Origin of the sequence: Flavobacterium sp. C3NV, assembly GCF_046825355.2 — a bacterium.
GTDB lineage: Bacteria > Bacteroidota > Bacteroidia > Flavobacteriales > Flavobacteriaceae > Flavobacterium.
Map to the genome: position 1 here is coordinate 1 of NZ_JBKQBJ020000007.1, position 57,671 is coordinate 57,671.

Here is a 57,671-nt window from a genome sequence, read left to right on the forward strand (position 1 = left end):
AACAAACTGCTCAAACAAGCATTTGCCTTAGCATCAAAAAATGAATACTATTTACAAAATAATTAAAAATAAATTTGCTTTTAAACACAGTTCATTTCGACCGGAGGGAGAAATCCTCGCAAGTAGCTCCGTTCCTAAAAGCCAATCTTTGTCAAGTTTCTAACGAGGATTTCTCCCTCCGGTCGAAATGACAAAATTGTAGATAATTGAATCCAGATTGAGATTATTTAACCTTAACTTATAATTTCTTATATCACTTATATGGTTTAAATCCCGCTTTCTTTGGAATTTCTAAATTGAACCTGACAACTCTCCAATTCTTCCTCAGAACTATGTCTTTTATAATACACATAAACAATCACCGAAAGAATACAAATAATTCCCTGAATCGCCACTGTATTTCTGGTTCCTATAATATGTGAAACATAGCCAATAATCAAACTTCCAACAGGAATCATTCCCTGATACGCCATCAAATAGTAACTAATACTTCTGGAACGCATGTTTACCGTACTTTGTGTCTGAATGTAAATGTTTATAGATGAGGTTTGTGCCATCATACCTACACCACTCAACGCCATACAAATAAGTGCAACAGTTAAACTATTCGAATAGGCGAGGATAATGATGCTAAAACCTAATAACAAGCTCGCAGCGATCATTATTTTCCCCATATTATCTGCTTTTTTAAGATTAGCCAAATAAATAGCCGATAAAATAGATCCAATTCCGGCGGCGCTTTCGAACCAACTGAAAGTTTGAGCATTTCCGCTAAAAATATCTTTCGCAAAAACCGGCATTAAAGTATTAAAAGAAATCACAAACAAACTGCTGCACATTAACATCAGAAGCATTTTGGCCATTTCGGTTTCTTTTCTCACGTAATCCAATCCTTCAATAAAATCATCATACATTTTCATTTTTTCAGTTGCTTTAATATGCGGTGTGATTTTCATCATCAATAACGAAATCAGAACAGGAATGTAGCTTAAAAAGTTTCCAATAAAACAAATGTCTTCCCCATAATTGTGCAGAATAATTCCGGCTAATGCAGGGCCGGCAATTCGGGCAAAATTATTTAATGTTGAGTTTAGGGCAACCGCGTTTGGCAAATCTTCTTTGTTATCTACAATATCAATCATCATGGTTTGTCTGCAAGTCATGTCGAAAGAATTGATGATTCCCTGAATTAAACTTAAGGCCAGAATAAAATTGATGTTGTATATTTTTAAGTAAATCATTAATGCCAAAGCTCCGGCCTGAAGCATTGCCAAAGATTGTAATAAGATCATGGCGCGGTGTTTATCATAGCGCCCAATAATACTTCCGGCTAAAGGCGCCAGAAATAAAGACGGAATCATACTTAAAAAAGTCGCTAATCCTAATAAAAAAACAGAACCCGTAACGCTGTAAACCATCCAACTTACGGCTGTTTTTTGAAGCCAGGTGCCAATTACCGAAACCGATTGTCCGTAAAAGAATAACTTGAAGTTTTTTGATTTTAACGCTTTAAACATGATGCCTGATATTTTTTTACAAAGTTCGGAATTAGTATTTCATTAGAAAAATTAATAATTTTACTGATAATAAGTAGTAAAACTTATCGATATGGAAATCTATCAATTAGAATATTTTATTAAAACGGCTGAAGTACTGCATTTTACAAAAGCTGCCGAATTGTGTTTTGTAACTCAATCGGGATTATCGCAACAAATAAAAAAGTTAGAGGAAGAACTCGGGATGCCTTTGTTTATAAGGATTGGAAAGAAAGTGCAGCTTACAGAAGCCGGATCTGTATTCCTGATTCATGCGAAACAAGTAATCGAAAATGTACAAAGTGGTAAACAGGCGATAGATGATTTGAACCAAATGATTGGTGGCGAATTACGAATTGGCGTTACCTACATTTTTGGACTTTTGGTTTTGCCCATCGTCAACTTGTTTGCAAAAACATATCCGAATTTAAAGATTGTGGTTGAATATGGCTCAACGGAACCTTTAGAAACTAAATTATTAAATAATGAGCTGGATTTGGTTCTGGTCATTTCATCCAAAGAGATAAAAGAAACCATTCAGAAAATCCCATTGTTTAGGTCGAATTTGGTTATGGCGGTTGCAAAAACACATCCGTTGGCGACTTTAGATAAAATTTCCTTTAAAAAAATAGGGGAATATCCGCTTGTTTTGCCTGTAAGAGGATTTAGTTCGAGAGAATTTCTGGATGAATTGTTTCTAAAGAACAATATGAAACCCAAAGTTTCGATCGAATTAAATGCGGTTCATGCGCTTTTACAATTGGTAGAAGAGAGCGGTTGGGTGACAATTGTAACCGAGAAAGCCTTAAAAGGCTGGGATAATCTAAAAGCAATAGCCATTACAGGAGTTCCCACGCAAAGAGATTCTTTTATGTTAACGATCGAAGGAGCTTATCAAAAAAAGGCTGTAAAATTGTTTATGGAAGAATTTAGAAAAAGTATGTAAACTAATATCAGATTTTGTTTTTCTAAGTCAGATTTTTTTGTGTTCTTTGCAGACCAATTTAGAGAGGTGTCCGAGTGGTTGAAGGAGCTAGCCTGGAAAGCTAGTATATGGGTAACTGTATCGTGGGTTCGAATCCCATCCTCTCTGCAAAATAAAATGTCGTTGAAAATGATTATTTAATTTTAAACCCAATTTTACATTCAAAAATGTGAAATTGGGTTTTTTACTACAATTAATTGCTTTAATCCTGTAGTTATCTTAATGGGTTAAAAAAATATTTAACTACTTTTGAATAAGTAAGTTTATAAAAAATCACTTTTTTATTAAATGACAAAAGAAAACCAAATTGAAGAAAGCTTAGTTAATAAGCTAAAAGATTTAAAATATACTTATCGCCCTGAAATATGCGATAGACATTCTCTTGAACGAAACTTTAGAGAAAAGTTTGAAGCACTTAACAGAGTAAATTTAAGCAATTCTGAATTTGCTCGCTTGCGCGACGAAATTATTACTCAGGATGTTTTTACAGCGTCAAAAACTTTACGCGAAAAGAATTATTTTCAACGCGAAGATGGAACCCCTTTGCATTATACTTTGGTAAATATCAAAGATTGGTGCAAAAATGAGTTTGAAGTAATTAATCAATTAAGGATAAATACCGAAAATAGTAACCATCGTTACGATGTTGTTATTTTGATTAATGGTTTGCCAGTTGTTCAAATTGAGTTAAAGGGGATAAGCATATCACCAAGACAGGCAATGCAGCAAATTGTTGATTACAAGAATGACGCAGGAAATGGTTATACCAATTCATTAATGTGTTTTATGCAATTGTTTATTGTAAGCAACCAATCTAACACTTATTATTTTGCTAATAACAAAAACCAGCATTTTCAATTTAATGCTGATGAACAGTTTTTGCCCGTTTATCAACTAGCGGATGAAAACAATAAAAAAATCACCAATTTAGATTTATTTGCCGCTAAATTTTTGCCTAAATGTACTTTAGGTGAAATGATAAGCAAATATATGGTGCTTGTGGAAAGCGAACAAAAGCTTTTGGTTATGAGACCTTATCAAATTTATGCAGTAAAAGCGATTGTAGATTGTATAAATCAAAATCGTGGCAACGGATATATTTGGCATACTACAGGAAGTGGTAAAACTTTAACCTCTTTTAAAGCATCAACACTTTTAAAAGAAAATCCTGAAATTGATAAATGTTTGTTTGTTGTAGATAGAAAAGATTTAGACAGGCAGACAAGAGAAGAATTCAATAAATTTCAAGAAGGAAGTGTTGAAGAAAATACCAACACAGAAAGTTTAGTAAGACGTTTATTGTCTTCTGATTATTCAGATAAAGTTATTGTTACAACTATCCAAAAATTGGGCTTAGCTCTTGATGATACTAAAAATTACAAAGAACGATTAGAATATCTCAAAGACAGTCGAATGGTATTTATTTTTGATGAATGCCATCGTTCTCAATTTGGGGAAAACCATAAAGCAATTAAAGCCTTTTTTCCAAATTCTCAATTATTTGGATTTACAGGAACACCTATTTTTGCGGAGAATTCAAATTATACGGTACGAGAAGGTGAAGAAGCGACTTATAAAACAACAGAATCTATTTTTGAAAAAGAGTTGCATGCCTATACCATAACGCACGCAATTGAAGACAAAAATGTATTACGTTTTCATATCGATTATTTTAAAGGTCAGGGTGATATTAACCCGAAACCTGGTGAAGTGATTGCACAACAAGCGATAGTAGATGCCATTTTAGAAAAACACGATGCTGCAACAAACCACAGAAAATTTAATGCGGTTTTGGCAACAGCTTCTATTAATAATGCAATTGAGTATTATCGTTTATTTAAGCAAACCCAGCAAAAAAAGAAAGAAGCTGATGACGATTATGTTTCTCTAAATATTGCTTGTGTTTTTTCTCCGCCGGCACAATTACTAGCAAAAAAAGGGGATCAAAAAAATGCGGATGATATCAAACAATTACAAGAAGATTTACAGCAAGAGAAGTTTGATAATCAGGTAAATCCTGAAGAGAAGAAACAAGCATTGATTGAAATTATTGATGATTACAACAAACAGTTTGGAGCAAATCATAGCATTAACGAATTTGACGGTTATTATCAGGATGTACAAAAACGTATCAAAGACCAAAAGTGGACACTTCCACGCAAAGACAGAATAGACATTACTATTGTAGTAGATATGTTGCTTACTGGTTTTGATTCTAAATTTTTGAATACTTTATATGTCGATAAAAATGTAAAATATCATGGTTTAATTCAGGCTTTTTCACGTACTAATCGTATATTAAATGACACAAAACCGTATGGTAATATTTTAGATTTCCGTTCACAGCAGGAACAAGTAAACCAAGCTATTACGTTGTTTTCAGGAGAAAACAATGATAAAGCCATTAAAATCTGGATGGTTGATCCCGCACCCGTTGTTATTGAAGAGTACAAAAAAGCGGTGGAAGCTTTAGGGTATTTTATGGAAGAAAACAATTTGGTGAACGAGCCCTCAGAAGTATATAATTTGAGAGGCGACAGCGCTAAAATTGCTTTTGTAAAAAACTTTAAAGAAGTACAAAAGCTAAAAACACAATTAGATCAATATACTGATTTAAACGAAACGCAAAAAAAAGTTATAGAAAGCATATTACCAACAGATCGTTTACAATCGTTTAGAAGTTCGTATTTAGAAACTGCAAGACAATATAAAGCCATACAGGACAAAGAAGGAAATAATGCTCCAGCCGATGTACAGCAATTGGATTTTGAATTTGTTTTGTTTGCTTCTGCGGTAATTGATTATGATTATATCATGAATTTGGTAGCAGACAACTTGCAGATGAAACCGTCTAAACAAAAAATGACGAAGCAGGAAATTATTAGTTTGTTGACTTCTACTGCCAATTTAATGGAAGAGCAGGAAGACTTAACTGATTATATCAATAGTTTAGATTGGAATATAGGACAAGATGTAGAAAAACTACGCAAAGGATACCAAGTTTTTAAAGCTGAGAAAAATGATAAAGCTTTAGCTAAAATTGCATCTGCACACGGTTTGCAAACTGGCGATTTAAAAATATTTGTAGAAAATATTATGAGCCGATTAATTTTTGATGGTGAAGAACTTACAGATTTGCTTGAACCTTTAGATCTTAATTGGAAAGAGCGAAGTGTAAAAGAGCAAATGTTGATGACTGACTTAATACCATTATTAAAAAAACAAGCCCAAGGGCAAGAAATATCTGGACTTACGGCTTATGAATAACAAAACAAATAGATTAATTCCTGAGTTACGTTTTCCTGAATTTAAGAATGATGGGAAATGGGAGGAAAAAAAATTAGGGAATATCGGTAATCCTTCAATGTGCAAAAGAATTTTTAAAGAAGAGACCACAACTAATTCAAAAAATGGGATTCCATTTTATAAAATAGGCACTTTTGGGAAAGAAGCTGATTCATTTATTTCAAAAGAAATTTATGAAGAATATAAAACAAAATTTTCATTTCCAAAAAAAGGGGAAATATTAATTTCTGCATCTGGTACAATTGGAAGGTTAGTTGTTTATGATGGAGAGCCCGCTTTTTTTCAAGATTCAAATATTGTTTGGATAAGCAATGATGAAAACGAGGTTAAAAATAACTTCCTATATTATATTTATTCTTTAGTAAAGTGGCAAACTTCTGATGGAGGTATTATCCAAAGACTGTATAACGCAGATTTAAAAAGTGTAGATATCGCTTTTCCTAAGAATAAAAACGAACAACAAAAAATTTCAGATTGCCTTTCTTCATTAGAGGAATTAATAACTGCTCTTATAAATAAATTAGAAATTTTAAAAAAACACAAAAAAGGATTAATGCAAAATCTTTTTCCACAGGAAGGTGAAAGAGTACCCAAGTTAAGATTTAAAGAGTTTGAGAAAGATGGGAATTGGGTAGGAAAAAAATTAATTGACACTGTAGATAAAAAAATTAAATGGAGTTTTACAGGTGGGCCTTTTGGGTCTAATTTAAAAGCAAGTGATTATACTTCAAATGGAATAAGAATTATTCAATTACAAAATATTGGAGATTCTGAGTTTAAAGATAATTATAAGATATATACATCAATAGAAAAAGCAAATGAATTATTAAGTTGTAATATTTATTCTGGTGAAATAATAATATCAAAAATGGGAGATCCTGTTGGTCGGGCTTGTATAATACCGGAAAAATTAGTTAGATGTGTTCTGGCTTCGGATGGTATTAGATTAGTTGTTGATGAAAAAAAATATTCCAAATACTTTATTTTTTCTTTAATAAATTCAGAAGGTATTAGAGAGGCAATAGAAAAGAAATCTACAGGCTCAACAAGAAAAAGAATAGGCTTAGATGATCTGAAAACAATAGATTTATTCATACCTAAAGATATTAAGGAACAGCAAAAAATAGGAGTAACAATTTATCTTTTAGATAATCTAATTAAAGAGCAAAATAACAAAATAGAGCAACTAAAATCACATAAAAAAGGATTAATGCAAAGCTTGTTTCCTAAAATGAAAAATTAGAATATGGCAACAATAACAAACTTCGATAATCTAAAAGAGATAGCTGGCGAATTTAGAAAGTTTCTTACCGGTGATCATAGAAAGGAGAAAGATGTAATTCTTTTCTATGCTCATAATGGAACTGGGAAGACAAGATTATCAATGGAATTCAAAGGGATGGGCAAAGTTAATGGTAATCAAGATACCTTATATTTTAATGCTTTTACCGAAGATTTATTTTCTTGGGACAATGATTTAGATGGCGATGAACATAGAGTACTCTTATTGAACAAGAATTCACAATTTTTTGGTGGAATTAAGGATTTAGATATTGACAACAAAATTCGTCCTATACTTCATAATTACAGTGACTTCAACTTTGTAATTGACTTTGATTATGTTAAACCAAGCGAAGTAGGTAAAGATAATTCTGAGACATACTGGGCGATTAGATTTATCAGGGAAGAATTGGTAAATGGAATAGCACAGAACGTTGAAAATATAAAAATATCAAGGGGCGAAGAGAATCTTTTTATCTGGTGCTTTTTCTTAGCCATTTATCAATTAGCAATTGAAGGTGCCGAAGGCTACGATTGGGTAAAGTTCGTTTATATTGACGACCCTATTTCTTCTTTAGACGAAAATAAAGCTATTGCTTTAGCTTGTGGTTTAGCAACAATGTTGGAAAGTGGAATTTATGAAGAAATTGAGGAAGCAGGTGAAAAGAAAAAAGTTGAAAGAGAACGTAAAGTAAAAGCAGTTGTGTCTACACATCATAGCCTTTTTTTCAACGTTATCTATAATGAATTAAAAATGAAGCGAAAAACTTATTTTCTTCATTCAAATATTCCACAAAATTATCTATTACAAGACACAGAGGATACTCCATTTTTTCACCACATAGCTTTATTAAGTGAATTAGACAACGTAGCTAAAACTGATGTTATTCATACTTATCACTTTAATGGACTAAGGTCGGTAATGGAAAAAACCGTAAGCTTTTTCGGTTACAATAAGATAGATGAAGTTATTCATGGTTTAGATGACGAAGTCCTTTTTCATAGAGCAGTTCAGTTACTTAGTCATGGGAAGTATTCCATATTTGCTCCTTCCCCCATGACACCTGATACTAAAGATTTATTCAAAAAGATCCTAAAAGGATTTACAGATAAGTATAAATTTAATTTCCCAGAAATATTTAAAGTAGGAAACCAAACAGAAGAAGTATGACAAAAAAAGAACAACAACAATTGGGGAAAACCCTTTGGGAAATAGCTGATAACTTACGAGGAGCAATGAACGCAGACGATTTTCGTGATTATATGCTGTCGTTTCTTTTTTTGAGATATTTATCTGCTAATTATGAAGAATCTGCTAAAAAAGAATTAGGTAAGGATTATCCTGATAATACTCCAAAAGATGTTATGTCTAAATTAAAGGTTAGTACTCCTTTGGAGATTTGGTACACAGAAAATTCAACCGATGTTGAGTTTTTTGAAAAACAAATGCGTAGAAAAATTCACTATGTTATTGAACCCAAGTATTTGTGGAGTAATATAACAGAAATGGCTCGAACTCATAGTGGAGAATTGCTAGAAACATTAAACAAAGGATTTGATTATATAGAAAATCAATCGTTTGGAAATGCATTTCAAGGTTTATTCTCTGAGATTAATTTGAATTCTGAGAAATTAGGGAAAACGCACAAAGATAGAAATGATAAACTTTGTGTTATCATCCAGAAAATATCAGAAGGAATTAAAGATTTTAGTACCGATTCTGATACTTTAGGAGATGCTTATGAGTATTTGATTGGACAGTTTGCAGCTGGTTCTGGAAAAAAAGCAGGAGAATTTTATACTCCACAGCAAATATCTTCTATACTTTCTGAAATCGTAACTTTAGATAGTCAGGATCCAACAACAGGACCAAAAAACAAACTGGAAAGAGTTTTAGATTTTGCTAGTGGTTCAGGTTCGTTATTGCTCAATGTTAGAAAACGTATTATAGACAACAAAGGAAGCGTTGGAAAAATATACGGTCAGGAAAAAAATATTACGACTTATAACTTAGCTCGTATGAACATGCTTTTACACGGCATGAAAGATACCGAGTTTGAAATATTTCACGGAGATACGTTACTTAATCAATGGGATGAATTAAATGAAATGAATCCTGCAAAAAAAATTGAGTTCGATGCTATTGTAGCCAATCCGCCTTTTAGTTTGCGTTGGGAGCCTAACGAAGCTATGGCTGAGGATTTTCGTTTTAAAAGCTATGGTTTAGCCCCAAAATCAGCAGCAGATTTTGCTTTTTTATTACACGGTTTTCATTTCTTAAGCCAAAACGGAACGATGGCTATTATTTTACCGCACGGTGTATTATTCCGTGGTGGGGCAGAAGAGAGAATTAGAACCAAATTGTTGAAAGATAACAATATCGATACCGTTATTGGTCTGCCTTCTAATTTGTTTTATTCTACTGGAATTCCGGTTTGTATTATAATCCTTAAAAAATGTAAAAAAGAAGACGATGTTCTTTTTATCAATGCCAGTGAACATTTTGAAAAAGGTAAAAGACAAAATACATTAAGCGAAGAGCATTTCGAAAAAATTATTGATGCTTACAAATACAGAAACGAACTACCAAGATATTCCCGAAGAGTATCAATGGAGGAAATTGCAAATCAGGGATACAATTTAAATATTTCTCGTTATGTAAATACTTCACGTGAGGAAGAAAAAATTGATTTAATTGAAGAAAATAAAAAAATGAAAATTATAGATTTAGAAATTGAGAAGTTTACAAATGAACATAATAAATTTTTAGACGAGTTGGGTTTACCAAGGATTTAGATGATCTCGATGGTTGTTGAATTTCGAATCCAGTCCTCTCTGCAATTTATTTAAATTAAATAATATCTAAATCTCAAAAAAAGCAATGTGCAAATTTTGCACATTGCATTCAGAAAAACAGTTAAGCTCTCACATATATGACTTTTATTATACCACCGGAATATAAATATCAAATTTAGATCCGTGATGCAGTTTGCCGGTTGCGGTAATAACCCCATTATGATTTTCGACAATTTTTTTCGAAATGGCAAGACCAATCCCGGTTCCTTTATAATCGGTTTTATTGTTCAGCTGTTGGAACATCTCGAAAACGCGGCTTTCAAACTGAGGGTCAAATCCAATACCGTTATCGCTTATAATAATGTGGCAATAATCAGCCGATGATTTATTTTTCTTTGTTGTTGGTTTTGTATAAATACTTTCGATCGTAATATGAGGTGCTTTTTCTTTTGTGGAGAATTTCAGAGAGTTACTCACTAAATTGTATATCAATTGATGAAACTGCGACGGAATTATAAACGCGCTACAATTTCCGGATATTTCGACAATAGCTTTTTTAATTATAATTTCTTTTTTTAAATCTTCTAGTACTTTATCTATAATAGTATTAAGATTGACGTTTTCAAATTTCTTTTCGGTTACACTAGTTCTTGAATAAGTCAATAAATCGTTTATAAGTGCCTGCATATGAAAGGCAGCAACTTCTATTCGTTCAAAATAATATTTTCCTTTATCTGTTAAATTTTGATGTTCATCGGTTGAAATTCGGTCTGCGAAAACCTGTATTTTTCTCAAAGGTTCCTGCAAATGATGACTTGAAATATAGGTAAAAGCTTCAAGTTCGTTGTTGGCGAGGATTAATTCGGCAGCGCGTTTTTCTTTTTCATTGTTCTGGAAAGTAAGTTCTGTGTTAGCTATAAGAAGTTCAGCGGCGCGCTTTTCTTTTTCCTTGTTCTGATACGCCAGTTCTTTATTGGCAATAACGAGTTCTGCGGCTCTTTTTTCTTTTTCTTTATTCTGAAAAGTTAGTTCTTTATTGGCAATGACAAGTTCGGCAGCGCGATCTTCTTTTTCCTGGTTTTGGTAGGCCAGTTCTGTATTTGCAATAACCAATTCGGCAGCACGCTTTTCTTTTTCTTTATTTTGAAATAATAGCTCAGAATTGGCAATGCTTAATTCATCTGCCCGTTTTTGTTTCTCTTTGTTTTGATACGCCAGTTCAGTATTTGCAATAACAAGTTCGGCAGCGCGATCTTCTTTTTCCTGATTTTGATACGCCAGTTCTGCATTGGCAATAAGAAGTTCTGCAGCGCGTTTTTCTTTTTCTTTATTCTGATATGCCAATTCTGTGTTGGCAATAACCAATTCTGCAGCACGTTTTCCCTTTTCTTGATTCTGAAAGGTTAGTTCTTTATTCGCAATAATAAGTTCAGCTGCGCGGTCTTCTTTTTCCTGGTTTTGGTAGGCCAGTTCTGTATTTGCGATAACCAGTTCTGCCGCACGTTTCTCTTTTTCTTTGTTTTGAAAAGCGAGTTCTTTATTAGCAATAATCAATTCTGCAGCACGTTTTTTTCGTTCTTCTATTTGTTGGGCGAGTCTTTTATTAACCAACAACAATTCGTCATTGTGATTTGTTTTATTCTTTTCAGGAAAACTATTTTCATCAGCTGGAATAATCTTTTTTTCACTCATGTTTTTTGGCGCATTTATCCAAATGTAACCTAACTGAATTTAATGTTCTTGTTTTAAATGTCCTAACTGAATTTATAATAGTAAAATAGCATTATCAATCGAACAAATATTTTCATTATGAGTTTTTTCTTTCATTATAAATAATTGATTTTTATTAATTCTAAAAAAAATCGGACTGACTTAGATGAGTAAGGTTTGCACAGTTCTTTATTTTATAAGAAAATATTTATTATTTTTGCGTTTTAAATGGAAAGATAAAGAAATATGGAAATCAAAAATCAAGTACTAGATGCTATAAAAAAAGCTGCTCAGCCTGTAAATGCAGGTAAAGTAGTTGAATTAACTCAATTAGATCGTAAAGAAGTAGATAAAGCAATGAAAATGCTGAAGGACGAAGGTTCAATAGTTTCTCCTAAACGTTGTTTTTGGGAAGCAAAATAAGTTAGAAAAAACTATTAATAAGAGACAGACCTAACAGGTTTTTAAAAACTGATAGGTCTAAATCTAAATTTAAAGCTTAATCTCGAACAAACTAAAAGAACCTTCTTTATAATGTTCCGGTAATTCGCTTGTCCATTCTATTTTGCTGATTCCTTTATAGTCGAAACCGCAGCTTGTGTAGTATTTGTTTATTCTTTCGTTTCCACTATGCGTGTCAAGTCGAATGTATTCCTTGCCGTTTTCTTTGGCATAAACTTTAACCCATTCGATAATTTTTTTCACGTATGATTGTCCTCTGAATTTTGGGTTTGTTGCAATACGATGAAGATATATTGCCGGATCTTGTGCAGCTTCTTTCCAGATAATTAAATCATTAAAAGTAAGCACAAACGTACAGGCAACTTCATTTCCTTCCTTGATTATAAAATGACGATTTTCGGCGATTTCTTTTTCGATTAAAGCTCTTTCAAAACCTCTCCAGCTTTTATTGTTGACCGTTTTTTGATAAGATGTCGCTTGATTGTAAATATCGAAAACAGCATCGATATCTTCATTTGTAGTTTTAAAAAATTCCATTATGGGGTTGTATTCTTTGGATTAATGAATCCTGCAAAGGTAGATTTTCATGGGCGTAAAGGTGATAAAAATTTTCGTTTTAACTTTTTTCATCAGATTTTAGCCAAACCACATTTTGTTCAGATTTGTGATTTTGTCCAATAATATCGAGGTATAATTCTGGTCTTCTTGCTTTTATGTAACGATTTCCTCCAGCCTGAATGTTTTTTTCAGGAGTAAGAATTGCAGTCGCAAAAGAGTCATCAAAAGAGCGACATTCGGCCAGAATATCTCCAAACGGATCAATAATCATCGAACATCCATTTTTTAACTGATCGTCATCCATGCCAATTGGGTTCGAAAAAACAGCATAAATGGCATTGTCATACGCTCTCGCCGGTAGCCATTTCATGAGCCAGTCCCTGCCTTTCATTCCGTCGAATTCCAGTCGTAAAGAAGTAGGATCGGCTTCGCGGTTTTCCCAAAGTTCAGGTGCAACAAAACCGGCGCCAGGTCGGGTAGAAGGCGTGCACATCGTGACATGAGGCATAAAAATAATATCAGCGCCCAAAAGTTTTGTCGCGCGCACATTTTCGATAATATTATTGTCGTAGCAAATTAAAATACCGCATTTCCAGCCTTTAATTTCAAAAATACAATAACGATCTCCGGGCGTTAAATATGGATTGATGAACGGGTGCAGTTTTCTGTATTTGGCCACCAGACCATTTTTGTCTACACAAACATAAGCTTTGAAAAGATTGTCGTTTTCATCTTTTTCAAAAAGTCCTGCCAGAATTACAATGTCATTCTTTTTAGCAATTTCAGTAAGTTTTAAAATGCTTTTTCCAGTTGGGATAATTTCGGCTATGTCCAGCATTTGTTCTTTCGATAAATGTCTGGCAAAAGTATATCCGGTGATCGAACATTCGTGAAACGAAATGACATCGCAACCTTCATGAGCTGCTTTTGCAGAAAGATTTTCGATTACAGATAAATTATAATTTTTGTCGCCGCTTTTATTCTCGAACTGAGCTGTGGCTATTTTTAGATTTTTCATATTCTAAGCTATTAATGAAAGTCAAAAGTAGCATTCAGAAAATTCTATAAATTGTATAAAACCGACATTTTAAAATAAACCTGAAACAGAAGTTTTGATGAGGTTGTTGGTTAATTTTCCGGTGCTCACTAAATATTCTTTCGGCGTTATTCCGGTATGTTTTCTAAATTCTTTTATCAGATGAGATTGATCAGAGAATCCGGCATCATAACAAATAGTGGTGAGATTGGTTTCTTGAGATTTGTATTTTAGCAGTTTTAAGAAATGATGTAGCCTTATAACGTTGCCAAATTTTTTCGGGTTTAACCCAATGCATTCTTTAAATTTTCTCTCCAAATGTCTTTCGGTATAACCGGTATAATCCACCAATTGTTTTAGAGTGAAATCTCCTTTATTAGCAATAATAAAATCTAAAGAATTATTGATGATAAACTGATTTGAAATAGGTTTTGTAACGATCAAGGCGCTGAAAAATTGATTCAGATCTTCAATTCTTCCCTGATTATTTTGTTCCGATAATTTTTCCTGAAGTAGAGACGCTTTTTGACCCAATACATCTTCAACCGGAATAATAGCATCCTGAAATTCATTGGCCGGAATTCCTAATAACTGATGTATTCCGTTGGGCTGAAAAACGACAATTATCAATGAAATTTCATTATCAGAATAAATGTCTTTAAAGCCATCGAGTTGTCCGTATATAAAAGAAGTTGGCAAATAATTCTTTACTTCATAATTGTCAAGACCAGAAATAAGTTTGTTTTTTAAAGAAAATACAAGACCGGTATTACCATCAGAAAACAAGCGCAATTTTTGTATAGCGGTTGCCGCACTATGCAGAAAAAGATAATGTTTTATGTAAGGTGCTAATTCTTTTGATGGTGAAACCTGCATTTTTTTATTGATTATATACTATCGAAATGATCTTCGATTACGGTTGCGCCTCTTTTTTCTAAGTCTGCCAGCATTTCTTCTTTTCGATGTTGTACATCGTCTCCGGTTGCTATAAATTCTTTTAAAAGCACTACTTCATAACCTACTTCAAGCGCATCAATGGCGGTTTGTTTGATACAATATTCGGCTAAAAAACCGCACAATATAAGTTTACGAATCTGATTGTCTTCCAAAAAACTTTTAAATTCTTCGGAGGAAAAACTGCTATGCTGCGTTTTTGAAATTAATTGAGAAGCATCATCAAAATCAATGTCAATTTCATGGCCAGTTGTTCCTTCGATACACATCGAAATTCCCGCTCCAAATTGGTCTTTTTGATAATTAGAATAAATAATGACAAATTTATTCGAGTCAAATTGTTTCGTTAATTTGTTTATTCGGGCTTTAACTTCTTGTATTTGATTAATGGAATGATTTTTCGCGTAAGCGCCCTTAATATCAGTAAAATCTTTTTGTGGATCTATAATTACTATTAACTCTTCGGCTTTTAATTTCATCACTTTAATCTGTTTTTTGAACCTGAAATTTTAAGATTTAGGTTTTTACAAAATTAAGGATAATTTCCGGACTATGATTTTTTGCGCTTTTTTCTGATTATAAAATTGATTGAATTAGAAAAGCGCTTCTTGTTAAAATTATCTAAAAATATTATATATTTGGTCCCGTATATAAATATTTTAATGGATTTACCCCCTTATTCACCGGGCTTACATAAACTGGTTACTTTGCATGTCGCTAAAACTCAAAAACTAACAGATAGTCAGGGTTTTGTTGCGATAACCAATTCTATTTTAGAGCAATACAGTCTCGAGAAAGTAGGCGTTATTGTTCATGATTTTGATAATGACAGCTTCACGATTTCGTTTTGCCTTAAAGAATCTCATATTTGTATACACACCTGGCCAGAATACAATCAGCTTACTTTAGATGTTTATTTGTGCAATTATCAACAGGATAATTCGCAAAAAGTACGCGATGTTATGGCCCATTATATTGCTTATTTTGAAGGAACAATTATAAAAGATTTTGAAATTAACCGTTAGTATATGAAAGTTCCTTGTTACGATTGTAATACCGTTACCGAATTAGAAGTTGGTTTTAAAGTAGTAAATTTTGTCTGCCCCAATTGCCATAGATTGTATTGGGCAGATAGCGAAGGACAGCTTCGTTCAAGATCGAAATTTAAGCCAGAGGTAAACTATTTTGATTTTAAAATTGGAGATAAAGGTTTTCTAAAAGGCGCCGAATATATGGTTACCGGCGCGATAACCAAAAAAGTCAACGGAGGTTATCATTGGAGAGAATATATTCTGAAAAATGATGCTGGTGATTTTGTTTATCTTTCTGAATCAGACGGGCATTGGATATTTTTGACCGAAATGGAAGAGAAATTCGATGTGCGAACCCATCCAAAATCGATAACATACGAGAGCAGTTCTTTTCATCTTTATGAATATTCAGATACCGATATTGACAATGCCGCAGGTTTTTTTGATTTTGAATTGCCTGTTAAGAGAGTTCATCTGACGGAATATATTCAACCGCCTTTGATGATTTCTATCGAAAAAATGAACGGTGTCGAAACTGCTTTTTTGGGTGAATATATTAGTAAAAAAGAAATTAAAAAAGCATTTCCGCAAACTGATTTACCTTATCAGAGAGGTGTAAATATGGTTCAGCCTTATTATTTTGATGTAAATAATATGGCTATTATATTTTGCGTTTTTCTTTTAATGATCATTACGACAAACTGGTACATTTATAAAGATCAGGCAGAACAGACTGTTTTTGATAAAGCCATAGCTTTTACTGATTTTAACGATAAGGAATTGACAAGTGAATCATTTGTTCTAAAAGGAGGTTCGGCTCCCATTACCGTTCACGTGTCAACAGATGTCGATAATTCATGGGCGAATGTAGATGTTGCGCTGGTAAATGAAACCACTAATGATGAAATTCATGCCAATAAAGATATTGAGTATTATCACGGCTACGAAGATGGCGAAAGCTGGACCGAAGGAAACTGGTCTGAAAAATTTAATATTTGCGGAGTAAAAGCAGGAAAATATCACCTTTTGATTAAACCATTAAAAGCACCCGAAGACAATAAAAATACGGCAATGAAGCTGAAAGTGGTTTGGAATCAGCCTTCAAGTCGTAATGTATGGATCATTGCGATATTTATGATTGTGGTATATATCGTGATTCGATATTTTAAAATTAATTTTGAAAAAACCAGATGGGAAGACAGTTCTTACTCTCCCTACAGCGAATAACAATTATGAAAAGTATTTTTGATTTTTTAAAGAATAATATAGCCGCACTTGCAATAGGATTATTTTGCTTTGCCGCTTATTTGTATTTTGCTTATTCCGGAAACCGGATTTGCGATTGCGAAACCACAGAAAAATATAGTACATCAGGAAGTCGAAGTTCAGTTAATCATTTTTATCATAAATAAATTTCTAAAGTATGGATTTAATACATTACCAGCCCATCGTTAATTCGATCATTTATTCAGTTTTAGGGTTTGTTATTTTAATAGCAGCTTATTTCATCATCGAAAAAATGACTCCCGAAAACACCTGGAAAGAGGTTGTCGAGAAAAATAATATTGCTGTTGCTATTGTTTTGGCAGCATTTATCATTGGTATTTCAATGATTATTAGTGCCGCAATTCATGGGTAAAAAGTTTCTTAGGTTCGAATTTTTATTGCTGTTTGCCGTATTTGTTATTGCGACCTGCGGGCTTATTTATGAGCTTGTTGCGGGTACTCTGGCCAGTTATTTATTAGGCGATTCAGTCAAACAATTTTCGTTTATTATTGGCGTTTACCTGTTTTCAATGGGTATTGGCTCTTTTTTTTCTAAGTTTTTTCATAAAAATTTACTGAACACTTTTGTCGAAATCGAGATATTAGTTGGTTTAATTGGCGGCTTGAGTTCAGTAGTTTTATTTTTATTGTTCGAAAGTGTCGAGTACTTTCAGTTCATTTTGTATTTACTGGTTTTTATAACCGGATTTTTGGTCGGGTTAGAAATTCCGTTATTAATGAATATCCTTAAGGATAAAGTCGAGTTCAGGGATTTGGTTTCGAATGTTTTTACCTTCGATTATATTGGGGCTTTACTGGCATCGATTCTTTTTCCGTTGATTCTGGTTCCCAAATTAGGAATCATGGGAACTTCATTATTCTTTGGGATGATTAATGTAAGTATTGCCATTGCTTTGTGTTTTCTTTTAAAGAAAGAATTAAAAAACAGTTACTTCTTAAAAGCAAAAGCCATTTTCTCATTTGCAATTTTATTAGGCGTTTTTCTTTTTACTGATGTTATCTTATCTTACTCAGAAGGAAAACTTTACGGAGAAAATATCATTTATACGAACTCAACTCCTTATCAGAGAATCGTTTTAACGCATAATAAGAGCGATTACAGGCTTTATCTAAACAACAACCTACAATTTAGTTCAGCCGATGAATATCGTTACCACGAAGCCTTGGTGCATCCCGTAATGTCAATTGCCAAAAATGTCAAACATGTTTTGGTTTTGGGCGGAGGTGATGGTTTGGCCGTTCGTGAGATTTTAAAATACAAAGACGTCGAAAAAGTAACCTTAGTCGATCTTGATCAGGGAATGACAAAATTGTTTCAAACCAATAAGGTATTAACCGATTTTAATAAAGGTTCGCTGAACAACCCGAAAGTTACAGTCATCAATACCGATGCCTATATTTGGGCGAAAAGCTGTGCCGAAAAGTTTGATGTCGCGATTATCGATTTTCCCGATCCGTCAAATTATAGCTTAGGAAAGCTGTATTCTTTGAATTTTTATCAAACCCTAAAAACAATTTTGCAGCCGGATGCAGCGGTTGTCATTCAGACGACTTCGCCTTATTTTGCGCCAAAATCGTTTTGGTGTATCAATAAAACGGTCATGCAGGTTTTTCCTCAGGTCGATGCGTATCATGCTTATGTTCCTTCGTTTGGAGAATGGGGTTACACGATCGCCATCAACGGTTTTGGAACTACTTTTAACAATGTAAACAGAAAAGCTGACGGATTAAGATTCTACAATTACCAGTTCGACAGATTCAATTATTTTACCAATGATATGATCTCAAATGAAATTGAAATCAATCGATTAGACAACCAAATTTTAGTACGCTATTTTGATGAAGAATGGGGAAAATTACAGTAAATCAAGGCGCAGTTTTGTAAAAGGAATTGGAGCTTCTTTACTATTAATTCCTTTCCTGCAATTTTGTTCCGATAAAATTATCCAGCTGTTGCTTCGTTTGTCCGGAACCAATCATCTTTTGGGACATCGATTATGGATAAAAGATTTCCCAAAACCAACAACTCAAATTCATATTCCATATTTGATTGTAGGCGGCGGAATTTCAGGATTAAGTGCTGCAAGACAATTTCATAAAAAAGGAATTTCTGATTTTTTGATGCTTGAATTAGAAAGTCATTTGGGCGGAAACTCTTCAAACGGAGAAAATAAATATTCTAAATTTCCTTTGGGTGCGCATTATTTGCCTTTGCCTAATTTTAAGGATAAAGAATTGTTACAATTTCTTGAAGAAGAAAAAATCATATTAAGTTACGATGCAAAAGGATTGCCTGTTTTTGATGAATTGCAATTGTCTTTTGCTCCTGACGAACGTTTATTTTATAAAAATAATTGGCAGGAAGGAGTCGTTCCTAAAGAAGGAAATTCTAAAGATCAGGATCTGGAATTCCAACGTTTTTTTAAATTAATGGATACTTTTCGTGAAGGAAAAGGAAAAGATGGAAAGTACTTATTTGATATTCCGCTTCATCTTTCTTCAGAAGATATTCAGACCAGAAGTTTGGATAAAATCACGATGAAAGAATGGTTTGAAACCAATAATTTCAAAGCAAAACCTTTGTTTGATTATATTGATTATTGCTGTAAAGATGATTTCGGACTTGGGATTCATTATGTTTCTGCCTGGGCTGGAATTCATTATTTTGCCGGACGAAAACAAGATGCATCTTCAGATAAAAAAGATAGCGTTTTGACCTGGCCGGAAGGAAACGCCAGATTAGCCTCTCATCTCAAAAAATATACCGACAAAAAAACGTTGAAAAATCATTTGGTTTATGAAGTTAAAGTCGAAAACAATAAAGTGGTTGCCAAAGCTTTTGACGATGTCAAAAAAGTTTCGGTAGAAATTATTGCTGATAAAGTAATCATGGCAACGCCACAGTTTGTGAATCAGTATGTGATCAAAGACCGAAAAGAATTTACAAAAGAGTTTCATTATACGCCCTGGCTTTTGGCAAGTTTAACGGTGACCGATTTAGCTGATAATTTTAGTTTTCCGCTTTCGTGGGATAATGTTATTTACGATGCAAAAGGTTTGGGTTATGTGTATGATCAGCATCAATCGTTGAATCAGGTTCAGACCAAAAAGGTTATTACGTATTATTATAGTTTCTCTTCTGCCGATTTAAAAAAATCACGAAAGGAATTGTATAAAAAGAATAAAGAATATTGGAAACAATTCGTTTTTGATGATCTTAAAATTGCACATCCGGATATTGAAGAATGTACCGAAGAAATGGAAGTCTTTCTTTTAGGTCACGGAATGGTAAGTCCTGCACCGGGTTTTATTTTTGGCAAAGCCAAAGAAGAAGCTTCAAAAAGTATTGAGAATCGTATTTATTTTGCACATACAGATCTTTCGGGAATTTCGATTTTTGAAGAAGCTTTTCATCACGGAATTAATGTCGTAAACCAAATTTTAGATGAAACAACCCTGGATTCATAAAGCCAAAACCGATTTAGCGTTCATCATTGGTCCGTCCTTTTTTGTGTTGGCGATTATATTTTTGTTTCAGGATTATATTACTGAAATAGAAAATAAGTATTCGTTTTATACCTGGCTTTTTCTGATTGTTTTTATTGATGTGGCGCACGTTTATGCGACGTTATTCAAAACATATTTTGTGGCTGATGAATTCAAAAAGAACAAAAAAAGGTTATTGCTCTTGCCAACAATTTGTTTCGCCATTGGTATTATTCTTTTCTCTTTTGGGAGTTTGGTTTTCTGGTCTTTTCTGGCTTATGTTGCTGTTTTTCATTTTATCAGGCAGCAATATGGTTTTATGCGATTGTATGCGAGAAACGAAGAAAAAACGAGAGTTTCTGTTATTATAGACAATCTCGCCATTTATGCATCAACAGGTTATCCTATGTTGTATTGGTTTTTTTCTTCACAAAGGAAATTCAATTGGTTTGTGGTAAATGAGTTTTTTCGTTTTGAGAATGCCTTTTTACTACAAATATTGTTTTGGATTTACGTTTCGATTTTATTCATTTATGTAAGTTACACCATTCATAAAAGTATAAAAAACAGGTTTTTCAATATTCCTAAAAATGCCATTATTCTGGGAACAGCGCTTTCGTGGTATTTTGGAATCGTGTATTTTAATGACGATCTTATTTTTACTTTATTAAATGTCGTCTCTCACGGAATTCCTTATATGGCATTGGTTTATTTTAGGGAAATCGAAAATAAACCGAATCAGAGTTTGGGAGTTTTTAGTTATCTAAAAAGCTATAATGCCATTTTTATTTATATCCTGATTTTAATGGGAATTGCTTTTACCGAAGAATTTTTATGGGAAGTCTTGGTTTGGAAAGAAAACTTCTCGGTAGCATCTATTGATTTTTCTTCCTGGCAATTTTTAATAGTTCCGTTGTTAAGTGTACCACAATTTACCCATTATTTACTCGACGGATTTATTTGGAAATCGAATAAAAGTTCTTGATGTAGTATAGTTTTTGAACACGAATTTCACGAATTGACACTAATTTTAATTCATGACTTAGTTTGTGAATTAATTACACGAACGAATCCGTGTGAATTCGTGAAATTCGTGTTTACTTTTTTATACGTTACTGAAATCCAACTAAAATTTCTTGAAAAAACTAAAATATCTCGTCTAGCCCCGATAGCAGCGATATCCTTTTATGGCGGGGTTCGCCATAAAAGATATAGCTAATAGCGGGACAATTGGTGTTTTGGAAATTGATTTTATGCTTCTAAAAACTAATCCTGTAAAATCATTTTTGCTTTAGGAACAATACGATCAACAAATAATTTATATGCGGTTTCCGAAGGATGTAAGCCATCTGAAGCTACTAAATTGCTGTTGCTTTGGCGTGTAATATCTGTGATTGAAATAAAATTGACTCCGCTGCTTATACACGTATTCTCTGCAAAGGTATTGTATTGGTCGATTTCGTTCGAAATTTCTGCACGTTTTGAGCTACTGTAACCCGAAGCAAATGGGGTATAAGCATAATCAGGAATCGAGACTACGATTACGTTTTTCTTATCACCTTTTGCCAGTTGTATGGCTTTGTTGAGTAATTGCGGAAATTCTTTTTGATAGACAGAAAAGTCAATGTGCTGATATTGATTGTTTACACCAATTAAAAGTGTAACCAAATCATAAGTAGCATCAGGATTTTCGTTGTTGATAGCTGAGATTAAGTTTGAGGTGGTCCAGCCCGTTCTTGCAATGACTTTTAATGAAAAATCGGTTTGAGGGTAAATTGTTTTTAAACTTGATTTTAGCTGTTCAGGAAAACGACAAGTTTCGCAAACGCTTTGCCCAATGGTATAACTGTCGCCTAAAGCTAAATATTTTACAGAAGCTGAAATGGGAGTAGTTGGGATTTCTGTTTTTGGTGGAGTAACAGGCACGGGAGGAGTAACTGCCGTTTTTGAAGCGGAATCGTCAGAACTGCAGCTTAAAAGGAATATAGAAAGGATAACAATAACTATTTGCTTGAAATGTGATTTCATAATTTGTTTAATTAGATTCAGGAGCATTTTAAACAAATAGTTACGTTATATAACTTGTTTTGGTTTTTAAACCATCTCGGTTTTCATCACGATTTCTTCTTCGATGGCATTCCAGAGTCCGATTCGTTTTTCTAATGCAAGGATAGAAATCTCTTCCACTTCTTTCCATTTTTGAGCATCGTCTTCGCATAAATCAGAGATCATTTGCATGGCCATTGGTCCGTGTTCATCGGCATCAAGTTCGATATGTCTTTCGAAATAGTAAAGTAATTTGCTTAAATCAATATCCGGAAGGTTTTGTTGAAAGTTTTTCAGGATTGCGGTAAACATACTTGGGATTAAATCTTCTCTTCCAAAGGTAAATGCAGCGGCAATTTCATGAGGTTTTCCTTCTTCGATCACTCTAAAAGTAAAGTCCAAAAAGGCTTTTGTATCCGGATGTAATGTGCTTTGTTTGATGGCAACAAAAATGTTATGCAGCGAATTTACTTCAGATAAAAAGGTATTGATTCCTGTAGTATCTGCTCCACAATCTTCCATTGCTTCGATATACATTTCATAATGGCTTTGTCTTCTTCCGTCGATGCTTAAGTCAGTTTCTTCGGCAAGAACAATTTCGTTGATTAAGTATCTTGTTTCAGGATTTTTTGTAGCAAACCAAGGAGTTGTAGTGCAAGTAAGTTTGGCTTGTAATGCTTTTAATAATGACATAAAATCCCAAACAGCAAAAACATGGCTTTCTAAGAAACTATGTAAATCATCGATGCTTTGAATTTTATTGTATAAAGAATGTTGTAAAAGTTGATCTTTTTGAGGTTGAATGCTATTGTGGATAGTTTCAATATTCATTTTCGTAAATTTTTGACAAAGATAAAAAGCTTCCCGGTTAGAGGAAGCTTTTTTATATTGTTTTTGTATATATTTTAATAGTTGTTTACTATTTAAAAGCTGGAATTCCAGTTACATCCATTCCGGTAATCAGTAAATGTATGTCGTGAGTTCCTTCATAAGTAATCACACTTTCGAGGTTCATCATGTGTCGCATGATCGAATATTCGCCTGTAATTCCCATTCCGCCAAGCATTTGTCTGGCTTCACGGGCAATGTGAATGGCCATATCGACATTATTACGTTTTGCCATCGAGATTTGAGCCGTTGTTGCTTTTCCTTCGTTTCTTAAAACGCCTAAACGCCAGGTTAATAATTGCGCTTTTGTGATTTCGGTAATCATTTCTGCCAGTTTTTTCTGCTGTAGTTGCGTTCCTCCAATTGGTTTTCCAAACTGAATTCTTTCTTTGGCATATCTCAAAGCTGTATCGTAACAATCCATTGCAGCACCAATTGCTCCCCACGCGATTCCGTATCGTGCTGAATCTAAACAGCCAAGTGGTGCGCCCAGACCAGATTTATTAGGTAATAAGTTTTCTTTAGGAACTTTTACATTATCAAAAATCAATTCTCCGGTAGATGATGCACGAAGCGACCATTTATTATGAGTTTCAGGAGTTGTAAAACCTTCCATGCCGCGTTCTACGATCAGTCCGTGAATTCTTCCTGATTCGTCTTTTGCCCAAACTACTGCAATATCTGCAAAAGGGGCATTCGAGATCCACATTTTGGCACCGTTTAAAAGATAATGATCTCCTTTGTCTTTAAAATTGGTAATCATACTTCCGGGATCAGAACCATGATCAGGTTCAGTCAAACCAAAACAACCCATGAATTCTCCTGTTGCCAGTTTTGGTAAATATTTCATACGCTGTTCTTCGTTTCCGTATTTCCAAATAGGATACATTACTAATGAAGACTGAACAGATGAGGTCGATCTTACACCAGAATCCCCACGCTCGATTTCCTGCATGATTAAACCGTATGAAATTTGGTCTAATCCTGCACCGCCATATTCCACTGGAATGTAAGGTCCAAAACCACCAATTTCTCCAAGTCCTTTAATAATTTGTTTAGGAAATTCTGCTTTTTGAGCATATTCTTCTATAATAGGAGAAACTTCTCTTTTGACCCATGCACGAGCTGATTCGCGAACTAGTTTATGTTCGTCTGTTAGCAAATCGTCTAGGTTATAATAATCCGGAGCTTGAAATAAATCTGGTTTCATTTGTGATAGTTTTTACAAAAACAAATTTACGTAATAAAAATATAACAAAACAATGTTAAATTGTTATATTTTTACAATACATAAAGAAGAAAATTAGTATAAACCTTAATTAATTTTAGTTTATTGAAAATTTATGCGCTATTTTTGAGATTCCAAAAAACAAATTTAATGAGGCTGATCATCTCTTTTTTACTTTTTTTTGTTCTGAATACGGCAGTTTCTCAACAGAAAAAGGCTTTAACAGAACAAGAGTACTTATTATTGCAAGATAAAATTAGGCTAACTGCAAATGCCAATGTAGATAGCGCGATTGTATTTGCTAATCAAATGATAAAATCCAACAATAATAAACATTTGGCTTTTGCAAATGGAGCATTATCTTACTTAGTTCAGTTAAAAGGAAATTCAGCTCAATCTAAACAAAAATACAAGCTTGCATTAAATTACTATGATAAAATGCCTGATGGGCGGGATAAAAAGCAACTTAGGTCGATTTTATATAACTATGAAGGTTTATCAGAGTGGAAAAGAGGAAATTTTAGCGGAGCAATAGAAAGTTATCAGCAGGGTATTAAGCTGTCTATAGAAATTGGAGATATTATTCAAATTGTAAAATTTAAAAATAATATTGCCTCTATAAATGTAGCTGTTGGTAATTATCGTTTAGCTATAAAAGACTTAAGACAGCTTAATGATTTTGTCGATAAAAATGAAAGAGTATATACCAAAGAGCAATATTTAAATAATAAAAGCAATATCAATATTAGTCTGGCCGGTTCATATGAAGTTTATTATATGAAAGATGCCAAGAAAAAGATTTTGTTGGATTCTGCCGAATACTTTTATAAAAAGACCGTTAGTTATTCTCAAAATTTCCCTGATAATAAAATTGTAGCCAAATTAAGTTTAGGTAATATATATAGTTGGCAAAAAGATTATGACAATGCTGAAAAAACCTACTATGACATTGTTTTTTTGGCGCATCAAAATAATATGCCAGAGATATTATGTACCGCAAATTATAATTTAGGAGACCTTTATTACACAACAAAAAAATACGATAAGGCTTTAGTATTTTTTAAAAAATCAGATTCGATAGCGGCAAATACCAAAACGAATCAGGTAGATTATCTGAAATCAAATTATTATCAGGCAAAAATTTATAACATTCTTAAAGAACCTGAGCTCGCGTACAAACATTCGAAAATTTACCTGGATAATTACGAAAAGTCAGAGTCAAAATTAAATGACGAAATTCTGGAAGTAAATTATAAACTGGGTGTGGGAGATTTGACTAATGAAATGGTAACCATTCAGGAAAAATATAAATACGATGTTTTTATCAATAAAGCATTGAAAGTTTTTTATGTCATTTTGTTTGTCACTATTGTTTTTTTATTGATTAAAAACATAAGGGATAAAAACAAAGCTCATAAAAAGATGAATGACTTAATTGAGGAATTTAAAGCTAATTTAGAGAAGAAAGCAAATTATCCTGAACAAGAAGAAGAAGTCGTTTTTGAGCAGGAAGAAATTTTACTCAAGAAAGAAAATGCCAATTTGAGTATCGATGAAGCGAAAGAAAATAAAATAGTAGAAAAATTGCTCGCTCTCGAAAGTAAACATGAATACCTAAATGCCGATTTTACCCTGCCGTATGTTGCAAAGAAAATAAAGACAAATACAACCTATTTGTCTTATGTGGTAAATAAACGTTTTGGTAAATCTTTTGGAGAATATTCGAACGAACTTAAGATTAATTATGTAATCAACGAAATGATTACCAATCATATGTATCGTAAATATTCGACTCAGGCCATTGCAGAAAGTGTTGGGTTTAAAAATGCAGTTTCATTTGCCAAATCATTTCGCAAAAGAACTGGAGTATCTCCAGCTCAGTTTGCGAATAATATTTAATAAGTCATAGATAATAATTTTGACTAATTCTATGATAGCTGCCAATTCTCTACAATCTTACTACAGTGTATTTCCTTTTCCGTCTCCTTTTGATGGGTCAATATATTGAGTCTGGGCTGTGTTTCCTTTTCCATCTCCTTTAGATGGATCAATAGACTCGTCGCCTCCGTGAACAGTTTTTTGTTGATTTTTAGATAATTTTTCTGTTTGAAAATCGCTTATATTTAATTTTTGAGTTTTCATAATTAGTTTCTTTATTAATTAAATTATTGATAGGAAAAATTGCAGTTGGTACAATTTTTTCTTGAACTATTTTGTTGTAATGATTTTATATTGAGGCATTTGTTGTTTTTTAACAGCTACTACATTGCTCCTTTTCCATCTCCTTTAGACGGATCAATATCGTCACCTCCAGAAACAGTTTTTTGTTGGTTTTTAGATAATTTTTCTGTTTGAAAATCGCTAATGTTTAATTTTTGAGTTGTCATAATTAGTGTGTTTATTAATTAATTATTGATATGAAAATTGCAGTTGGTATTATTTTTTTGAGCTATGTTGTTATAATGATCTTAGATGGAGATCCTGGATTTTGATATTTATTTAGTACCTACTACGGTTGCTCCTTTACCATCTCCTTTAGATGGATCAATATCATCACCTCCTGAAACTGTTCTTTGATGTTTTTTGGATAATTTTTCAGTTTCGAAATCGCTAATATTTAATTTTAGATTTGCCATTTTTTTTTATTTAAAAGTTAAATTATTTGTAAGAAGTTTCTCTTATAATTAGAGAAGCTGATTGTTAGTTTATATTGTATTTTTTAATTTTTTTTTCAGATCATTCTATAAGAAAAAACTTTAAATTTTGATCTTGAATTTTGTTGCAATATTATGTTTTAAGATATGGTTGCACCCTTCCCATCACCTTTGGACGGATCAATTTCACCGTCACCTCCGTGAACAGTTTTTTGTTGATTTTTAGATAATTTTTCTGTTTGAAAATCTGTCAATTTTAATGCTTGATTTGTCATGTCGTTGAGTATTAGGGTTTATGATTTATCAAAACTAGACAAAAAGGAAAACGCTTAGTCGAGAATCGCGTTTTGAGGGTTTTGGCGGAAACATAATTGATGTAAGTTATTGTATTTCAATAATTTGATCAATTCATTCAGACTGCTATAATTTATAAATTGTATGTAGTATAATTGATAAAATGTGTGTCTTCGACGTTTTATTACGAATAAAAACAGCAATATTTGTATTGTAATTATGATTTTAAAGATTCGAAAAAGATGTTAAAACTTGTCCAAAAATTTCTACAAATAAATAGATACTCGGAAATTAAAAATGAGTTTAAAGATTTGTTTCTTTCTCATCCAAATTATCCTAGTTTATTTGCCATAACAGATTCTCTGGATTTGCTGTCTGTAGAGAATGCTGCAGTGAGAGTTTCGAAAGAACAAATAGTTGATTTGCCATCTAATTTTTTGGCCTATTTTAAAGAGGAACTTATACTGGTAGAAAAAGCTAAAAACTTCGTTCGTATTAATACTATAAAAAAAGGAAGTTTAAAAATGCCTTACGAAAAATTCCTTTTAGATTGGAATGGAGTAATCGTTGCAATAGAACCAAATAATGTTATTGCCAGAGAAAATTTAAAAGTTGAATTCAGCTGGTTAAAATTTACTTTGCCGCTTTTGCTTTTAGTTGGGTTATCTTTTTTCTACAATAGCTATAATTTGTTTAGCGTTGTTTTTTTAGTAACATCAATTCTGGGGTTTGCAGTAAGTGTTTTTATAGTTCAGGAAAAATTAGGTTTTAAAAACGGTATTATTTCAAGATTTTGTAACCTTAGTTCAAATTCTTCTTGTAATTCTGTTATTAATAATAAAGAAGGAAATAATAAATGGATTGGTTTTTCAGATCTGCCGCTTATTTTCTTTGCTTCAAGTTTAATTGCTGTTTTAGTTCAGCCGCTTGAATCAGCAGTTTTTATTGGTTTTTTAAGCTTACTGGCCATTCCGGTAATTGTTTCCTCTATTTGGATTCAAAAGTTTGAAATACAAAAATGGTGTGTAATGTGCCTGGCAGTTTCGGCCATAATATTTGCACAAAGCGTGGTATGGTTTGCGTCAGATTTGTTTACGTTAAGTTTTAGTTTAGGGGAAATTTTTCCTTTTATATTTTCTGTAGTTCTTCTGATTCCAATTTGGTCATTTTTAAAAACAATTATAAAAAATATTCTGGGTAATGAAAACTCTCTGAAAGAGATGAAAAAGTTCAAAAGAAATTATTCGTTATTAAATTTTTTATCTAAAAAAGTACCTGATACAAATGGTTTTGAAGACTTAAGAGGATTAAATTTTGGAAACCGAAATGCTGCAGTAAAACTTGCTATTATTATAAGCCCAAGCTGCGATCATTGTCATAAAACATTTCAGGAAGCATTTGATTTAGTGTTAAGATATCCGGATAAGATATTTTTGAATGTATTATTCAATATTAACCCTGAAAATGCCGAAAACCCATATAAGCCAGTTGTCGAAAGACTTTTGGCTATCAATAGAGCAACTCCCGGTAAAACGGTTGAAGCAATATCTGATTGGCATATTAAAAAAATTGGCCTTAAAAAATGGCTTAAAAAATGGCATGTTGATTCTGTTAGCATCATGATCAATCAGGAAATACAAAAGCAATACGAATGGTGTTCTAAAAATAATTTCAATTATACACCTGTTAAAATTGTAAACGAAAAAGTTTTTCCTGGCGAATATGAGTTAAGTGAATTAAAATATTTCTTAAACGATTTTACTGAGGAATCTGTAAGTGAGGTTCTTGAAAAGAAAATAGCTTAATATTTCTAAAGTAATCTTAAGTATAACAGACAGAAGCTTCAAATGTCTATAAATGATTGAAGTAATAAACGGAAAACATTAAAACCTAAGTATCATGTTAAAAAACATTTTGAATCTAGAAGGCGCAGTAGAATTAAGCGAAAATGAACAAAAAATGATAGCTGGAGGTAATGCTCCGGTTTGCAATCCAGGTTCGTTTGCAAAAAGATGTAACGAAAATGGAACAGTACCTTATTACTGGGATTGTGTGCCTGACGGAACAAAGGCTTGCTAATTAACGATAATAAGTACTAAACAAAAACAAAAAACAGAATTATGATAAAAAATATTTTAAACCTTGAAGGCGCTCATTTTCTAACTACAAATGAGCAAAAAAGCATACAAGGAGGAACACCGGTTCAACCAGCCAATTGTTCTTGCTTTTGTTTTTCAGGAGCTAAGAAAGTAGAAGCTTATTGTAATGCCTATTGTCCTGACGGATCGCTTCCGGGAATCAACGTAGGAAGTCCGTCAACATGTACTTCTCCAATGCCTCCGCCAAAACCGGGACTTGAGTAGGTTAATAAAATAAATCTGCTTTTATTTTAAAAGAAGTTATCATCTAAAACAAAACAAAAAAACATAGTTATGATCAAAAACATTTTAAACCTTGAAGGAGCTTATTCACTAAGTGAAAATGAGCAAAAAAGTATCAATGGAGGAAGTATTCCGCCAGATGGTGAGTGTGGAGAATTTGTTGTGTTTTATGCTAGTCAGGAACAATGTTTGGCTTATCCGCGTAACTTAAGGCCAGCATATATAGGAAATAATCAATGTTCTATATTAATGGCTCCATGTTAATTGACTGAACCGTTACAATAAAATATAATTGGAGTTTCAACATCAATATTTTATAATGTTAAAGAAAATTTTGAATTTAGAAAGTGCGCAAAATATAAGCAAAAGTGAACAAAAAACAATAAAAGGAGGAATTCCTGAATGTTGGGTTCATGCAATCGAAGCTGGATGCGTTTTGATACCAGTAGGCGGAAATTGCCCTGTAAATACATCAGCAGGTATATGCGAAACTAGTCGCCTTTGTTGTTAATTTTTAACCGTTTTAAGAGAAATACAGTATAGCCTTTTTTAGAATTTAGTCATGTTTTTTTTAATTTGTAGGCGCTCGATCGTGGAACATTGAGCATATTTCCCCACATTGATGATTGGTGTTGGGAATCTTTAGGAAAATTGGTCACTGAGTTGATTTTTATTTGGTTAGGGTTAACCAGTGCCATCTCCTACAGAAATTGTATTTCTAATAAATATGGTTTTTAAATACCCTAACAGAGAAGATATCATCTTCTCTGTTTTTTTTTTCATGAATATAATAGAGTGAAATATTATGATAGTTTTTTAAGAAGACAGAGGCTTCAACTGTCTTAAAATGATTGGAGTACTAACAAATCAAAAAAACAAATTATGAAAAAATTGAAAGATTTAATCGGGGTTGAAATTTTAAGTGCTACTGAAAAGAAAAACATTAAGGGCGGAGGCCCTGGAATCGAGGCTTGTTATTGTCCTGATGGCACTTTTGCCGGTATTATACATCCGGGAGAAGGTGAAGTTTGCTCATCGGTTATTGAAGAAAGTTGTTTATTAGATCATTAATTTTTTTTTAGTTTTAAATAAAAAGGAACCGCCTCATGATTTTATTTTGGCGGTTTCTTTTATAAAGATCGTAACGGTGCTTTGAATGATAAAGAATGATCGGATAAATTGTTTTAGAGATTAAATAGAAATCGGATGCGTTAAATGTAATCAGTTTAAAATTAAGTATTTAAATTGTTTGCAAAAAGGGAGAATAATTAATTTAATAGTAAATATCATATTTTTGTTAAATAAAGAAATTTAATCTTAAATTGCTCTGAAATAAATGAATATAAGTTGAAAAAATTCACCAATTATAAGCAGGCTGATTATAAGGATTGTGGGCCAACATGTTTAAAGATAGTAGCTAAACATTACGGAAAAACAATCAACATTCAGGAGTTGAGAGACATTAGCGAAACAACTCGTGAAGGTAGTAATTTGCTTTTTTTAAGCGATGCCGCAGAGAAAATTGGTTTTAGAACATTAGGTGTAAAATTAAATCTGGAAAGATTACAAGAGGCACCATTGCCTTGTATTTTGCATTGGAATAAAAACCATTATGTGGTACTTTATAAAATCAAAAGAGGAACGTATTATATCTCGGATCCCGCTTTTGGTTTAATCGAATATAATAAACAGGATTTTATTAAATTCTGGATAGGCAACAATGCAGACGAATTTACTCAGGAAGGAGTCGCATTATTGATGGAAGCCGCTCCAAAGTTTTTTCAGTCTGAATTTGATAAGGAAGAAAATAAAGGTTTAGGTTTTGCATTATTGTCGCAATACGTTTTGCGGTACAAATCGTTTTTAATACAACTTAGTATAGGGTTGTTGGCCAGCAGTTTGCTGCAATTGATTTTTCCGTTTTTAACCCAAAGTATTGTCGATGTAGGGATACAAAATCAAAACATCCATTTTATTTATTTAATCCTTTTTGCACAATTATTTCTTTTTGCAGGAAAGACAGGTTTAGAACTCATCCGGAGTTGGATATTATTGCATCTTTCTACCCGAATCAATATTTCGCTTATTTCAGATTTCTTTATTAAATTAATGAATCTGCCCATTTCGTTCTTTGATGTGCGAATGACCGGAGATATTATGCAGCGTATTAATGATCACCGCAGAATCGAAAAAATTCTGACCACTTCATCATTGAATGTTTTGTTCTCTGTAATTAATATGTTCGTGCTGGGAGGAGTATTGGCTTATTTTAATCTTCAGATATTCTTTGTGTTTTTTGTTGGAAGCATTCTTTACTTTGGATGGATTACTTTATTCTTAAAACGAAGAGAAGTTCTCGATTACAAGCGTTTTGCAGAGGTCTCAAACGAGCAAAACAAAGTGATGGAACTTATTAACGGAATGCAGGAAATTAAACTGCATAATGCCGAAAAACAAAAACGCTGGGGTTGGGAGTATATTCAGGCCAGACTTTTCAGGGTTTCGATAAAAGGATTGGTTTTAGAACAAACACAAACTATTGGTTCGTCTGTAATCAATGAGCTAAAAAATATCTTCATCATATTTCTTTCTGCTAAATTAGTAATTGATGGTTCTATAACGTTGGGGATGATGCTGGCGATAAGTTCGATCGTAGGAAGTTTAAACGGACCAATAACACAGCTTATAGAATTTGTGAGAGAACTTCAGGATGCTAAAATCTCATTGGCCAGATTGTCTGAAATTCACGAGAAAGAAGATGAAACACAACAAGAAGTTCATCAAACAAGCGATGTTCCGTTTGATTCTGATATTGAGATTAAGAATCTCTCTTATCGTTATCTGGGATCAGATATTCCCGTTTTAGATGATTTAACACTAAAGATTCCTGCCAATAAAGTAACGGCAATAGTAGGCGTTAGCGGAAGCGGAAAAACTACTTTAATGAAACTGCTTCTGAAATTTTATGAACCTGAAAAAGGAGAAATTACGATAGGCAATACACAGTTTAAAAATATTTCGCAAAAAGCATGGCGATCCAATATTGGCGCAGTGATGCAGGAAGGTTTTATTTTTAGTGATACTATCGCTAATAATATTGCTTTTGGTGTCGATAAAGTCGATAAAGAGCGCTTGGTTTATGCAGCAGATGTCGCCAATATAAAAGAATATATCAGCGGTTTGCCACTTGGTTATAATACTAAAATTGGCGCCGAAGGAACCGGAATGAGTACAGGACAAAAACAGCGTATGCAAATAGCAAGAGCAGTTTATAAAAATCCTGAGATATTATTTTTTGATGAAGCAACATCGGCATTAGATGCCAATAATGAGAAAGAAATTATGCGCAAACTGGATATTTTCTTTAAAGACAAAACGGTTGTGGTTATTGCACACCGATTGAGTACAGTGATGAATGCTGATCAAATCGTGGTTCTGGATAAAGGAAAAATTATAGAGATTGGCAATCATTCTGCTTTGGTAGAACAAAAAGGAAATTATTTTGAACTGGTTAAAAATCAATTACAATTAGGAAATTAATCATGGCAGAAGATACTACATTCGAATTAAGAAGTGAGGAAGTTCAGGACATCCTTACCAGAGTACCCCACTGGATGATACGCTGGGGAACTGTTTTGATATTTGTAATTATTTTTATGTTGTTTTTTGTATCCTGGTTTATCAAATATCCGGATGTTGTAAATACCGAAATTGTCATTACAACCAATATTCCGCCAGAGAAGATAGTTTCGAAATCTTCCGGGCGTATCGAGGCTATTTTGGTAAAAAACAAATCGGTAGTTTCAAGAAATAGTACACTCGCAATTATCGAAAACACAGCCAATTACAACGATGTTTTTTTATTGAAAAAAATCGTTGATGAATATAATGTCAACAACCCACAAAAAGCTTTTCCTTTTGCTTTGCTAAAAAATGCACAATTAGGAGAGATCGAAAGTGCTTTTGCTGTTTTTCAGAAAGATTATCAGGCAGAAGAATTAAATAAAGATTTACAGCCTTTTCAGGTCGAAAACAGAGCGCAGGTTTCAGAGAAAGTGCAAATCAAGGAAAGATTAGAAATTCTGCAGCAGCAAAAGGTCATTAACGAAAGTGAATTACAGCTTCAGAAAAATGAAATAGCACGTTTTGAAACTTTATTCAATAAAGGCATTATTTCAGCTCAGGAAATGGAGGCTAAAAAGTTAGGTTATCTTCAGGCACAGAAGAATTATAAAGGGCTTTTAACGTCTATTTCGCAGTTGAAGTCCTCTTTGATTGATAATTCAAAATTAAGTCAGAATTCGCAAATAAGCGGCACTAAGGAAGAAGTTACCCTTGGCAGAAACATGGCGCAATCCTTTTATCAGCTTAAAAAAGTAATAAAAGATTGGGAATTGGCTTATGCCTTAAAATCTTCAGTAAGCGGAGTGGTTACATTTTTGCAGGTTTGGACAGAAAACCAAACCATAAATGTTGGTGATAATGTGTTTTCGATTATACCGGACACAAAAAATGGTTTTGTCGGGAAGGTTAAAGCACCGGCTTTAAATTCCGGAAAGATAAAAGTAGGGCAAACGGTAAATATTCGATTAGCGAATTTTCCGGACAGAGAATTTGGTGTGCTAAAAGGAAAAATCCAGAATATTTCATTGGTTCCGGATAAAGACGGAAATTTATTATTAGATGTCGCGCTGCCAAACGGATTGCAGACTTCTTATAAAAAGCAAATTGTTTTTCAGCAGGAAATGAAAGGAAGTGCTGAAATTGTAACCGAAGATCTGCGACTAATCGAGAGAATTTTATATCAGTTTAAGAGTATTTTCGAACAGGTTTAGAACTTTAAATAAAATTCTTTAGTCAATTCAATATATTCCGGAGTATAAACATGTCGGTCGATTTCGATTGTTAATTCGTCGATTTCGATTTCGGCAGTTTCATTTCGGCTAAAAGCCAATAGACTTCTTTTAATTGCAGCTGTTGGAGTTCCTTTTACGCGGGTAATTTTTATTGGATATAATTCTGATTCTTTCGCTAAAGCGATAAATTTTGCTTCTTCTTTAAAAGGAAGAATTATAGCAAATATTCCCTTTTCAGATAAAAGCAAATCAGCAGCTTCCACCAGTTCTTCAAAAGGCATGGCGTCCTGAAAGCGTGCTAAATCGCGTTGTTCATTTTCGGTTTTATAATCTTCAGCATAAAAAGGAGGATTTGAAACAATCAGATCATATTCGTCTTCCGGTTCCTCGATAAATTCATCCAAACCTGCATGAAAACAAAATAAACGATCACCCCAAGGAGAATTTTCAAAATTATCAACCGCTTGTTCGTAAGCATCTTCATCAATTTCTAAGGCATCAATTTGTTCGGCATGAGTTCGCTGAGCAAGCATCAAAGCAATAATTCCGGTTCCTGCACCAATATCTAATACACTAAACGGATTATGATGAACTGGAGCCCAAGAGCCCAATAAAACGCCGTCTGTACCAACTTTCATGGCAGTTTTATCTTGTTGAATAGAGAATTGCTTGAATGTAAACATAAAAATTAAATTCCAATTTTTTTTAAATTCCAAATTCCAATCCGAAAAAGAAAATTCCAAATCTTAAATTCCAAATTCCAATTGTAAAAGGAGTAAAAACCTATATGGTTTTGAGTCGCAAAAGTAAGATTAAAATCTTAATAATTATTTTGAAGTTTTAGTGATTATTGCCGATAGAATCTTTCTTAATTCTTCGACTTCGAATAATAAAGAATCTGAAAGTGTTTTTTGATCAGGATTTAAACTTTTAAAAAATGGCTTCTTTCAAAAAAAACTACAAAAACTATAAATATATATGATAATTTGTATTCCTAAATTATTTTAACGCAGAGAGCGCAATCCCGATAGCTATAGGGATTCGCAGAGTTAACTAAGATTTAAGTTGTGTTTACACAATCTAAGTCCGCAAAGCTTTGTGAACTTTGTGTATTTACTAAACTTAGTATATTTAAAAAACTTTGTGTTCTCTGTGGTATTTTTTTGCAGATTTCTATAATGACCCGATTTTTATCGAAGCTAATTAGAATTTAAAAAATTTAGAATTTCTTAATTAAAGATACATCTCCACCAATCCTTCAGGCAAGTTCATGATAACTTTTTTATTCTCACGATCAATTTTTACAAGGAAATGATCGATCATCGGAATCAGCATTTCTACTTCGCTATTTAAAACTTCAAAAAGAGGTTGTGCGGTAGAATCGTTTACGGCAACAATTTTTCCAAAAACGCCTAAACGCTGATCTTCAATTTCGAAACCAATAACTTCGTGGAAATAAAATTTGTTACCGGAAAGTTTTGGCAACATATTCAAAGGAAGATAAATGGCATTACCCATAATGGCATCTGCATCTTCTTCGGTATTCATATCTTCAAAACGAATTCTAAGAAAGTCGTTTTTGTGCAATGAACTTTTTTCAATAAAAAAAGGAACCAGGTGTTTATTGCATTCAATAAACACTGATTCCAGATTTTCGTATAACTCAGGTTCGTCCGTGTCTAAATAAGCCAGAACTTCACCTTTGAAACTAAATTTTTTAGCGATTTTACCTAAATAAAAACAATCTTCTTTACGCATTCTCGCTAAATATAATTATGCTTCAGTTGTTTCGTTATTTTCTTCAGCAGCAGGAGCTTCTTCAGTAGATTCTTCTACTTCAGCAACTTCTTCTTCAACTGCAGGAGTTGCAGCAGCGATAGCATCAGCTTCAGCCTGAGCTGCAGCAGCTAAACGTTTAGCGTTAACTTCTTGTTCTGCTTTTAAAGATTTAGCTCTGGCATCAGCTTGCGCTTTTGTTAAACCTTCTTTTTTAGCATCAACTTTTCCAGCTTTAGCATCTAACCAAGCAGATAATTTAGCATCAGCTTGCTCTTGAGTCAAAGCACCTTTACGAATACCTCCATCAAGGTGGTGTTTCAATAAAGCACCTTTGTAAGAAAGAATTGCTCTTGCAGTATCAGTTGGTTGTGCACCATTGTGTAACCATTTTACAGCGCTATCAATGTTTAATTCGATAGTTGCAGGGTTTGTGTTAGGATTGTAAGTACCGATTTTCTCTAAGTATTTACCATCTCTTTTTGAGCGTGCATCTGCAGCTACAACCCAGTAAAAAGGTCTTTGTTTTTTACCGTGTCTTTGTAATCTAATTTTTACTGACATAATCTTATGATTAAATTTTGAGGTACTCGACCTCTGTTAATTAAGGGCGCAAAGATATAATTTTTTTATGAATTATTCGTTCCAAACTTTATTAAATATATTTGATGCCGATTTTTGCTGTTTTTTAAGCTGTTTCAGGGTTTAAATTTTTATTTTTTGGCTCAAATAAGGTACTTTTGCCTCAAATTCATGACTTTATGAAAAAATATATCTACTTGTTTATTAGTGTTTTTGTACTTGCATCGTGTACTGAAGATGTAAAATTTAATACGCCTGCTTTTCAGGGATTAAAAGATAATGTCTTTTGGAGGTCTCAAAACTATACAGCTTATACAACAATAGACGGAGATTTATTTATCGAAGGAGGTTTGGGAGCTGAGAAAGTAAGCTTAAAACTGCCTTCTCCAATTCCTCAGACTTATATTTTGGGTGTTGATGATATAGCAACGGCTTCCTATTCGAATGTTTTTCCGAGTGAAACACCTCAGTTTACTACAGGAACAAACATGGGGAATGGCCAGGTTGTAATTACAGATTTTGATGTTAAAAACAATACTATTTCGGGAACATTTAAATTTACAGCAGTAAATGTTAGTGCGGGAGATGGAGAAAAACCTGAGATTCATTTTACAGAAGGTGTTTTTTATAAGATTCCGTATACGTCTAAGGTTAACTTCTAAAAATTAAGTTTTTCATTTGCAATTGTTTGGTTTTGTTGATTTCTATTTTTTTAAATCAAAATAAAAACATAAATAAACTAATATATAGTAGATTACAGAAAAATAAGACTACATTTGCTACATTATTATAAATAAGTACATATGAACATTTTTGTTGGAAGCCTTCCATTCAGTATTGAGGAAGCAGATTTAAGAGAGTCTTTCGAGGCTTACGGAGCAGTAGATTCAGTTAAAATTATTACTGATAAATTTACAGGAAGAAGCAAAGGTTTTGGTTTCGTAGAGATGCCAAACGATGCAGAAGCTCAAAAAGCAATTGATGAATTGAACGGAGCTACTGTTCAAGGTCGTGCAATTGTGGTTAATAAATCTGAACCGAAACCAGAAGGCGAAAGAAGAAGCTTCAACAATAACAGTCGTGGTGGAGATTCACGCGGAGGTTATGGTGGAGGAAACAGCCGTGGTGGAAATGACCGTGGTGGTAACAGAGGAGGATATTAATATTTTTTTCTAAATATATAAAAGGGATCAACGCAAGTTGATCCCTTTTTTTATGTAAAATTTTGTTTTGTAGAGATGCACAGCAGTGCATCTAACTCAATGCGAAGACGCACTGCTGTGCGTCTCTACATAAAACCTGAAACAAAATTAACTATAAGTTTTCTACAAGCCAATCTCCAACTTCGCTGGTTTTGTATGCTTTTGATCCTTTTGTTGCTAAATCTTCTGTAACAATTCCTTGTTCTAATGATTTGTTTACAACGGCTCTGATGGCTTCTGCTTCATCTTTTAATCCAAAAGCATCTTCGAACATCATGGCCGCAGATAAAATAGTTGCCAACGGATTAGCAATATTTAATCCTGTAGCCTGAGGGTAAGATCCGTGGATTGGTTCGTATAATGAAGTATGTTCTCCAACAGAAGCAGAAGGCATTAATCCCATAGATCCAGAAATTACAGAAGCTTCATCTGTTAAGATATCTCCAAATAAATTCTCTGTAATCAAAACGTCATAAGAATTTGGCCATTGTACCAAACGCATTGCCACTGCATCAACAAATTCGTAAGAAACAGTAACTTCCGGATACTCTTTTTCCATTGCCTGAACGGTTTCTCTCCATAAACGTGAAGTTTCCAAAACGTTTGCTTTATCAACGCAACATAATTTTTTGCTACGTGTCATGGCAAGTTCAAAACCTTTTTTAGCCAAACGCTGAACTTCGACTCTTGTGTAAACACAATTGTCAAAAGCAGTTTCTCCGTCGTCTCTTCTACCTTTTTCTCCAAAATAGATTCCTCCGGTTAATTCTCTTAAGAAAACCAAGTCAGTTCCTTCTATTCTTTCTCTTTTTAAAGGAGAATTATCAATCAAAGAAGGGAAAGTAAAAGTAGGGCGTACGTTAGCAAACAAACCTAATTTTTTACGCATCAATAATAATCCCTGCTCAGGGCGAACAGGTGCGCTTGGATCGTTATCATATTTTGGGTGGCCAATTGCTCCAAACAAAACAGCATCAGCTTTCATACACACTTCATGTGTTTCGTCAGGATAAGGAACTCCAACAGCATCAATTGCAGCTGCTCCGGTAAGAGCTGGTGTCCATGTTATTTCGTGATTGAATTTTTTTGCAATAGCATCAGATACTTTTACAGCTTCATTAATTACTTCTGGTCCGATTCCGTCACCGGCTAAAAGGGCTATGTTAAATTTCATTTTTTTTAAGGTTCTAAGGTTCTGAGTTACTAAGGTTCTAAGTTTTTTCTTAGTAAGCAGAATTTTAATTTATAATTTTTTTTAAGGTTCTAAGGTTCTAAGGTTCTGAGTTGCTAAGTTTCTAAGTTTTTTTCTTTATAATCTTAGTAACTTGATGATAAATTACTTTTTTTAAGGTTCTGATTCGTTAAGATTCTAAGTTCAAAGAAAAAATCTCAGATCCTTAGAATCTTAGCAACTTAGAACCTTACGGAATCACATTCAACATCTTTTGCGTTGCAATAATTGCTGCAACTGTTTGATCTGAATCTAATCCTCGTGTTTTAAATTCTTTTCCGTTGTTTGTCCAGGTGATGATCGTTTCGCACAAAGCGTCAGAACTACTTCCTGGCGGGATTCTCACGGCGTAGTCAATCAATTTTGGAAGCGTTAGTTTTTTGCTTTTGTAAATTTTGGATAAAGCATTCATAAAAGCATCAAACTGACCGTCTCCTTGCGCATGTTCTTCGATGATTTCCCCATTAAGATTTAAGCTTAATGTTGATGATGGGCGCGTTCCTTTTGAATGCATTAATACGTAAGACTGTATAGTAATTTTATCTTCATAAGTATGGCTGTCCAAAACATCTGAAATAATGTACGGAAGATCTTCCTTGGTAACCGTTTCTTTTTTATCACCCAATTCGATGATTCTTTGGGTAACCAATTTCAAATCTTCCTGATTTAATTTTAAACCTAATTCCTGAAGATTTTTTTCGATATTGGCTTTTCCCGAAGTTTTTCCAAGCGCATATTTTCTTTTTCTTCCAAAGCGTTCCGGAAGCAAATCATTAAAATATAAATTGTTTTTATTGTCACCGTCAGCGTGAATTCCGGCAGTTTGAGTGAAAACATTATCACCAACAATTGGTTTGTTAGCAGGGATTCTGTATCCTGTAAAAGTTTCTACCAGTTTGCTTACCGTATAAAGAGAAGTCTCCTTGATGTTGATACTAACTTCTGGCAGATAATCATTTATAACAGCAACTGTACTTTCAAGTGGTGCGTTTCCGGCGCGTTCACCCATTCCGTTTACGGTAACGTGAAGCCCGTTTATGCCGGCTTTTACAGCTTCCATAACATTAGCAATACTTAAATCGTAATCGTTATGCGCGTGAAAATCAAAATGAATTTGTGGATATTTTGCTCTAATTTTCGAGATAAATTCAAAAGTCAAAGACGGAATTAATACGCCTAAAGTATCAGGAAGTAAAATTCTTTTAACGGGTTGAGTAGATAAAAAGTCAAGGAACTGAAAAACGTATTCTGGTGAATTTCTCATTCCGTTGCTCCAGTCTTCCAGATAAACGTTTGTGTCGATATTATTTTCTTTTGCTAAAGCGATTATCTCGGCAATTTCTGAAAAGTGCTGTTCAGGTGTTTTTTTTAATTGATGTGTCAGGTGATTCATTGAACCTTTGGTCAATAAATTCTGCACTTTGGCACCAGCTTTTTTCATCCATTCGATCGAAACGCCTCCGTCTACAAACGAAAGTACTTCAATACGATTCGTATATCCTTTTTCGGCTGCCCAGGATGTGATGCCTTTTACGGCTTGAAATTCTCCTTCGCTGACACGAGCCGAAGCAATTTCGATTCTATCAATATTTAATTCCTCCAACAACAATTGTGCAATGGTTAGTTTTTCTGCAGCAGAAAATGATACTCCCGAGGTTTGTTCACCATCACGAAGCGTCGTATCCATTATTTCAATTTTTCTTTTTTCCATATTGATTTTCTATATTTCTTTAAAAAGTGAATTATAGTTATTGTTATATTTTTCCTCTTACTTCGTTTAGCTTCATGGTCATCGAAATTGCTGAATTTTCGATCCAGTTATTGTATTCTTCAATTGCCTTCAATCGTAATTCATCTTCTAAATAACCTTCTTCGACCATTTGTCTGGATCCGGCAACTTTGGACCAAATCCCAACTTTCGATTTAAAATCAACATCTTCCTGAAGGTAAACTTCATCTGAATTTATTTTCTCAATCGAATGAAAACCTGCTTCTTTTAATAAAAGAGGTAAATCTTCTCCTATTTTATTGTTCATTCCGGCATCTGCCCGCCATTTCAAAAAAGTTTTATAAAACTCCTGCATGCTTTCCGGCGGCAACGGATTCCAGATTAAATTGGTGTGATCATAATCCAGAATTGATATTTGACCGTTTGGCTTCAATAATGATTTCATTTTTATTAAAGCTTCTTTTGGGTTGCTTAACCATTGCAATGTTCTGGCGGAAACAATTAAGTCGAATTTTATATCCGGGTTGTAATCAAATAAATCAACAGCAATTAATTCTAAATTAGCAATTGATTGATAAGATTCCTGACCGCTTTTTATAAAGTTTTCTGTATTGTCAATGGCAATAACTTTTCCGTTTGGGCCAATATTATTTGCAATGTCTCTTGAAATTGAACCTGTTCCGCAGCCAATATCTAAAACAGTCATTCCTGGTTGTAAAATCTGAGTCAGATTTCTATAATTTTTGGCTAAACTTCTATCGTTGAATATTTTCGTTGCATTTTCGTCTCTTTCAATATGTTTATTGCCTTTCATTTACAATAGGGGTATTTAAAACTTATTTTTTTGTCGGATTATTTGCTTAAATATTTTCGGTCGATTTCATTTAGAAAGACCCGACAAGCTTTGAAACCTGTCGGGTCTAATAGACTGAATGAGATTTCTTTTTAGTAAGGAAGTTTATCGGCGAAAGCCACAATATCTTCTTTAATATTTTGTAGATAATCAATGTCATCAAAGCCATTAATCATATTGTTCTTTTTGTAGCCATTAATCGCAAAAGATTCTGACTGACCCGTTGCTAATAAAGTAATGGTTTGGTTTGGCAGGTTGATTTCTAATTGAGTATTAGGATCAGCTTCAATTGCTTTGAAGATAGTATCAGCAAATTCAGGGCTAACCTGAACTGGTAAAACACCAATATTTAAACAGTTTCCTTTGAAGATATCAGCAAAGAAACTTGAAACTACAGCTCTAAAACCGTAATCGTAAACTGCCCAGGCAGCGTGTTCTCTTGAAGATCCTGAACCGAAGTTTTTTCCTCCAACCAGGATTTTTCCGCTATAAGTTGAATCGTTCAAAACGAAATCAGCTTTTGGAGAATCGTCTCCGTTATATCTCCAGTCTCTAAAAAGATTGTCTCCAAAACCTTCACGTTTTGTAGCTTTCAGGAAACGAGCCGGAATAATTTGATCTGTATCTACGTTCTCAATTGGCAGCGGCACTGCACTGCTGGTAAGTATATTAAATTTATCGTATGCCATTTTTTCTTTTGCTTTAGGCTGTAGGCTGTAAGCTTTAGGCTTTTCCTACAGGGTTGTATTATGTATTGTGTTTTTGCTTAAAGCCTATTGCTTAAAGCTTACAGCGGGAATTAAAATAATTCTCTTGGGTCTGTTAGTTTTCCTGTAACAGCAGCAGCGGCAGCCATAATCGGGCTTGCTAATAATGTTCTTGAACCAGGACCCTGACGACCTTCAAAGTTTCTGTTTGATGTACTTACTGCATATTTTCCGGCTGGAACTTTATCATCGTTCATGGCCAAACATGCTGAACATCCCGGCTGACGTAATACAAAACCAGCTTCTGTAAGAATATCCAAAATACCTTCTTCTTTGATCTGAGCCTCAACAACGTGAGAACCCGGAACTAACCAAGCGGTAACATTATCTGCTTTTTTTCTTCCTTTTACAATTTCGGCGAAAGCCCTAAAATCTTCAATACGACCGTTTGTACAACTTCCTAAGAAAACGTAATCAATTGGTTTTCCAATCATCACATCATCTTCCTGGAAGCCCATGTAAGCAAGCGATTTTTTATAAGTTTCCTCACCGCCTTCAACTTGGTTGGCGTTCGGAATATGTTTAGAGATACCAATTCCCATTCCAGGGTTAGTACCATAAGTAATCATTGGTTCAATATCTGAAGCGTTGATATTTAATTCGGCATCAAAAACAGCATCATCATCCGTTTTTAGAGTTTTCCAGTATTCAACAGCTTTTGTCCACGCTTCACCTTTAGGAGCGTATAAACGTCCTTCAAGGAAATCAAAAGTTTTTTGGTCAGGAGCAATCATTCCTCCACGGGCACCCATTTCGATACTTAAGTTACAAACTGTCATACGGCCTTCCATAGTCATGTTTTCGAAAACATCTCCGGCGTATTCAACAAAATATCCAGTTCCTCCAGAAGTAGTTAATTGAGCGATAATATAAAGTGCAACGTCTTTTGGACCAACACCTTTGCTTAACTGACCGTTTACGTTGATACGCATTTTCTTTGGTTTTGGCTGCATAATACATTGTGTAGAAAGCACCATCTCTACCTCAGAAGTTCCGATACCAAAAGCAATCGCTCCAAAAGCACCGTGAGTAGACGTGTGAGAATCTCCACAAACAATGGTAGCACCTGGCAAAGTAATTCCGTTTTCAGGACCAACTACGTGTACAATTCCATTTTTAATGTGACCTAATCCCCAGTGCGAAATTCCGTATTCGGCAGCATTATCTTCAAGAGCTTTAAGCTGATTGGCAGATAAAGCATCTTCAACTGGTAAATGTTGGTTTATGGTTGGTGTATTGTGATCTGCAGTTGCAAAAGTACGTTCCGGGTATAAAACCTTAACGCCTCTGGCTTTTAATCCTAAAAAAGCAACAGGACTCGTAACTTCATGAATGAAATGACGATCAATAAAAAACACATCTGGTCCATCTTCAATTTTACGCACTACATGTGAATCCCATACTTTGTCAAATAATGTCTTACTCATTTTTATTTTTTTTAATTGTAATTTCTAACCACAGCAATTTCCTGCTCATTATAATAGGAAAACAAAATTAGAAAAAGATATAAGGTCGTCAATTTCAATATTTCATTATATACGATACCCAAACTGAAATACAAATAAGTATTCGGTTTTTTGTTATTGGATTTGATTGTAGAATGAATATAAATTGGTTTTGCTTTTCCTTTTTAGGTTAATTTTGATTTGATTGCTTAAATTTTAATAGTTGGCAAATTTATCTCAAAATCATTACAGAATATAGGTTTTGATTGAAAAAAATGTAACAAAATGAATTAAAATAGTAATAATTGTTAGGTTTGGTTTGTTTTTGAATCTTTGTTTTTGCGTGTTCTAATGGCTTTAAATGCCATTTTTTGAAGTTTTTTTATCTTCTAAAATCTACCAAAATACTACGACATCCAAGAGATGTATTTTTATGAAATTTTATGAATTTTAAGAGAAAAACTGATTACTTAATAAGAATCACTTTTTAAAGATTTAACAGTTTTCTATCTCCAAAAAAAGCGTAAATTTGAACTTCCTCCATTTCTATAAAGCAATTTTTTATAATCCATGTAATCAGAGATTTATATTGGTTAAATTGGAATTTGGAGCTTTAATTTTTGCTATTTAAACTATGTATTTAATATTCGATACCGAAACAACCGGATTACCAAAACGCTGGGATGCCCCAATTACCGATTCTGATAACTGGCCTCGCTGTATTCAGATTGCCTGGCAGCTGCATGACGAAATGGGAAAGCTTGTCGAGCATCAGGATTACCTTGTAAAACCTGACGGATTTAATATTCCGTATGATGCAGAACGTATTCACGGAATTTCGACTGAATTGGCTGAAGCCGATGGAATTACTTTGGCCGAAGTTTTGGAGAAATTCAATATCGCATTAAGCAAAACCAAATTTATTGTTGGTCAGAATTTAGGTTTCGACGTTAATATTATGGGAGCTGAATTTCATAGAATGGGCGTAGATTCACCTATGAGTTCAATGCCGGTTTTAGATACTTGTACTGAGGTTACCGCTTCATTACTAAAACTTCCCGGAGGTCGTGGAGGAAGGTTTAAATTACCAACCTTAACAGAATTACACGAATATCTTTTTAATAAACCTTTCGCAGAAGCGCACAACGCAACTGCCGACGTTGAGGCAACTACACGTTGTTTTTTAGAATTAATAAGAAGAGAAGTTTTTACCAAAGAAGAACTGGATGTTGAGAAGGATTATTTCAAGGAATTCCAAAATAGAAATCCACAGCAATTTCCTTTAATTGGTTTAAAACACATCAACTTAAAAGCAGCTTCTGATAAAATTAGAGAGCAGCTAAAAGCTTTAGAATCGGTTGGAAAAGAACCTGCTGTTTTACATTCTGACAGAGAAGATTTTAAAGAAGCAAAATATGCACATTTACACAATCATACCCAATTTTCGGTTTTACAATCGACAATAGGAATTGGAAATATCGTTGCGGCTACAGCCAAAAACGGAATGCCGGCCGTTGCGATGACCGATACTGGAAACATGATGGGAGCTTTCCATTTTGTGAGCGCCGTTATGAACCACAACAAAGCAGCATCCGGAAAAAATAAAGCTTTGGTTGAAGCTGGTGAAGAACCAACAGAAACCGAGATAAAACCAATCGTAGGTTGTGAATTTAATGTCTGCGACAATCACCTTGATAAAAGCAAAAAAGACAACGGTAATCAGGTTGTATTATTAGCCAAAAATAAAAAAGGGTATCACAATCTGGCGAAAATGTCGTCGATTGCTTTTACTGACGGATTTTATTATGTTCCCAGAATTGATCGAAAAATTGTCGAACAATACAAAGAAGATATCATGGTTTTGTCCGGGAATTTATACGGAGAAATCCAGAGTAAAATCCTGAACGTTGGTGAAAACCAGGCCGAAGAAGCTTTGATTTGGTGGAAAGAACAATTTGGCGATGACTTTTATTTGGAGGTAATGCGCCACAATCAGGAAGACGAAAATCGTGTGAATAAAACGCTGATTGAGTTTTCGCAAAAGCATAACGTCAAATTAATTGCAACAAACAATACTTATTATTTAAATAAAGAAGATGCCAATGCGCACGACATTTTGTTGTGTGTAAAAGATGGTGAAAAACAAGCTACGCCAATTGGTCGTGGTCGAGGATATCGTTACGGATTGCCTAATCAGGAATACTATTATAAGTCGCAGGAAGAGATGAAAAAACTTTTTGCTGATTTGCCTGATGCGATTATCAATATTCAGGAAATTGTCGATAAGGTCGAGATTTATTCACTTTATCGTGATGTATTGCTTCCTAAATTTGATATTCCACAGGAGTTTGTAGTTCCTGAAGACGAAGCTGATGGCGGAGTTCGAGGTGAAAATAAATACCTGCGCCACCTGACAATGGTAGGTGCGAAAAAACGATATGGTGAAATAACAGAATCGATTCAGGAACGTTTGGATTTTGAGTTACTGACCATTTCGAATTCAGGATATCCGGGTTACTTTTTGATTGTACAGGATTTCATTGCCGAAGCCAGAAATATGGACGTTTCGGTAGGTCCGGGACGTGGATCTGCTGCCGGATCTGCGGTAGCTTATTGTTTAGGAATTACGAATATTGACCCTATTAAGTACGATTTGCTTTTTGAGCGTTTCCTGAATCCGGATCGTGTATCCATGCCCGATATTGATATTGACTTTGATGACGAGGGTCGTGGCCGTGTAATGGAATATGTAATCAATAAATACGGTAAAAATCAGGTTGCGCAAATTATTACTTATGGTAAAATGGCAACCAAATCAGCGATTCGTGATACGGCTCGTGTACTGGATTTACCTTTGTTTGAAGCCGATAGAATTGCAAAACTGATTCCGGCAATGATGCCATCAAAATGGAATCTGGCGCGTTTTATTTCTGAAAACGAAGATGAGGTTAAAAAAGCCCTTCGTTCTGATGAATTTGATAATGTAAAAGAATTGATCGCCATTGCCAACGAAGATGATTTGGCGGGAGAAACAATTCAACAGGCAAAAATTCTTGAAGGATCGATGCGAAATACCGGAATTCACGCCTGTGGGGTAATCATTACGCCATCGGATATTACGAATTTCGTCCCTGTTACTACAGCGAAAGATTCTGATTTATATGTAACCCAGTTTGATAACTCGGTTGCAGAAAGTGCAGGATTGCTGAAGATGGACTTCCTGGGTCTGAAGACCCTTACCTTAATAAAAGATACCGTTAAACTGGTAAAATATAGAAACGGAATCGATCTTGATCCGGATACTTTCCCAATTGATGATGTGGAGACTTATGCACTTTTCCAGAGAGGAGAAACGGTTGGAATCTTCCAATACGAGTCACCTGGAATGCAGAAATACATGAAGGATCTGAAGCCAACAGTTTTTGGAGATTTAATTGCCATGAATGCCTTGTATCGTCCGGGACCTTTAGAATATATTCCTTCTTTCGTAAGAAGAAAAAATGGCGAAGAAGAAATCAAGTACGATTTAGATGCCTGTGAGGAATATTTAGGAGAAACTTACGGAATTACGGTTTATCAGGAGCAGGTAATGCTTTTGTCGCAATCGCTGGCTGACTTTACAAAAGGTGAGGCCGACGTTTTGCGTAAGGCGATGGGTAAGAAACAAAAAGACGTACTGGATAAAATGAAACCTAAGTTCGTAGAGCAAGCGGCGAAAAAAGGGCATGATGCAAAAGTTCTGGAGAAAATCTGGAAAGACTGGGAAGCATTTGCGAGTTATGCCTTCAACAAATCTCACTCGACTTGTTATGCCTGGATTGCGTATCAAACTGCTTACTTAAAAGCGCATTATCCGGCAGAATATATGGCGGCGGTTCTTTCGAATAATATGAATGATATCAAGCAAGTATCATTTTTTATGGAAGAATGCAAACGAATGGGCTTGCAGGTTTTAGGGCCGGATGTAAACGAGTCGTTTTACAAATTCACGGTAAACGATGAATATGCAGTACGTTTTGGAATGGGCGCTATCAAAGGTGTGGGTTCCGGAGCTGTGGCAACTATTGTAGAAAGCAGAAAAGACGGTAAATACAAATCGATTTTTGATTTGGCAAAACGTATCGATTTGCGTGCAGCCAATAAAAAAGCAATCGAAAATCTGGCTTTGGCAGGTGGTTTTGATTCGTTTGAAGGAACGACAAGAGCACAATATTTTCATGATGATGGCGATGGAATTACTTTTTATGAAAAAGCAATTCGTTATGGATCTAAGTTTCAGGAAAACGAAAATTCATCGCAAGTGAGTTTGTTCGGAGAAACCAGTGAAGTGCAAATTGATGAACCTGTTGTGCCGCCATGTGAAGACTGGAGCACAATGGAAAAATTGGCCAAAGAGAAAGAGGTTGTTGGAATTTATATTTCAGGACATCCCCTTGATGATTTTAGATTCGAGATGAAATACTTCTGTAATTCCCGATTAGAATCGCTGAAAAGCATGAACGAATATGTAGGTAAAAATCTAAATTTTGCCGGAATTATTAATAACGTGCAGCATCGTGTAGCAAAAAACGGAAAAGGGTGGGCAGTATTTAATCTGGAAGGATATGATGAAAGTTATGAGTTTAAGATTTTTGGTGAAGAATACCTAAAATTCCGCCATTTCCTGATTCAGAACAATTTTGCTTTCATTAAAATATTAATAAAAGACGGTTGGGTCAATCATGATACAGGTAAAAAGTCAGATCCAAGAATGCAATTTGTTGAGATTAGACAATTGCAGGATATTCTGGAAGCGTTTGCTAAAAAGCTGATTTTATTATTGAATATAAAAGATTTACAGGCTGAATTCATTCATAATTTAAGTCAATTATTTAGCGCCAATAAAGGAGATAATGCTGTGGCTTTTGAGATTATGGAGCTTGAAAAGATAAAACGTTTGGTCGAAGTAGAAACTCCTACGGATTTTGAAGAAGCAGATGATGCCGTTTTTGTAGACGAGAATGATACGGAAGCAGCTCTTGAAGAAACCAAGATTCAGGAAGTAAATGAGGTCGAAGAAATAAAAGTTGTAACCAAGCTTGCCATGCCTAGTCGAAGAGTAAAAGTTAAGATTTGTACTGAGTTATTGATAGAATTAGAGAAAATGCAGGTAAATTTTAAGCTAAACTAAATTTTAACAGTTAAAATTTAAGGGAATGCATTTTTTTTAAGTTAAAAATATGCATGCATAATACTTTTTTAGTAATATTGCTTAAAATTACAACGATTTCGTACCAAGTCTAACAATGCAAACTATAAGAATATGTTAAAATAATCTATGTTTGTATAAATTAATTAAAATCAGAATTATGAAAAAGAACCTATTTTTACTAGGATTATTAGTTTGCTCTATGGCCACAATGGCGCAAACCGAAAAAGCAGATAAACCAGAAAGTTGGTATTTTAAATTAGGTGGATCTTATTTTAATCAAACTGCTTCTACTGAGTTTCCAACCGTGGGCGGACATGATGCAATGGATAGAACTTATGTAGGAGGAAAATTAGTTTCTGAAGAAAGTGTTACAGGTTCATTTGGACAAGGATTTAGAACTGGTATTACTGCTGGTTACCGTTTTTCAGCACGTTTAGGAGTTGAATTAGGAGTTAATTATTATACTAGTAATGATAAGAAAATGGCAGAAACCAGATCAGATTTGCCAATTACGCCAGCAGGTGTTTATAGCTTTAAATCAGTAGGACAAATTAGTGCTTTTGATGTAGCTCCTGCACTTGTAATGTTTTTAGGAGAAGCTCATGGTTTCGAACCTTATACTAAAGTTGGAATTTTAGTTCCTATTCATGGAGATTTAGAAATCACTTCTGATGCTTATGCTCCAATCGCTTTTAATCCAACTACAGGAGCTCCGGTAGCTTTTGGAGATGTTCATAGTGTTGATAAAGTAAAACCAAATCCAACATTAGGATTTACGGCTGCTTTAGGTACATCTTATAAATTAGGAAAACATATTTCTGCTTTTGCAGAATTAGAATACCGTAACTTTACTGTACACGGAAAAACAAAAGAAACAACTGAATTTACAGTAAACGGAAAAGATGCTTTAGCAACAAGAACTACAGCTCAAATTCATACTAATTACCAAGATGGTTTAAATGTAAATTCAAACAATGCTTTAACAAATCCAAATGGAGTTAATAAAGATAAACCAATGGACGAGTTAAGTTCTTACGTTGGTATTTCAGGTTTAGGTTTGACTTTAGGTCTTAAATACAGCCTATAATTTTAAGAAAATTATACTATATAAAAAAGAGGATATTCATTTAGAATATCCTCTTTTTTTATTCACAATCTTGTCATCCTGAGCGAAGTCGAAGGACACACAAGAAACTCGACAAAGATTGACTGTCTTTGCCGATTTTTTTCAGGAGCTAATCCCGCACCCGAGCCTGAAAGTGCGAACTGGCGAACTGGCGAAGCAATCCGTTACAGTCTTTTGTGCCGAAGCCTCGGGACTATCGGGGCTAGGGCACTCATTTTCATAATAACATCTTCGTTTAATATGTCATTTCGATCGAAGGGAGAAATCGCAAGATTATGTTGAATAGCCTCCAGCTTTAGCTGGGAAAAAAAATGAAAATATAAAAGGCTTTAGCCAAAAGATTTTAACTTTTTGGCTAAAGCCCTTTTATACCAATTGTTTAAATCTCCAGCTAAAGCTGGAGGCTATTCAATAATTGATTAAGAATTCAAACTCTTAAACTCCTTCAAAACTTCATCAATAACCCAGGTCGTTCTCGCAGCCGATGTTCCTCTTGATGGATTAATACCTTCATTACCCAAAAGTTCTGCAACAACCGTTTCTATAAAAGGCTGCTGAATATGAAGCGGATTTTCGATCCTAATACTTTCTTTTTCGCCATTTGTATATTGAATATGTATCGGGTCATTTCCAAAAGTAGAGAACGAGATTTTACCTTTATCACCAACAATATCAGTATTGTCGTAACGTTCAAAACTAGCGAAGTTCCATAAACCAGTTCCGTGAATTCCGCTTTCGAATAAAAACGACATCGAAACCGAATCTTCGGCCGGATAGGCTTTAAGCTGAGAACTGGCATGACCGCGAACGGACTGAATTGGTCCCAAAACAAAATCCAGAAAATCTAAAGTGTGACAAGCCAAATCAACAAAGATTCCACCGCCGGAAATGTGAGGTAAAACTGTCCACGGCAAATTGATTTCGTCATCGTATCTTTCTTCAAACGGATGGTATAAAACGCAATTTACGTGTCTAACGGTTCCTATTTTATTTTGATCAATTAGTTCTTTTATCTTTAAAAAGCGAGGTAAACTTCTTCTGTAATACGCTACAAATAAAGGAACGTTGTGTTCTTTACAAACGCTGATCATTTCGTTGCATTCTTCGAATGTCAAAGCCATTGGTTTCTCTACATAAACCGGTTTTCCGGCTTTGGCACACAAAATAGTATATTCTTTATGAGAGGATGGAGGAGTAGCAATATAAACGGCATCGACTTCAGGATCATTAATTAAATCCACAGCATTCGAATACCATTTGGGAACATTATGGCGTTTGGCGTAATCTTCTGCAAGAGCAGCGTCTCTTCGCATAACTGCAACTAATGCCGAGTTAGGCGCTTTCTGAAAAGCCGGACCACTTTTTACTTCGGTTACATTACCACAACCTATAATTCCCCATTTTACAATTTTCATTTTTCTGGTTTTTTAGTTTCTCAAATTTAAAAAAAGGTTTGCCATGAATTGCACTAATTTTCCCGAATTATTTTTTCATGTTGATTTTGCAGGATTTAATTTTACCGCAAAGCACGCAAAGATTTTATGCTTAGAGGATTTTATAAAAACACAAAGTTCGCAAAGCTTTGTATTGAACCAGCTTTGCGAACTTTGTGTTTTTACAAAGCCAAGCTGATACAAAAACTTTGCGTGCTTTGCGGTAAAATTCTTCACAAAAAACAAAGCCACAAACTCACAAAAATAATTCGTGAATTCGTGGCTATAAAAAAATAGATTAAGTTTTTACTTTTTTGGTAAAGCCTTAAATCCCATATTGTAAAGCGTAAACGCTTGAATGTCTACATTTTCCTGAATCGTCGCAGCAACAGATTTTCCTGCTCCGTGACCCGCTTTTACATCAATACGAATTAAAACCGGATTTGGTCCTGTTTGTTTTTCCTGTAATTCAGCAGCAAATTTAAAACTATGTGCAGGAACTACACGGTCATCATGATCTCCTGTAGTCACCATAGTCGCAGGATATTGAACACCTTTTTTTACATTTTGTACAGGAGAATATCCTTTTAGGTATTCGAACATTTCTTTGTTATCCTGAGCTGTTCCGTAATCGTAAGCCCAACCTGCACCTGCAGTAAAAGTATGGTAACGTAACATATCCATTACACCAACTGCCGGCAACGCTACTTTCATTAAGTCAGGGCGTTGAGTCATTGTTGCTCCCACTAATAAACCTCCGTTAGAACCTCCGCGAATCGCTAAGAAATCTGATGAGGTATATTTTTGAGCGATTAAATATTCGCCTGCAGCAATAAAATCATCAAATACATTTTGCTTTTGCAATTTAGTTCCGGCATCGTGCCATTTTTTACCATATTCACCACCACCTCTTAAGTTGGCAACAGCATAAACTCCTCCGTTTTCTAACCAAACGGCATTTGCAATACTGAAACTTGGTGTTAAACTAATGTTGAATCCACCGTACCCGTAAAGAATAGTTGGGTTTTTACCGTCTAATTTCGTTCCTTTTTTATAAGTAATAATCATCGGGATTTTTGTTCCGTCTTTTGAAGTATAGAATACTTGTTTAGATTCGTAATCATCACTTTTAAAATCAACTACAGGTTTTTGGTATACTTCAGATTTACCAGATTTTGGCTCTAATGAATAAATTGTTCCCGGAGTTGTGTAATTCGTAAAGCTGTAATACAACGTTTTTTCGTCTTTTTTACCTCCAAATCCACCTGCAGTTCCTACAGCAGGAAGTTTGATTTCGCGGATAAGTTTACCACTGTAATCATATTGTTGTACAAATGAAACAGCATCTTTTGTGTAATTAGCAAAGAAAAATCCACCGCCAGTTGAAGGTGATAAGATGTTTTGAGTTTCTTTGATAAAATCTTTCCAGTTTTCAGGTTTTGGATTGCTTATATCAACAGTAACAACACGTGTATTGGGCGCATTTAAGTCAGTTTCGATAAACAATTTAGTTCCTTCATTCTCGATAATCTGATTGCTGCTGTTAAAATTATCTACAATCGTTACAATCGGACTATTTGCTTTCGTTAAATCTTTGATGTATAATTCGTTTCCGTAAGTAGAATTAGCAGCAGAAATTACCAGATATTTATCATCTTCGGTAACATAACCACCTATGTATCTTCTTTTTTGATCGGCACCAAAAATAACTTTGTCTTCTTTTTGAGAAGTTCCAAGTTTGTGGTAATACAATTTATGCTGATCTGTTTTTGCAGATAATTCACTTCCTTTTGGTTTGTCATAGCTAGAGTAATAAAACCCTTCGTTTCCGTGCCATGCAACACCACTAAATTTTACATCTACCAAAGTATCTTCGATAGCTTTTTTAGATAAAGCATCAATAATGATTACTTTTCTCCAGTCACTTCCACCTTCTGAAATAGCGTAAGCTGCTTTATTTCCATCTTTAGAAAAGTTTAAACCACCAAGAGAAGTAGTTCCGTCTTTAGAGAAAGTATTCGGATCTAAGAAAACTTCTTCTTTACCATCTTTTCCTTTTCTATAAATAACAGATTGATTCTGAAGTCCGTTGTTTTTAGAATAATAAGTAAATTTTCCTTCTACAAACGGAGCGCTGATTTTCTCATAATTCCAAAGTTTTTCCATTCGTTTTTTAAGTTCTTCACGAAACGGAATTTTATCTAAATAGCCATAAGTAACCTCATTTTGAGCTTTTACCCAGGCACCTGTTTCAGCTGATTTGTCATCTTCAAGCCAACGATAAGGATCGCTTACTTTTGTATCAAAATAGACGTCAACTGTTTCGCCTTTTTTGCTTTCGGGATATTGAATTTTATTCTGCCCAAATGAAATTCCTGCAGTTGTAATTGCCATTATAAGAAATGTTTTTTTCATAGTTTATGTTTAACAGTTGTCACAAAAATAACGTTTTTTGTTAGATCAAGAGGATAATTAACCGCAAAGTGCGCTAAGATTTTATCTCGCGGTATGTTTATAAAACACAAAGTTCGCAAAGGCAGAATCAATACAAAGCTTTGCGAACTTTGCGTTTTTACAAGATCAAGCATGTATAAGAAACCTTGCGTTCTTTGCGGTAAAAATTAAGCTGTTTTTAGGTTAAAATGAGAATCAATACAAAGCTTTGCGGACTTTGTATTTTTAAAAGATCAAGCATATATAAAAACTTTGCGTGCTTTGCGGTAAAATTGTAAATAACGCAAAGCTTAATTAAATAAACCACGTAAGAAATACAAGTTTAACCAAAAACAAAATAAACAGATATCTTACTTACATGGTTTAATTAAAGAGATTATAAGTTGAAGTTTACTCCCAATACAATGTTTCTTCCAATATTAGGAATCCCGTCTGTTTTTAATCTTGAAAGGTGAGCAATATATTTTTTATCGAATAAGTTGTTTCCGTTCAGGTTCACATCAAATGCGTGTTTGCCTAATTTTACTGTACCTCCAAAACCAAGATTTACTAAAGTATATCCGTCTGAAGCAGTTTCAAAACCGCTAACATTTTTCTGGGCAAAAGTTGATGAAACGTTTAATGAAGCATAACCTTCTTCGAACCAGTTATTGATTTTAAATTCGGTTCTTAAAGTATTGTTCCAGTTGTTAGCAGGAATTAAAGGCAAATAATCATTGTTTGCTTTTTTACCCGTTACGGTTTCAAAACTCGTCTCAAAATGCAACCAGTCTAATGGATGAGGATGAAAATGCAAGCCAACTTCACCACCATATAATTTGGCATTGTCCTGAACATAAGCAAAAACATCATTGTCATCGCGAACTTCTCCCGTTGGCGAAGTGAAGATATAATTGTTTACATGATTGTAAAATCCATTAATGAAGAATTCAAAATGCGTGTTTTTGTATTCTAAATTCAAATCAGTCTGAACGTTTTGTTCTGTTTTTAAAGCAGCATTTCCAATTTCGTATCGGTTTGTTCCTTCGTGAACCCCGTTTGAAGTTAGTTCAGCTAAATTTGGAGCTCTAAATCCAGTTGCCACATTCAATCGAAGTGTCAAAGGTTCGGCCAGTTTTGTTTTATATCCCAAAGAAGCATTAAAGCTATCAAAAGATCGGTCAAGAGGCAGAAAGTAACCTTCTTCACCTTCAGTTCCATGCGCTATTGAAGTAATATTTCGGTTGTCAAAACGTAATCCGGCTTGTAAAACACTATTGTCCCATTCGTAATTTGCAGTTCCAAAAACACCAAAATCATTTGTAGTCGCATCCGGAATCAGGTATTCTTCGCCTGAATTTTTATTTGTTTGATGCATTCCCTGAACTCCTAAAATCGTTTCAATTTTACCTAATTTAGGAAAATGATACTTCGCATTATAATTAAAAGTATTCAGTTTCATGTGAAGAGAAGCTTCGTTGCTGTCTTCAAATTCGCTTCGGTCATTGGCGATATAGCCTAAATCAACATCTAATTTCGAATTCTCAAAAAAGATAACGTTGTTTAAACTCAATAAATGATTGAAAATTCCTTGTCTTGGAAATTCTGTATTTTTACTTGACGATTGTTCTGCAATTCCGTCTTCAGGCATTCCGAGATCAAGTTTGTTGTAATTGTATCTCAAAACACTAGAGAAACTAGAGTTGCTGTAGCCAATTCCCGTTTTAAAATCGGTTTCGTTGTAACGAGTGTTGGTTACGCGATCGCCATCGGCAATTTTGTAATCAGAATGCGTGTTGAAACTTCCGCGAACAAGAAATTTCCAATTATCAGTAGACGTTTTTAATCCAATAGAAGAATTGCTTCCTTGTGTATTTGTGAAATATTTTTGACTAAAATTTGCCTTGAAAGTATTCGCATCGGCAAATTTTTCAGGATTAAAATATAAAACTCCACCAAGTGCATCAGAACCATATAATAAAGAAGCTGGTCCCTTGATTACTTCGACACTTTCGATTCCGGCATCGTTTAAACCTAAACCATGTTCGTCTCCAAATTGCTGATTTTCGATACGAACACCTTGAGAATAAACCAAAACACGGTTTCCGCTCAATCCGCGAATTACCGGTTTCCCGATAGAAGTTCCCGTAGAAATTTGCGAAACTCCCGGAATTGTTGCCAAACCTTCAATTAAAGTTGAGGTTCCTTTTTGCTGTAAAGTTTTAATGCTTTCATGTTCCACTTTCATTACGTTTTGCGATTGCAATTTGTTGAAAGGTGTTGAAACCACTACTTCATCCATTTCAAAAACAGATTCGGTAAGCGTGATATCAATAGTGTTTTCTTTTAATAATTTAGAGATTGATTTACTTTGAGTGGTGAATCCAACAAAAGTAAAAGTAAGTCTGAAACTTCCGTTTGGAAGATTCTTAAATTCGTATTTTCCGTTTTGATCCGTCGTAGTTCCTTTATGCAATTCCGGCGCATATACAGAAACGTTGGACAATGGCTGGTTTTCAAGATTGGTTACCGTTCCTGAAACCGAATTTTGAGCAGAAAGAATGCCCGAAAACCCTAAAATAAGGGCTAATATTATTTTTTTCATTTGAAAATGATGCTATAGTTAATTGGAATTTGTCCTTTAAAACAAAAAACTAAAAAGAATAGTAAAATTTGCCGATCCTGAACATTTCAGAATGGGGAAATCGACTAATTTTTTTGAATTAGATTTAAAAAAGAGTTTGATTTTATTTCGATGATTTCGAAACTAAGAAACTAGAGCTGAGGGCGGACCGCGTAATTGATACGGGTTTTCTGAAAGTGAAAATATTTTTTCTGAAAGAGAGAAAAAATAAGGGATTTCATAACTGAAAGTATGAAATTGCAAAGCAAATTGTTCAGGTACAATATAACTTCCAAAAACAAAATGACAAACAAAACAAACATCGTAATCGTGATGCTGATGCGTTATCTCGCCATTTGGGTCATTATAGTTATGATGACACTGTTTTTCTGAAAGCTGCTTTACAATATGCTCATAACTGTGTATCGACTGAAACAATATTGAGAACAATACTGTCAGAGCCAAAGAAACACTTAATATGAGTTGCTTTCTTTTCATTCGTGACA

49 protein-coding genes and 1 tRNA gene are annotated in these 57,671 nt (G+C 34.1%); 25 read left to right on the top strand and 25 right to left on the bottom strand.

Translation table 11 applies throughout. The features are described from left to right. Positions 1 to 266 precede the first annotated feature (266 nt). Positions 267 to 1,517, bottom strand: a complete 1,251-nt coding sequence (locus tag ACIDC4_RS11750; protein WP_412045169.1) for an MFS transporter — start codon at positions 1,515 to 1,517, stop codon at positions 267 to 269. 91 nt (positions 1,518 to 1,608) lie between these two features. Between ACIDC4_RS11750 and ACIDC4_RS11755 the strand changes: the two genes are divergently transcribed. From ACIDC4_RS11755 to ACIDC4_RS11780, 6 genes are all read left to right on the top strand, one after another. Next, the gene (locus ACIDC4_RS11755; protein ID WP_412045170.1) at positions 1,609 to 2,481 is read left to right on the top strand and encodes a LysR substrate-binding domain-containing protein; all 873 of its coding nucleotides are present in this window, start codon (positions 1,609 to 1,611) and stop codon (positions 2,479 to 2,481) included. A 60-nt stretch (positions 2,482 to 2,541) separates the two neighbouring features. Beyond that, positions 2,542 to 2,628 (top strand) — tRNA-Ser (locus ACIDC4_RS11760). Between the two features lie 180 nt (positions 2,629 to 2,808). Continuing rightward, complete coding sequence (locus ACIDC4_RS11765) at positions 2,809 to 5,787, top strand: type I restriction endonuclease subunit R (RefSeq protein WP_412045171.1); 2,979 nt, start codon at positions 2,809 to 2,811, stop codon at positions 5,785 to 5,787. After that, entirely contained in the window at positions 5,780 to 7,069 is a 1,290-nt protein-coding gene (locus ACIDC4_RS11770) for a restriction endonuclease subunit S (RefSeq protein ID WP_412045172.1), read from the top strand. Before ACIDC4_RS11765 ends, ACIDC4_RS11770 begins: the two co-directional genes overlap by 8 nt. A 3-nt stretch (positions 7,070 to 7,072) precedes the next feature. Beyond that, the gene (locus ACIDC4_RS11775) at positions 7,073 to 8,278 is read left to right on the top strand and encodes an AAA family ATPase (protein WP_412045173.1); all 1,206 of its coding nucleotides are present in this window, start codon (positions 7,073 to 7,075) and stop codon (positions 8,276 to 8,278) included. Further along, positions 8,275 to 9,903 (top strand): type I restriction-modification system subunit M, encoded by a 1,629-nt coding sequence (locus ACIDC4_RS11780; protein WP_412045174.1) that lies wholly within the window; start codon positions 8,275 to 8,277, stop codon positions 9,901 to 9,903. The genes ACIDC4_RS11775 and ACIDC4_RS11780 overlap by 4 nt, the downstream gene beginning before the upstream one ends. A 147-nt stretch (positions 9,904 to 10,050) precedes the next feature. On the opposite strand, the gene ACIDC4_RS11785 is transcribed toward ACIDC4_RS11780, so the two are convergent. Beyond that, positions 10,051 to 11,595 carry a sensor histidine kinase gene (locus tag ACIDC4_RS11785; RefSeq protein WP_412045175.1) on the bottom strand — a complete coding sequence of 515 codons (1,545 nt, stop codon included), beginning with the start codon at positions 11,593 to 11,595 and terminating at the stop codon, positions 10,051 to 10,053. Positions 11,596 to 11,859: 264 nt separating this feature from the next. On the opposite strand from ACIDC4_RS11785, the gene ACIDC4_RS11790 reads away from it, so the two are divergent. Next, positions 11,860 to 12,036 (top strand): hypothetical protein, encoded by a 177-nt coding sequence (locus tag ACIDC4_RS11790; protein ID WP_412045176.1) that lies wholly within the window; start codon positions 11,860 to 11,862, stop codon positions 12,034 to 12,036. A gap of 69 nt (positions 12,037 to 12,105) precedes the next feature. On the opposite strand, the gene ACIDC4_RS11795 is transcribed toward ACIDC4_RS11790, so the two are convergent. From ACIDC4_RS11795 to ACIDC4_RS11810, 4 genes are all read right to left on the bottom strand, one after another. Continuing rightward, on the bottom strand, positions 12,106 to 12,612 hold the full coding sequence (locus tag ACIDC4_RS11795) for a GNAT family N-acetyltransferase (protein WP_412045177.1): 507 nt from the start codon (positions 12,610 to 12,612) through the stop codon (positions 12,106 to 12,108). Between the two features lie 79 nt (positions 12,613 to 12,691). Beyond that, positions 12,692 to 13,651, bottom strand: coding sequence for a nitrilase family protein (locus tag ACIDC4_RS11800; RefSeq protein WP_412045178.1), 960 nt, complete (start codon positions 13,649 to 13,651; stop codon positions 12,692 to 12,694). 69 nt (positions 13,652 to 13,720) lie between these two features. Beyond that, positions 13,721 to 14,545: an AraC family transcriptional regulator gene (locus ACIDC4_RS11805; protein WP_412045179.1), complete on the bottom strand. Its 825-nt coding sequence runs from the start codon at positions 14,543 to 14,545 to the stop codon at positions 13,721 to 13,723. Between the two features lie 11 nt (positions 14,546 to 14,556). After that, entirely contained in the window at positions 14,557 to 15,102 is a 546-nt protein-coding gene (locus ACIDC4_RS11810) for a cysteine hydrolase family protein (protein ID WP_412045245.1), read from the bottom strand. Between the two features lie 183 nt (positions 15,103 to 15,285). Here ACIDC4_RS11810 and ACIDC4_RS11815 point away from each other — a divergent pair, with 183 nt between their 5' ends. From ACIDC4_RS11815 to ACIDC4_RS11840, 6 genes are all read left to right on the top strand, one after another. Then, positions 15,286 to 15,648 (top strand): S-adenosylmethionine decarboxylase family protein, encoded by a 363-nt coding sequence (locus ACIDC4_RS11815; protein ID WP_230034542.1) that lies wholly within the window; start codon positions 15,286 to 15,288, stop codon positions 15,646 to 15,648. A 3-nt stretch (positions 15,649 to 15,651) separates the two neighbouring features. Next, on the top strand, positions 15,652 to 16,881 hold the full coding sequence (locus ACIDC4_RS11820) for a DUF4178 domain-containing protein (RefSeq protein ID WP_412045180.1): 1,230 nt from the start codon (positions 15,652 to 15,654) through the stop codon (positions 16,879 to 16,881). Between the two features lie 196 nt (positions 16,882 to 17,077). Next, positions 17,078 to 17,293: a DUF350 domain-containing protein gene (locus tag ACIDC4_RS11825; RefSeq protein WP_065451555.1), complete on the top strand. Its 216-nt coding sequence runs from the start codon at positions 17,078 to 17,080 to the stop codon at positions 17,291 to 17,293. Continuing rightward, the gene (locus ACIDC4_RS11830; protein WP_412045181.1) at positions 17,286 to 18,806 is read left to right on the top strand and encodes a polyamine aminopropyltransferase; all 1,521 of its coding nucleotides are present in this window, start codon (positions 17,286 to 17,288) and stop codon (positions 18,804 to 18,806) included. Before ACIDC4_RS11825 ends, ACIDC4_RS11830 begins: the two co-directional genes overlap by 8 nt. Beyond that, complete coding sequence (locus tag ACIDC4_RS11835; RefSeq protein WP_412045182.1) at positions 18,781 to 20,409, top strand: NAD(P)/FAD-dependent oxidoreductase; 1,629 nt, start codon at positions 18,781 to 18,783, stop codon at positions 20,407 to 20,409. Before ACIDC4_RS11830 ends, ACIDC4_RS11835 begins: the two co-directional genes overlap by 26 nt. Continuing rightward, on the top strand, positions 20,387 to 21,412 hold the full coding sequence (locus ACIDC4_RS11840; RefSeq protein WP_412045183.1) for a hypothetical protein: 1,026 nt from the start codon (positions 20,387 to 20,389) through the stop codon (positions 21,410 to 21,412). Before ACIDC4_RS11835 ends, ACIDC4_RS11840 begins: the two co-directional genes overlap by 23 nt. A 281-nt stretch (positions 21,413 to 21,693) precedes the next feature. Here ACIDC4_RS11840 and ACIDC4_RS11845 read toward each other — a convergent pair whose 3' ends face one another. The 3 genes from ACIDC4_RS11845 to ACIDC4_RS11855 all read right to left on the bottom strand — a co-directional run bounded on the left by ACIDC4_RS11845 (position 21,694) and on the right by ACIDC4_RS11855 (position 24,571). After that, complete coding sequence (locus ACIDC4_RS11845; RefSeq protein WP_412045184.1) at positions 21,694 to 22,455, bottom strand: SGNH/GDSL hydrolase family protein; 762 nt, start codon at positions 22,453 to 22,455, stop codon at positions 21,694 to 21,696. A 66-nt stretch (positions 22,456 to 22,521) separates the two neighbouring features. Next, a complete protein-coding gene (locus ACIDC4_RS11850) occupies positions 22,522 to 23,304 on the bottom strand; it encodes a DUF3050 domain-containing protein (RefSeq protein ID WP_412045185.1) in 783 nt (260 codons plus the stop codon). An 88-nt stretch (positions 23,305 to 23,392) separates the two neighbouring features. Further along, positions 23,393 to 24,571 carry an acyl-CoA dehydrogenase family protein gene (locus tag ACIDC4_RS11855; protein ID WP_065451550.1) on the bottom strand — a complete coding sequence of 393 codons (1,179 nt, stop codon included), beginning with the start codon at positions 24,569 to 24,571 and terminating at the stop codon, positions 23,393 to 23,395. Between the two features lie 168 nt (positions 24,572 to 24,739). Between ACIDC4_RS11855 and ACIDC4_RS11860 the strand changes: the two genes are divergently transcribed. Further along, positions 24,740 to 26,488: a helix-turn-helix domain-containing protein gene (locus tag ACIDC4_RS11860; protein WP_412045186.1), complete on the top strand. Its 1,749-nt coding sequence runs from the start codon at positions 24,740 to 24,742 to the stop codon at positions 26,486 to 26,488. Between the two features lie 60 nt (positions 26,489 to 26,548). Here ACIDC4_RS11860 and ACIDC4_RS11865 read toward each other — a convergent pair whose 3' ends face one another. The 4 genes from ACIDC4_RS11865 to ACIDC4_RS11880 all read right to left on the bottom strand — a co-directional run bounded on the left by ACIDC4_RS11865 (position 26,549) and on the right by ACIDC4_RS11880 (position 27,518). After that, positions 26,549 to 26,731: a hypothetical protein gene (locus ACIDC4_RS11865; protein WP_412045187.1), complete on the bottom strand. Its 183-nt coding sequence runs from the start codon at positions 26,729 to 26,731 to the stop codon at positions 26,549 to 26,551. A 119-nt stretch (positions 26,732 to 26,850) separates the two neighbouring features. Further along, entirely contained in the window at positions 26,851 to 26,976 is a 126-nt protein-coding gene (locus tag ACIDC4_RS11870) for an rSAM-modified peptide (RefSeq protein ID WP_412045188.1), read from the bottom strand. Positions 26,977 to 27,084: 108 nt separating this feature from the next. Beyond that, the gene (locus ACIDC4_RS11875) at positions 27,085 to 27,225 is read right to left on the bottom strand and encodes an rSAM-modified peptide (protein ID WP_412045189.1); all 141 of its coding nucleotides are present in this window, start codon (positions 27,223 to 27,225) and stop codon (positions 27,085 to 27,087) included. Positions 27,226 to 27,383: 158 nt separating this feature from the next. Continuing rightward, positions 27,384 to 27,518, bottom strand: coding sequence for an rSAM-modified peptide (locus tag ACIDC4_RS11880; protein ID WP_412045190.1), 135 nt, complete (start codon positions 27,516 to 27,518; stop codon positions 27,384 to 27,386). Between the two features lie 261 nt (positions 27,519 to 27,779). Here ACIDC4_RS11880 and ACIDC4_RS11885 point away from each other — a divergent pair, with 261 nt between their 5' ends. From ACIDC4_RS11885 to ACIDC4_RS11915, 7 genes are all read left to right on the top strand, one after another. Continuing rightward, entirely contained in the window at positions 27,780 to 29,342 is a 1,563-nt protein-coding gene (locus ACIDC4_RS11885; RefSeq protein WP_412045191.1) for a vitamin K epoxide reductase family protein, read from the top strand. A 94-nt stretch (positions 29,343 to 29,436) separates the two neighbouring features. Continuing rightward, entirely contained in the window at positions 29,437 to 29,616 is a 180-nt protein-coding gene (locus tag ACIDC4_RS11890) for a hypothetical protein (protein ID WP_412045192.1), read from the top strand. A 41-nt stretch (positions 29,617 to 29,657) separates the two neighbouring features. Then, positions 29,658 to 29,900, top strand: coding sequence for a hypothetical protein (locus ACIDC4_RS11895; RefSeq protein WP_412045193.1), 243 nt, complete (start codon positions 29,658 to 29,660; stop codon positions 29,898 to 29,900). Between the two features lie 69 nt (positions 29,901 to 29,969). Next, positions 29,970 to 30,182: a hypothetical protein gene (locus tag ACIDC4_RS11900; protein WP_412045194.1), complete on the top strand. Its 213-nt coding sequence runs from the start codon at positions 29,970 to 29,972 to the stop codon at positions 30,180 to 30,182. Between the two features lie 618 nt (positions 30,183 to 30,800). Next, on the top strand, positions 30,801 to 30,989 hold the full coding sequence (locus ACIDC4_RS11905; protein ID WP_412045195.1) for a hypothetical protein: 189 nt from the start codon (positions 30,801 to 30,803) through the stop codon (positions 30,987 to 30,989). A gap of 276 nt (positions 30,990 to 31,265) precedes the next feature. After that, on the top strand, positions 31,266 to 33,458 hold the full coding sequence (locus ACIDC4_RS11910) for a peptidase domain-containing ABC transporter (protein WP_412045196.1): 2,193 nt from the start codon (positions 31,266 to 31,268) through the stop codon (positions 33,456 to 33,458). A gap of 2 nt (positions 33,459 to 33,460) precedes the next feature. Beyond that, entirely contained in the window at positions 33,461 to 34,753 is a 1,293-nt protein-coding gene (locus tag ACIDC4_RS11915) for an HlyD family secretion protein (RefSeq protein ID WP_412045197.1), read from the top strand. On the opposite strand, the gene ACIDC4_RS11920 is transcribed toward ACIDC4_RS11915, so the two are convergent. The 3 genes from ACIDC4_RS11920 to ACIDC4_RS11930 form a co-directional block, all read right to left on the bottom strand. After that, positions 34,750 to 35,457 (bottom strand): tRNA1(Val) (adenine(37)-N6)-methyltransferase, encoded by a 708-nt coding sequence (locus ACIDC4_RS11920; RefSeq protein ID WP_412045198.1) that lies wholly within the window; start codon positions 35,455 to 35,457, stop codon positions 34,750 to 34,752. The two genes, ACIDC4_RS11915 and ACIDC4_RS11920, sit on opposite strands and share 4 nt — an antisense overlap. Positions 35,458 to 36,007: 550 nt before the next feature. Further along, positions 36,008 to 36,532, bottom strand: a complete 525-nt coding sequence (gene rimM, locus ACIDC4_RS11925; protein ID WP_412045199.1) for a ribosome maturation factor RimM — start codon at positions 36,530 to 36,532, stop codon at positions 36,008 to 36,010. Between the two features lie 15 nt (positions 36,533 to 36,547). Next, a complete protein-coding gene (locus ACIDC4_RS11930; protein ID WP_412045200.1) occupies positions 36,548 to 37,114 on the bottom strand; it encodes a 30S ribosomal protein S16 in 567 nt (188 codons plus the stop codon). Between the two features lie 197 nt (positions 37,115 to 37,311). On the opposite strand from ACIDC4_RS11930, the gene ACIDC4_RS11935 reads away from it, so the two are divergent. Further along, positions 37,312 to 37,794, top strand: a complete 483-nt coding sequence (locus tag ACIDC4_RS11935) for a DUF6252 domain-containing protein (protein ID WP_412045201.1) — start codon at positions 37,312 to 37,314, stop codon at positions 37,792 to 37,794. A 141-nt stretch (positions 37,795 to 37,935) separates the two neighbouring features. Beyond that, on the top strand, positions 37,936 to 38,295 hold the full coding sequence (rbp, locus tag ACIDC4_RS11940) for an RNA-binding regulator (RefSeq protein ID WP_026982652.1): 360 nt from the start codon (positions 37,936 to 37,938) through the stop codon (positions 38,293 to 38,295). 151 nt (positions 38,296 to 38,446) lie between these two features. Here the strand turns inward: rbp and leuB are convergent, their stop codons facing one another. The 5 genes from leuB to leuC all read right to left on the bottom strand — a co-directional run bounded on the left by leuB (position 38,447) and on the right by leuC (position 44,341). Continuing rightward, on the bottom strand, positions 38,447 to 39,508 hold the full coding sequence (leuB, locus tag ACIDC4_RS11945) for a 3-isopropylmalate dehydrogenase (protein ID WP_412045202.1): 1,062 nt from the start codon (positions 39,506 to 39,508) through the stop codon (positions 38,447 to 38,449). Between the two features lie 247 nt (positions 39,509 to 39,755). Further along, the gene (locus ACIDC4_RS11950) at positions 39,756 to 41,276 is read right to left on the bottom strand and encodes an alpha-isopropylmalate synthase regulatory domain-containing protein (protein WP_412045203.1); all 1,521 of its coding nucleotides are present in this window, start codon (positions 41,274 to 41,276) and stop codon (positions 39,756 to 39,758) included. Between the two features lie 43 nt (positions 41,277 to 41,319). Continuing rightward, on the bottom strand, positions 41,320 to 42,108 hold the full coding sequence (locus ACIDC4_RS11955; RefSeq protein ID WP_412045204.1) for a methyltransferase domain-containing protein: 789 nt from the start codon (positions 42,106 to 42,108) through the stop codon (positions 41,320 to 41,322). A 131-nt stretch (positions 42,109 to 42,239) separates the two neighbouring features. Beyond that, the gene (gene leuD / locus ACIDC4_RS11960; protein ID WP_110835950.1) at positions 42,240 to 42,836 is read right to left on the bottom strand and encodes a 3-isopropylmalate dehydratase small subunit; all 597 of its coding nucleotides are present in this window, start codon (positions 42,834 to 42,836) and stop codon (positions 42,240 to 42,242) included. 110 nt (positions 42,837 to 42,946) lie between these two features. Continuing rightward, positions 42,947 to 44,341 (bottom strand): 3-isopropylmalate dehydratase large subunit, encoded by a 1,395-nt coding sequence (leuC, locus tag ACIDC4_RS11965; protein ID WP_412045205.1) that lies wholly within the window; start codon positions 44,339 to 44,341, stop codon positions 42,947 to 42,949. Positions 44,342 to 44,993: 652 nt separating this feature from the next. On the opposite strand from leuC, the gene dnaE reads away from it, so the two are divergent. Continuing rightward, positions 44,994 to 49,529, top strand: a complete 4,536-nt coding sequence (gene dnaE, locus ACIDC4_RS11970; protein WP_412045206.1) for a DNA polymerase III subunit alpha — start codon at positions 44,994 to 44,996, stop codon at positions 49,527 to 49,529. 178 nt (positions 49,530 to 49,707) lie between these two features. Further along, positions 49,708 to 50,637 carry an outer membrane beta-barrel protein gene (locus ACIDC4_RS11975; protein WP_412045207.1) on the top strand — a complete coding sequence of 310 codons (930 nt, stop codon included), beginning with the start codon at positions 49,708 to 49,710 and terminating at the stop codon, positions 50,635 to 50,637. A gap of 458 nt (positions 50,638 to 51,095) precedes the next feature. Here the strand turns inward: ACIDC4_RS11975 and ACIDC4_RS11980 are convergent, their stop codons facing one another. The 4 genes from ACIDC4_RS11980 to ACIDC4_RS11995 form a co-directional block, all read right to left on the bottom strand. Further along, the gene (locus tag ACIDC4_RS11980; RefSeq protein WP_412045208.1) at positions 51,096 to 52,091 is read right to left on the bottom strand and encodes a Gfo/Idh/MocA family protein; all 996 of its coding nucleotides are present in this window, start codon (positions 52,089 to 52,091) and stop codon (positions 51,096 to 51,098) included. A 324-nt stretch (positions 52,092 to 52,415) separates the two neighbouring features. Then, entirely contained in the window at positions 52,416 to 54,524 is a 2,109-nt protein-coding gene (locus ACIDC4_RS11985; RefSeq protein ID WP_412045209.1) for a prolyl oligopeptidase family serine peptidase, read from the bottom strand. 415 nt (positions 54,525 to 54,939) lie between these two features. Beyond that, a complete protein-coding gene (locus tag ACIDC4_RS11990) occupies positions 54,940 to 57,147 on the bottom strand; it encodes a TonB-dependent receptor (protein ID WP_412045210.1) in 2,208 nt (735 codons plus the stop codon). 162 nt (positions 57,148 to 57,309) lie between these two features. Next, a complete protein-coding gene (locus ACIDC4_RS11995) occupies positions 57,310 to 57,663 on the bottom strand; it encodes a hypothetical protein (protein WP_412045211.1) in 354 nt (117 codons plus the stop codon). Between the last annotated feature and the right edge of the window lie 8 nt (positions 57,664 to 57,671).

Coding starts and splice junctions, on each gene's coding strand:
- ACIDC4_RS11750 (WP_412045169.1), bottom strand. CDS start 1,517: ATGTTTAAAGCGTTAAAATCAAAAAACTTCAAGTTATTCTTTTACGGA.
- ACIDC4_RS11755 (WP_412045170.1), top strand. CDS start 1,609: ATGGAAATCTATCAATTAGAATATTTTATTAAAACGGCTGAAGTACTG.
- ACIDC4_RS11765 (WP_412045171.1), top strand. CDS start 2,809: ATGACAAAAGAAAACCAAATTGAAGAAAGCTTAGTTAATAAGCTAAAA.
- ACIDC4_RS11770 (WP_412045172.1), top strand. CDS start 5,780: ATGAATAACAAAACAAATAGATTAATTCCTGAGTTACGTTTTCCTGAA.
- ACIDC4_RS11775 (WP_412045173.1), top strand. CDS start 7,073: ATGGCAACAATAACAAACTTCGATAATCTAAAAGAGATAGCTGGCGAA.
- ACIDC4_RS11780 (WP_412045174.1), top strand. CDS start 8,275: ATGACAAAAAAAGAACAACAACAATTGGGGAAAACCCTTTGGGAAATA.
- ACIDC4_RS11785 (WP_412045175.1), bottom strand. CDS start 11,595: ATGAGTGAAAAAAAGATTATTCCAGCTGATGAAAATAGTTTTCCTGAA.
- ACIDC4_RS11790 (WP_412045176.1), top strand. CDS start 11,860: ATGGAAATCAAAAATCAAGTACTAGATGCTATAAAAAAAGCTGCTCAG.
- ACIDC4_RS11795 (WP_412045177.1), bottom strand. CDS start 12,612: ATGGAATTTTTTAAAACTACAAATGAAGATATCGATGCTGTTTTCGAT.
- ACIDC4_RS11800 (WP_412045178.1), bottom strand. CDS start 13,651: ATGAAAAATCTAAAAATAGCCACAGCTCAGTTCGAGAATAAAAGCGGC.
- ACIDC4_RS11805 (WP_412045179.1), bottom strand. CDS start 14,545: ATGCAGGTTTCACCATCAAAAGAATTAGCACCTTACATAAAACATTAT.
- ACIDC4_RS11810 (WP_412045245.1), bottom strand. CDS start 15,102: ATGAAATTAAAAGCCGAAGAGTTAATAGTAATTATAGATCCACAAAAA.
- ACIDC4_RS11815 (WP_230034542.1), top strand. CDS start 15,286: ATGGATTTACCCCCTTATTCACCGGGCTTACATAAACTGGTTACTTTG.
- ACIDC4_RS11820 (WP_412045180.1), top strand. CDS start 15,652: ATGAAAGTTCCTTGTTACGATTGTAATACCGTTACCGAATTAGAAGTT.
- ACIDC4_RS11825 (WP_065451555.1), top strand. CDS start 17,078: ATGGATTTAATACATTACCAGCCCATCGTTAATTCGATCATTTATTCA.
- ACIDC4_RS11830 (WP_412045181.1), top strand. CDS start 17,286: ATGGGTAAAAAGTTTCTTAGGTTCGAATTTTTATTGCTGTTTGCCGTA.
- ACIDC4_RS11835 (WP_412045182.1), top strand. CDS start 18,781: ATGAAGAATGGGGAAAATTACAGTAAATCAAGGCGCAGTTTTGTAAAA.
- ACIDC4_RS11840 (WP_412045183.1), top strand. CDS start 20,387: ATGAAACAACCCTGGATTCATAAAGCCAAAACCGATTTAGCGTTCATC.
- ACIDC4_RS11845 (WP_412045184.1), bottom strand. CDS start 22,455: ATGAAATCACATTTCAAGCAAATAGTTATTGTTATCCTTTCTATATTC.
- ACIDC4_RS11850 (WP_412045185.1), bottom strand. CDS start 23,304: ATGAATATTGAAACTATCCACAATAGCATTCAACCTCAAAAAGATCAA.
- ACIDC4_RS11855 (WP_065451550.1), bottom strand. CDS start 24,571: ATGAAACCAGATTTATTTCAAGCTCCGGATTATTATAACCTAGACGAT.
- ACIDC4_RS11860 (WP_412045186.1), top strand. CDS start 24,740: ATGAGGCTGATCATCTCTTTTTTACTTTTTTTTGTTCTGAATACGGCA.
- ACIDC4_RS11865 (WP_412045187.1), bottom strand. CDS start 26,731: ATGAAAACTCAAAAATTAAATATAAGCGATTTTCAAACAGAAAAATTA.
- ACIDC4_RS11870 (WP_412045188.1), bottom strand. CDS start 26,976: ATGACAACTCAAAAATTAAACATTAGCGATTTTCAAACAGAAAAATTA.
- ACIDC4_RS11875 (WP_412045189.1), bottom strand. CDS start 27,225: ATGGCAAATCTAAAATTAAATATTAGCGATTTCGAAACTGAAAAATTA.
- ACIDC4_RS11880 (WP_412045190.1), bottom strand. CDS start 27,518: ATGACAAATCAAGCATTAAAATTGACAGATTTTCAAACAGAAAAATTA.
- ACIDC4_RS11885 (WP_412045191.1), top strand. CDS start 27,780: ATGTTAAAACTTGTCCAAAAATTTCTACAAATAAATAGATACTCGGAA.
- ACIDC4_RS11890 (WP_412045192.1), top strand. CDS start 29,437: ATGTTAAAAAACATTTTGAATCTAGAAGGCGCAGTAGAATTAAGCGAA.
- ACIDC4_RS11895 (WP_412045193.1), top strand. CDS start 29,658: ATGATAAAAAATATTTTAAACCTTGAAGGCGCTCATTTTCTAACTACA.
- ACIDC4_RS11900 (WP_412045194.1), top strand. CDS start 29,970: ATGATCAAAAACATTTTAAACCTTGAAGGAGCTTATTCACTAAGTGAA.
- ACIDC4_RS11905 (WP_412045195.1), top strand. CDS start 30,801: ATGAAAAAATTGAAAGATTTAATCGGGGTTGAAATTTTAAGTGCTACT.
- ACIDC4_RS11915 (WP_412045197.1), top strand. CDS start 33,461: ATGGCAGAAGATACTACATTCGAATTAAGAAGTGAGGAAGTTCAGGAC.
- ACIDC4_RS11920 (WP_412045198.1), bottom strand. CDS start 35,457: ATGTTTACATTCAAGCAATTCTCTATTCAACAAGATAAAACTGCCATG.
- rimM (WP_412045199.1), bottom strand. CDS start 36,532: ATGCGTAAAGAAGATTGTTTTTATTTAGGTAAAATCGCTAAAAAATTT.
- ACIDC4_RS11930 (WP_412045200.1), bottom strand. CDS start 37,114: ATGTCAGTAAAAATTAGATTACAAAGACACGGTAAAAAACAAAGACCT.
- ACIDC4_RS11935 (WP_412045201.1), top strand. CDS start 37,312: ATGAAAAAATATATCTACTTGTTTATTAGTGTTTTTGTACTTGCATCG.
- rbp (WP_026982652.1), top strand. CDS start 37,936: ATGAACATTTTTGTTGGAAGCCTTCCATTCAGTATTGAGGAAGCAGAT.
- leuB (WP_412045202.1), bottom strand. CDS start 39,508: ATGAAATTTAACATAGCCCTTTTAGCCGGTGACGGAATCGGACCAGAA.
- ACIDC4_RS11950 (WP_412045203.1), bottom strand. CDS start 41,276: ATGGAAAAAAGAAAAATTGAAATAATGGATACGACGCTTCGTGATGGT.
- ACIDC4_RS11955 (WP_412045204.1), bottom strand. CDS start 42,108: ATGAAAGGCAATAAACATATTGAAAGAGACGAAAATGCAACGAAAATA.
- leuD (WP_110835950.1), bottom strand. CDS start 42,836: ATGGCATACGATAAATTTAATATACTTACCAGCAGTGCAGTGCCGCTG.
- leuC (WP_412045205.1), bottom strand. CDS start 44,341: ATGAGTAAGACATTATTTGACAAAGTATGGGATTCACATGTAGTGCGT.
- dnaE (WP_412045206.1), top strand. CDS start 44,994: ATGTATTTAATATTCGATACCGAAACAACCGGATTACCAAAACGCTGG.
- ACIDC4_RS11975 (WP_412045207.1), top strand. CDS start 49,708: ATGAAAAAGAACCTATTTTTACTAGGATTATTAGTTTGCTCTATGGCC.
- ACIDC4_RS11980 (WP_412045208.1), bottom strand. CDS start 52,091: ATGAAAATTGTAAAATGGGGAATTATAGGTTGTGGTAATGTAACCGAA.
- ACIDC4_RS11985 (WP_412045209.1), bottom strand. CDS start 54,524: ATGAAAAAAACATTTCTTATAATGGCAATTACAACTGCAGGAATTTCA.
- ACIDC4_RS11990 (WP_412045210.1), bottom strand. CDS start 57,147: ATGAAAAAAATAATATTAGCCCTTATTTTAGGGTTTTCGGGCATTCTT.
- ACIDC4_RS11995 (WP_412045211.1), bottom strand. CDS start 57,663: ATGAAAAGAAAGCAACTCATATTAAGTGTTTCTTTGGCTCTGACAGTA.